Raw genomic sequence first — 57,671 nt, forward strand, 5'->3', positions numbered from 1 at the left:
TTTATATCGTGAGTTCAGAAAGATCATACTGAAGAACGCTTAATTGACAACAGGCAACAGACACGTATACTAAAAAATAAACTATTAAACCCATTATGATTAACACGGAGAAAAAGGGTAATTACCGTTGGGTGATATGCTCGCTACTATTTTTTGCTACCACAATCAATTACCTGGATCGACAGGTGCTGTCCTTAACCTGGAAAGACTTTATTAGTCCTGAATTTCATTGGACAAATACAGACTATGGCAACATCACCGCATTATTTTCGATCTTTTATGCCATCAGTATGCTTTTTGCAGGTCGCTTTGTGGATTGGATGGATACAAAAAAAGGCTTTTTGTGGGCGATCGGAATCTGGTCTATTGGCGCGATATTACATGCATTCTGTGGTATAGCCACTTCAGGTATCGTCGCCGGTGAATGGTTCGTCGGTTTCGAAGGCGCAAAAGAGGCAATTTCTCATGTTAACAATGTGGGTTTAGTAATGAGTGTGAGTGTCAATCTATTTATTTTTGCCCGCTTTGTTCTCGCTGTCGGCGAGGCTGGTAACTTTCCAGCCGCGATTAAAGCTACAGCAGAGTATTTTCCCAAAAAAGACCGGGCGCTGTCTACGAGTATTTTCAATTCAGGGGCAACCATAGGAGCATTGGCAGCACCCTTAACCATCCCTGTCATCGCAGCACATTGGGGTTGGGAAATGTCTTTCATCATTATAGGCGCCCTTGGATTTGTCTGGATGGGTTTTTGGATTTTTCTTTATAAGAAGCCACATGAAAACCCGAAAGTAAATGCCGCTGAATTGGCTTACATTCATCAAGATGATCATGAAACAGAACAAACCGGAGTAACCAAACAACCGCGAACTACCATATCGGAATGTTTAAAATACAAGCAAACGTGGGCTTTCGTCTTTGGTAAATTCATGACTGATGGTGTTTGGTGGTTCTTCTTATTTTGGATGCCGGCCTATCTCTCTGCTGTATACGATATCAAATCATCAGATACCGAAGGGCAATTGGCTATCTTCGTTTTATATGCCATTACCATGTTGTCTATTTATGGCGGGTGGCTACCAACCTATTTTGTTGACAAAAAAGGAATGAATGCTTATGAGGGCCGCATGAAAGCCATGTTGTTATTTGCTTTTGTACCCTTGGTTGTACTTTTCGCCCAACCCCTAGGTCATATTTCCTATTGGATACCTGTCATTTTGATCGGTTTTGCCGGAGCTGCACACCAATCTTGGTCTGCTAATATTTTTTCGACTATCGGTGATTCTTTTCCTAAACGTGCCATTGCGACTGTTACTGGAATTGGGGGACTCGCTGGGGGTGTAGGAGCCTTTATCATCAACAAAACGTCTGGATGGTTATTTGATTATGCAAAAGAAACTCAGCTAGTCTTTATGGGCTTTAAAGGAGAAGAGGCAGGATACTTCATTATCTTTTCTTTCTGCGCCATAGCATATTTAATTGCATGGCTTGTAATGAAAACACTAGTACCTAAACTTATTTTAATAAAAAATTAACATATATTGCAAAATTTGTATTATATTAGCAATATCTTTATAAATATCAATCTAAACCATTTTTAAAAACAATGAGCTTAAACTTAGAAAGTATTTTCTATGAGGAGAAAGACATTCCCGCAGAATTTACACTAGACGAACAGGTCGATCAAAGAGAGTTCCTTTCCAATGGAGAAATGATTTCTTGGACGGGTCAAGTAAACGAGGTTTTTTCACCAATCTGTGTGAAGACTAAGGATGGCTTGAAACGTAAGCGCATCGGTAGTTTCCCTGTTTGTACTGAAAAAGAGTCCATGGAAGCCTTGGAAGCTGCTGTAAAAGCATACGACAATGGCCGTGGAGAATGGCCGACAATGAGCGTTGCCGATCGTATTACTTGTGTTGAAAATTTCACACAGAAGATGATTGCCAAAAAGGACATTGTTGTCAAGCTTATTATGTGGGAAATTGGCAAATCCTATGCAGACTCGGTAAAAGAGTTTGATCGTACTGTAGAATACATCTATGCAACGATCGATGCATTGAAAGATATAGACCGCGATTCTTCACGTTTTCAGATCGAGCAAGGTATCGTCGCCCAGATCAGAAGATCTCCATTAGGCGTCGTTCTTTGTATGGGTCCATTCAACTATCCATTGAATGAGACATTCACGACATTGATTCCGGCATTGATCATGGGAAATACCATGTTATTCAAACCACCTAAACATGGTACTTTATTGCATTATCCTTTATTAGAAGCTTTTAGGACCAGCTTCCCTAAAGGTGTTGTCAATACAATCTATGGCCGTGGCAACAAGATTGTTCCTAGCTTAATGCAATCAGGAAAGATCAATGTTTTGACGTTAATCGGTTCAAGCCGTGTTGCTGATGAACTTAAAAAATTGCATCCAAAAGTGAATCGCCTTCGCGCTATTCTTGGCTTGGACGCAAAAAACGCAGCAATTATTACAAAAGACGCAGATTTGAACCTCGCGGTTTCTGAAACCGTATTAGGATCACTCTCTTTCAATGGCCAACGTTGTACAGCATTAAAAATTATCTATGTACATCGCAGCTTAGCGCAAGAGTTCCTAAAACGTCTCTCTGCTGAAGTCGCAAAATTGAAATATGGAATGCCTTGGGAAAAGGGGGTATCATTGACTCCGCTTCCAGAAGTCAATAAACCAGCTTATTTAACTGAATGCATTGAAGATGCAAAAGCATATGGTGCAAAAGTCGTCAATGAGAATGGTGGTCAAGTTGCAGAATCGTTCTTCTATCCGGCAATTGTTTACCCTGTCAATTCACAGATGAAACTTTATAGAGAGGAACAATTTGGGCCAGTTATCCCTGTTGTTCCTTTTGACGACCTTGAAGAACCTATCGAGTACTTAATCGGATCTTCGCACGGACAACAAGTAAGTATTTTTAGTAATAATGCAGCGGTTGTTTCATCACTTATTGATCCACTGGTCAATCAAGTGAGCCGCGTAAACATCAATTGTCAATGCCAACGCGGCCCAGATACTTTCCCTTTCACAGGTAGAAAGGACAGTGCTGAAGGAACCTTGTCAGTAGTTGATGCTTTACGGTCATTCTCTATACGTTCTCTAGTGGCTACAAAATTCACAGAGGAAAACAAGAAATTGTTAAATGAAATCGTGAGTGAAAATGAATCAAATTTCTTAAGTACGAAATATATTTTCTAGTATACGGCTGATATCAAAAAGCGACATCGAAATAATCGATGTCGCTTTTTTTCTGAAAGTGTCTGATTGTATTGGCTAGAAAGAACCTTCAGTTCGCTTTCATTGCGGTTGGTATCGGCGAAATCATGAAGGCTTTCTATGAAAATCCCTTCCCCAGTCAATCAAATTGATTTGAGTTTACAATTCTTTCTGATTTTATACCGTCTTAAAGTTACTTCAGCACCAGATTATTCTGAATAGTTAACTGCAACTCGCGAATGCCCTCGGCAACAAGCTTTGCCACTTCACTTGCCCCGAAAGTATTCAGATGTGTATCATCTTTCTTTCCCTGCGGATAGTTCCGATCTCCGCTTTCTACATGCAAAAACAATTTTTTACTTCCTTCGTCGCCATAAGACTGTACAAGTTTTGTCGTCTTATCCTCCATATCAATATAAGCTGTTTGCGTATCTGCAGCCACCTTACGGATAATAGCCGGATATTCGCCATGTGTTTTAATGAGCAGGCCATTTTCAAATTTACGTCGTGCGATAGGTGTCAAAAGAATCGGAATTCCTCCCTTTTCTCGCGTTTGCTTGATATAAAAGATCAAATTCTGCTCAAACTCTTCCAAAGAAGTGCCTACATTGGGCTTATCGACTTTTTCGTCATTATGTCCAAACTGGATGAAAACATAATCTCCGCGACGGAGGTTTTCAAAAATAGGTTCCCAATGATTAACAATGCTCCCGTATTTGCCTATATCTTGTTTAAAGGATTTGGTACTCCGCCCATTTAATGCGCGATTATCGACCTTCACCTGCTGGTCAAACAGCTTAGCAAAAGCCATTCCCCAACCAGTTTCTGGAAAGGTGCGTTTGTCCTTATTTGCAGCTGTTGAATCGCCAATTATATAAATTGTGAGGGTTTGTTCTTGCTGTAAAGCAAGAAGGAAAATTACCATCACAAAGCCTGAAACAAGTATACTAATTTTTTTCATTGAACTTATAAGAAAGACACACGCCTTCTTAATTAAGCAGAAGGCGTGCGGTAATAACATAAAACATACTATTGACCCCATCTTGGATCACCAATACCATTATCCTTTAATGTTTGGTTTGTTAGTGTAAAGTCTCCTTTGGGGGCATCCTTGAATCCAGGATCCAATAGTGTATAGCCATTAGCACTAACATCATTTTTTACTCCAGAGGCAGAACTGTTATAGAAGTTTACCGCATCAAAGTAATTGTTACTTTTGAGTTCGACCAGATTAGTTGCAGACTGATTAGCGGTCATTGCCAGTGACTTCACAATTAAATTTTTAGCGAATGTAATTTCATTCTTCGCTAAACGCACATAGAAGAAACGTTTAGTAGCATCTTGTATGACATTGTAAAAGGTATTATTATTCACTTTGATGATGCTTGTAATAGCCGGATAAGCTGCGGATCCACCTGCGTCCATCCGGATAAATTCCCGGTTCAAGACAGCATTGGAAACTGTATTATTTGTAAATTCAAAAATCCTCGCAATAGCTTTTCTAAAATCAATAAACTCATTTCCATTACCGACGATATTGTCAAAAATATTATTACTCATGCTTACGCTCTCTACCGAAGCATCGAAACTGCCATAAATAATCCCTTTCGGGTAGTTCATCAGCTTACTATCTTCTAGGCGAATACTTCCGAAAGCACCTGCCTGCAATGTAATGACACAGTTTCCCCCCGACTTATTTTCTCCATCAAGTATAAGATCTTTTAATGATAGTGATGCGCCCTTATCCAAATTAAAATAAGCAGATTTTACCAACGGGCGATCGGCGGGTTTCGCACCTTTGATAGCTATCGCTTTATCGATCAGTACATCAGCAGTGAGCGAATAGGTTCCTGGCATTAATGCGAGTACATCCCCTGCTTTGGCAGTTCCGATTACAGCAACGAGATCATCTGTGGGCTGCACAACAACTGCATCCCCCAAGTCAATCAATGTCGTGAATGTCGCTGATCCGCGGATCTTGTTTCCTTTCAATAGTGTCGCGGTGTAGGTTGTTTCTCCTACCAGACCTGTGACTGTTGCTTCCCCTGCAGCAATCTCTTGCGGTGTCACGGGATGGATAATATTCCCTGGGTTAATCGCGATGGCTGTCGCCTCTTCACCTGCGGTCCAATTTAGCAGAACAGAAGTTGCCTGGATTCCCTCCGGGCTAACAGGTTTCATAATCTGTTCTTCGTTGGTCTTAAAGGTAATGGTACTCCATTTGGAATCAGCCACCTCAGTTCCTACAGCCTTGATACGGGCAGAATAGTTTGTTGCTCCATCCAATCCAATAATCGTATAGGGAATCTGATCATTTGTGATCTCTTCAATTATCCTGACAGGACTCCCTTCAAAATTGAGTTCGCCATTAGCAAACAGTTCTATTGTATAACCTTTCGCTTCGGCATTTTTCTTCCAGGTCAATTGAACTCCTGTTTGATTAACGATTCGTGCGCTCACTCCTGTAGGAGAAAAATAACGGTCTGTCGTCAGTTCTGTTAGTTCTTTTACACGATCATCAGAACAGCTTATATTTGCGAATATAAGCCCAAGACCGAGATATAGCAATATATTGATTCTTTTCATTCTTATGCTTATTTTCTATTGAAAACTAAAACCATTATTATTCAACTTACCGTTGCTATTATCCAAAAAATACTGCCAAATAGGCCAAAATTGCTGTGTATTGGGATCGCGGAGGTATAAAGCATCCCAGAAGGTTGCCTGATCACTACTTGCTGCCATCGTCCATTTTTTTGAGGAAGTATATCCTGCCGCAGCGCCCACTGCATCTGTGTCGCCAAAATTTAAGCCATATATTTCCACTTTTTCACCATCAGCTGCTGTCTTGTAGTAGATATTGGCAGGCAATGCCGCATATTTACCCTGTCTATTCTCCAGCTGCTGTAACTTTTGTTTAGCTTCAGCCAACTTGACCCCTAGAAGATTCCAGCGGATCAAATCACCCTTACGCAACATTTCTCCCGTAAACTCCAATGCACGTTCGTTGACGAGGGCATGAAAGAAAACATCCTTACTTGTGGTGATTTGCTGCATATAAGCCGTTACTTTCTCCGGATTGTTTGGATAAGCCCGTTCACGGATCATTTTAAAATAAGGTGCCGCAGCATTTGGGCCATCCAATTCATTTATTGCCTCTGCTGCCATTAAAAGAACATCAGCATAGCGCATATACATCCAATTCAAACCATCATCATTGGTCGAAGTAACCACCCTCGACATCCACTCATAGCGATATTTCCCAAAATACCACTTACCGAGATTTGTTGGTACCTGTACACCACCCGTCCATTCATACGGGACACAGCTTACGTCACGGCGCACGTCTTCTTTCTCGTATTCGTAAAACATAATGGGATTCGGGCCATTTGTCCCGCCCTTATTTTGGCCAGTATACTTATCTGTTGTGGTATGTTTGACACCGAGGTCAAATATGACACGGCCACGGCCTTCACTAAAAGGGATCTCCCATAGTGATTCTAATCCAGCCTGTCCTTTCTCTTGGCATAGTGTCTTAAAAACTTCTTCAAAACCGAGAAGCTTTGCGGCGCCACTATTGATGATATCCAAACATTCTTTTTTTGCCAGCTCATACATCTTTTTCGACTCCAATTCAGGATCATTACTTTTACGAACCCCATCTGCCCGTTGAGAATAACCTCCGGCAGACAACGCCAAACGAGCACGCAAGCCCTTAGCAAACGCTTTATTGATATGTTCAACATTGGATGTCTTTGCACTTTGGTTCGGCCAAGGCAGATAGTTTTGAGCTTCCTCCAGATCGGCCAGCAACTGCTTGTAAATTACATCACGATCGCTACGCTCGATATAGATTGACGCTGTACTCAATGGTTCGAAGCGAGCTGGTACATCGCCCCATGCTTTAACCAGATCATTATATACCACAGCCCTCAAAGTCAGGATTTCGCCTAGAATATAAGCCATCTCCGGGCGCTGCTCAATATTCCCATAACTACGCAGGCCCCTAATCGCTAAGTTAGCCCGCTCAATACCTTCATAAAATTTAGCCCAGGCATTGTTATCGGTATTCATTTGGGTATTATTCACGTTAGTATTATAATTTGACAATCGTGATTTTTCATCGCCAGGATTCTTCAGACTATTATTGACCTCTGCATCTGTGTTGATACCATAGAAGACCAAATATCTACCCCGATAGGAGTTTGTTTCACCAAAAGATTGAATAATTCCTGCAACAGCCCCTTCCGCGAGATCTTGGTTAGAAAATATAACCGACTCATCCAATGCAGATTTCGACGGTGCTTCCAATATTTTATTACAAGATGATACGGTTCCTGCAAATAATAAAGCCAAGGTTATATGCAATAGTGTTTTTTTCATAAGACTAGAAGTTTAAATTAAGACCTGCTACGAAAGTTCTGCTTTTCGGATAAGCCGAATAATCCACCCCCGGCGTGAGGTTGGTCTTTCTCCGTGTAGATACCTCAGGATCAAAGCCACTATAATTGGTCCAAACCGCGAGATTATATCCGGAAATATATACTCTAAAGTTCCGGATTTTCAACCTATCAGTAAACGCTTTAGGCAGCGTATAACCTATTGTAACAGTTCCCAAGCGCAAAAAGGAGCCATCCTCCACAGCCCAATCGCTGAATACAAATTTACTTGTAAGCGGAGACCAGAGACTCGTATTTTTATTCATATCGGCCAATTGGTTAGGGTCATTACTGATCGTTCCATCGGGCAGTAAGTTCGTCCAACGTTGCCCTTCTTCCATTACCGTGAGCATATTGCGGTTATTATACTTGCTCGTAGATGTATATTCAATCTTATTGGCATTGTAGATATCGTTTCCATAGCTCCAGTTAAATAATGCTGTCATATCAAAGTTATAGATACGTGTATTGATTGAAAATCCACCGGTATGTAGTGGATTTGCATCTCCAATAATCGTCTGATCACTTGCATCGATTTTATGATCATCACCAACTAGATCTTTTAATTTCATTGTTCCCGGTCTTATGGTGCCAACGACAGTAGAGGCATCAGCTACGCCATCTTTTAAAATCCATTTTTTTGATGCTGCATCATAGCCTGTAAAATCAGAAACTTCATATCGCCCGTCACTCACGTAACCATACATTTTTCCAACCCGCCCACCAGTCTCTACAACGTAATCCGTTCCAATTTCCGTTGAAGCCCAACCCGAAGCCATTGGAATCGAGGTCAAGGTTCCCAAAGAATTAACTTTCGTTTGATTGAAACTAATATTGCCACTAAAATTGAGATCAAAGTTCTTCTTATTTATTGCAGACCAGTTTAGTGTAAGCTCTATCCCTTTATTTTGGGTTTCACCTAAATTTCGATATTGATCATCATAACCTGATCCGGCAATTGGGAAAAGAATCAAGAGATCTTTTGTTTTATTTTTATACACATCGACCGTTCCCGATAGCTTTTTCTTGAATAAAGTAAAGTCCAAACCTATATTCTTTGAAATGGTCGTTTCCCATTTCAAATCCGGATTAGACATCGTTTTTGACGTAGCCCAATAATTATTATACCCATTGACCCATTCTGTGTTCTTAACTGAAAATATTGGATATATCTGCTCTAATGGAATATTATTATTTCCCGAGGTACCCAAGCTTGCTCTAAGTTTTAAGTCATCAAGCCAAGATTGCGTCTTGTCCATAAATCGCTCTGATGAGATCCGCCAAGCAGCTGCCATGGATGGGAAATACCCCCAATAATTGTCTGCCGAGAACTTGGAGGAACCATCTGCCCGGAAAGTTGCATTAAATAAATACTTCGAGTCAAAGTCATAATTTACCCGGCCAAAAAATGAAAGTAATTTTTCGTCAGCAAACATGTAATTGTTTATCGTACTCGATGCACCTTGCGGCGTTAATTTTCGGGTATCATCCAGTTTAAAGCTGTTCGGAAAACCGTGTGTCGTATTGGTATTTAATGTTTTTTGTGTAAACAAATATTCCTGGCCAACCAGCACACTTAAACTATGTCCTTTAGGAAGGAAATCTTGAAAGTTATAGTTTAATGTATTTGTGGAGCGTATCCCCTGAGTCGACGTATTCAATGAGATAAGAGCAGGCTTATTTTGATCTAAAGCAGCGGGAATATTACGCACATAATACGTCGTTGGACCATAAAACCGATCATTATAGTTGTGATAATCATCAAAGCCAAATTCTGTCCTGAACCGTAGGTTTTTAACAATATCCCAGCTAAATGCAGCATTTAGGTTATACGTTCTCCTTCGCTGTAACTGATCATTATCGACCAAAGACTCTAACGGATTATACAGATTGAATTCATCATCGGTTTCATCACTATTTGTTAGGCCCCCAACAGGAAAGGGAGGATAAATCATGGCGAATTTTAAACGGGAATCTGATGAAGAGGCTTCATTCTGTTCATTCATGCCTCCACCTGAAATGCGAACATCCGAAAATCGCGCACCCAAATCTATGGAAGTATTCTTTGATGGTTTATGGTTTAGTTTAAAATTGACATTTTGTCTCCGAAAACCAGACATTTCCATAATCGCTTTATCTCTCACAAAGGAATGAGAAATTGAATATTTCGTCTTATCACTCCCCCCTGACAAATTAAAATTTTGGTTAAAAGTATTACCGGTCCTTCCAAATATAAGCTCTTGCCAATCATTTGAAGGCACGTCTTTATAGAGGTCAATATCTTGAAAATTACCAAAGTATTTGACATAAGTATCCAGTTTATTTTGCAACAATGCCTGTTCGTACTGCCAGGTTACATAATCGTAGGGAGACAATACATCGAGCTTTTTTGCCAAATTTCGAATTCCGCCAAAAGCGCTATAACTAATTGATGTTTTTCCTGACTTTGCACTTTTGGTGGTTACGATAACAACCCCATTTGCTCCCCGAGAGCCATATATGGCTGCCGAAGATGCATCTTTTAACACATCAATGGACTCAATATCTGCTGGCGCGATATCTGATATCGAAGACATCGGAAAACCATCCACGATATATAAAGGCGCATTATCTCCTGTAACGGAGCCTCCGCCACGGACGCGGACCTTCATTTCTGCATCTGGGGATCCTTCTGTAGAAGAAATTTGAATCCCAGCCATTCTTCCCGCAATCGCCTCAAGAGCTGAAGATACTGGAGCTTTAGAAATGGTTTCTGCACCTACCGAAGTTACAGCTCCTGTCAGATCTTTCTTTTTGACCGTCCCGTAACCGATGTTTACAGTTACCTCTTCCAATGCATTAGACTGTTCTTCCAAAATAATGTTAAGTGTCTTCTGATTCTCAAGAACTGTTACTTTTTTTGTCTGAAATCCAACATAGGTAAATTGAAGTTCTTGATTGTTACCGGCTATTTCGATACTAAACTTTCCACTTTTGTCCGTCACAGCAACAATTCTTGTTCCTGGCACCGTTACACTCACACCAACCAATCCTTTTTGATCCGTACCAACGACCGTTCCTTGGACTTTTCGGGCTTGAGCGTGTGCATTTAATGTGAATAACGAAGCGCAAATAGCAGTAGATATTACTAAGGCCTTACTCATATTTTTAGGTTTTTAAATTACAATGATTAAATCACTCTTGCAGGAACTGCATCGAAATTTAACTGGTTATCATACAATCAAGTTTACAAGTTATATTTCACTTGTTCATGCAAGTATCATTAAAAAGTTATGCAAACGTTGCCGGCAACGTTTGCATATGCCCGTGAATTAGGTTTTGTAATTTTTTTTGATTAATATTATAGTCTATTTTGCCAATTATGAAATTCGAAAACTATACAATCAAAGATATTGCTAAAGCGCTCAATTTATCTACTTCTACGATCTCAAGAGCTTTGAGAGATAGTTATGAAATAAGTCCCGAAACAAAAAAGGTTGTATTAGAATACGCGAAAAAAATAAACTATCGTGCCAATCCTATTGCTAGGAGTTTAAAAGAGCGGCGAAGTCACTCAATCGGTATTATCGTTAGCGAAATAGCTAATAATTTCTTCTCCCAAGTCATAAGCGGTGTAGAATCAATTGCCTATGATAAGAACTTTCAGATCATTATTTCACAAACACATGAATCTTCCGAACGGGAACGACTGAATGTCGAATACCTAACTTCTAGGTCTATAGATGGACTACTGATTGCATTGTCTTCAGAAACTGAAGACATCTCCTATCTACATCAATTGAAAGAAAGAGGATTTCCAATAGTCTTTTTTGATCGGATCCCACAGCAGTTCGACACCTACAAAGTTGTCGTAAACAATCAACAAGGAGCCTATGACGCAACTCAGCACCTCATAACACTCGGAAAGAAGAAAATCGCGCACCTAACAAACTCTAAATCACTGTCCATCACGAAAGATCGATTAGTTGGCTATAAAAAGGCCCTTATGGCAAATCACATCGATTTTGACCCCAATTTGGTAAAATATTGTCAACATGGTGGACTACATGTAGAGGAAATTGAGACGGCTGTCGAGGAACTTCTCCGCATTGGTTTCGATGCTATCTTCATTTCCGGCGATAAATTAACCACAGGATATCTTCATGTCATAAAAAAAAGGCCTTTCGGGCCTGCACAAGGTATCGCCATTGCAGGATTCACAAATTCAAACGTTGTGGACCTATTTTCCGCCAAATTGACCGCAATTCGCCAACCTGCATTCGAAATGGGAAAAATTGCCACAGAATTGCTTATTAAGTTAATAGAAGCAAAATATCCCATTACGGAATTTGAAACCCTTGTATTGCCTACGGAATTGGTCAGAAATGACTAATTATAACTTGGTGCATTTCTTAAATAACAACAGCTACACAGAAAAAGATGCTTTCTGATTCATAAGCTATATGAAATACTCCGAATAACTTAAATATATGAAACAGACAATGCCAAAAAACCGTAAGAATATGACATTCCTACGGTTATATATTAGAAAAACAATCGAGTCCTATTGCGCTCTTTCCTTCTCCTCGTTACTTGTATCTTTCTTACGATAGTTATTTTTTAAATTTCCGAATTTATACGAATAGGTCAATCGAACCACACGACGATCTTGGTATTGCCTGATACTGGAGTCAAAATCGCCGAAATTAGTTTTCAGATTCTGATTCCCTGTATTAAACAAGTCGCTCACCGCCAGTTTCAAAGAACTACGTTGATCTTTAAATGTCTTTGTCGCTCCAATTTCCATATCCCATCGGGCTTTCATATCGTACACATTATATTTGAAAGGAGAGAAATATCGCAAATTGACATTAGCCGACAGACTTTTCGCTAATTTTAAATTGTGCATCGATGTAGCCTGCAAAAGAAATGACTTCCTTTTCAGCGGATGACCGCTCACCATGCCATCAAAGTTAAAATGGATGCCTGTAATATTGTTATTCATGCTCCAGATCTTGGATACCGTTATCGGTATGTTCAGATTCAGGTAAGCAGTCAAATTCTTTCCTAAATTTTCACGTATAACCCAAGTTTGTTTCAACACTGAATCTTGCCCCATACTCTCTACAATAGCATCCCGCACATCGTTAATACCCAATGTCACATTGTAACGTTGCATCAACGTATAGTTTAGTGTGAATTCATTGGAAAATTGCGGATTCAGATAGGGGTTACCACGTTCGAAGGTTAATTTATCAATGAAATAATCAAAAGGATTCAACTGTCTGTAATTGGGACGGGTTATTTTCCTTGCATAACCTAAGGAAAGAATATGATTCTCATCGAGGGTATATGTCAGATTTGCATTCGGAAAAAGTTTAAAGTAGTTCCGCTTCACCTGCTTATTTAAGGTCAATGAGTTTCCATCAGAAAATGTATATTCTCCTCTCGCACCGACCTTCAGCCCCCATTTTCCTATCGTATTATTATAGTCTATATATCCAGCGGCGATCTGCTCCTTATACACAAAATGATTCGTCCGCTTTTCATTATTGATCCAGGAATTGTTCAAAAAATCTTCAAAGGTTAAGTCATTATCCGACGTAACATTAGAATATTTAGCTCCCATCTCAAGCTTGGAGACCTTAGATAGCGGTTGTTCATAATCCAGTTTGGCGACATAGATATCGATTCCGATGGGCATTCTACTCCGTTGGATCTCCTCGGGAGTAATCGCATCCATCTGACCATCAAAATATTGGTTATTATACCCCACGCCTTTACTGCTTTTGAATTTACTCCAATCCAGATCAAGGGTAAGTTTTCTGCCGTTAGAATCAATTCTAAACTCATTGTTTAAATTAGCAGAGTACCGATCAAATAACTCTTTGAATTGCGATGTCGAAATCAAAAGCGAATCCAATGTTGTAAAAGACTTTCCTACATTGGTCTTACTATCGTTATCATTGTATTCGATATTATTCGAACCATTAAACTGCACGGTTAACGTATTTCTGGCTGATGTCCTTTGCTCAACACCGAAGCGATAGGAATGATTCTGTTCTTTTTCATCCAATATCGACCTTTGTTTAAAATAGGTCTTTTCCCCTTTATTCTGAATAACACGATCAAGCAGGAGCTTCCGGTGACTTTTCTCATTCGAATAGGCATACGATCCAAATACTGTCGTATTATTCTTTTTATAATTTAAGGATAAGGAGCTATTTCCTCTGAATTTTTCTCCCCGCCCTGCCGTCATGTTAAAGGTTCCATTAAATCCTTCCATCCGATTTTTCTTGAGCACAATATTTATAGTCCCCACAGCCCCCTCAGCGTCATCTTTTGCTGCCCGGGTAGTGATAACTTCGACGGACTTAATCTGGTTGCCATCCGTACTCTTCAAAAAATTCACCAACTGCTCACCCGACATATAGGTCTGCCGACCATCGATGGTCACTGATACACCAGATTGACCCATCAACTGTAGGTTATTATTGTTATCTAAACTCACTCCAGGAGCCCGCTGTACAATATCTAAGGCATTATTCCCTGCGGCCAAGGGAGAGTTTTCGACATTTAAAACCAGTTTACCAGGCTTGCTTTCAACCATCGGCCGCTTACCCTCTACGGCGACCTCCTGCAATTTTCGTGTGTCCGTGTTCAGCAGGATCGTTGGGACCTTGTAATCTGATTTACTGATATCAAAAACGTTGCTCTTATTGGCCGTATACCCAACCATTTTGACGTCGACATAATAACTTCCAGCTTGTATATCCGAAAATTGGTATTCTCCATTTTCATCTGTAACAACTGCTTTCAAAATAACGGTTGTTTTTGCCTTCATCAGATAAGCAGTTGCAGAAGCCAAAGGCACATTATTTTCCACCAGTACTTTGCCTGTAACTTTCACTTGCGCATAGGCAAAGGAAGCAATTAAAAAATTTAAGAGTAAGAGGTAAAAATATCTTTTCATTCGTTTATAAATAGGTATAATAGCATTTACTTTTGATGGTACGAAATAGGCTTATCACACGAGGTTCAGTAGTGATTTTCGAGGTTACAGCTTCAATAATTTGTCTTCCGCCTAAAGGCGGAAGACTTGGTTTATGTTATTTCTTTTTTGTCTCTATGGTAACACCATCTTTTTTGACATTGATAATGGTATCTCTACGGATAACAACAGACGTATCATTTGCGATTACTTCATTGCCTTCAGCATCTGTTTCGTCACTGTCATCTGACTTTTTGGGTGGCAATGCACATTTCAACCCGAGTGACGTGACTACAAACTCGACGTCTTTTACATCCCTTAGGTCTTCACTATAACGGTCACGACATTCGTAAAATGAAATATCCCTTAATTTATCTTCCAAATTATCATTAATGATCAGCTTGGTGCCTACTGGGAGAAACAAGGTAATATTGACTTCTTGATCCCGATAGAGCTCACCTTCATTCAACTGGAACGCATTGTCAAATGTTAATGATGTACTATCTTGTCTCAACGCATAGTTAATTTTACCTGCTCTGTCTGTTGCGACTTTATAGGAATTTCCTTTAGCCGAATACTCATAACGTACATAAGGTTCCTGTAGAGAATCGATACGTTCGACACGGATACGAATATTACGTCTCAGATAAGTAGAGAGGTTTTCGTTTTTTATACCCAAACCGCTTTTTACACCATTTTTTAAGCGGATGACGCGAATATCATTTTCATTTAAGTAATAAACAGCTTGTTTTTGCAGTGGCTTCTCTTCAACAATCGTACTGGACTCTTTGAATTCCTTTGCTACCGATGTAGCGTAGTAGATAATTGCGCCTATCGACGCCAACCAGACTAAAAATAAAGTGGTTGTCAAATAATTGTTCATTGGTTTTTTCTCGAAAAGAACGCGGAGAAGCAAATAGAACAATCCAGCAAAAGGGATAAAAATGGCCAAGAAACCCGCTATCAAAGCAAAAGGTACATCGCTTGGATTCATGAGATAAAAAGGACCAGAATCGTCCATGACGTCAGGGATAACGTTCACAATAGCCAGTGCAAAGAAGATAAGTCCAATGATCAACCCGATGAGCGTTAACCCAACAATAATAACAAAGAATACCCCGATGACTTTCACAAAGACCTGCAATAATTTAGCAACACTATCGCCTGTACGGTCCATTCCCCTCGAAAACGAATCCCTCACCCCGCTCATTTCTTCATCGAAAGAACGTTTGAAGTTCTGAATATTCGGTGCCTCCCCACGCATTTCCATCTTATCTGCACGAGTTACAGCGAGCGGCATGACGATCCATAGGATGACATAGACTAATACGCCCGATCCACCGATCACAACAAATAAAGCAAAGAGTAAACGTACCCATTTAGCCTCAATGCCAAAAAAATGTCCCAGTCCACTACATACTCCACTGAAAACTTTGTCATCAGGGTCGCGCATCAGCTTCTTCCCTACTTTAAAGCCGTCTGCATTTGGCTGGCGCTGAAAAGATGCATAACCATCCTGATCCTCAGATTCAAAATCACTTACACTCCCCATTTGCTCTATCACAGCATTAACATCGTCCATATTCAAAACTTCTTTACTGCCCGCCTGAATCTTTTCAGTAAACATCTCAGAAATACGATTTTCGATGTCCTCTAAAATCTCCCGACTATCTTCCGATTGTCCAAAGTGCTTCTTTATATCAATCATGTAGGAGCGAAGCACCTCATAAGCATCCTCTTCAATATGGAAGACGATACTATTTATGTTGATAATTATTGTCTTATTCATCGTTATTGTCTTTAACTGGTTTAGTTGAATCATTGTTTCTACCCACCAATGACGTGTTTACAGCAAACACGAGTTCATTCCAGGTAACATCTAGTCGCGAAAGGACTTCTAACCCTTCTTGGGTAATTTCATAATATTTTCTAGGCGGACCTGAAGTTGACTCCTTCCATATATAGCTTAACAGGCCATTGTTTTTTAGACGTGTTAAAAGCGGATATAAGGTTCCTTCCACAACCAATAATTGAGCTTTCTTCAGTTCGCTGATAATATCGGAGGCATAAATTTCTCCTCGAGAAATTATGGATAGGATACAATATTCAAGTATCCCCTTCCTCATTTGGATTTGTGTATTTTCAGCTATCATAATAATACAAAGATATATGTATTTTATGGTACCATGCAATACATAGTACCATATAAAAAAACAAATTTATTAAAACACTGATTTACAGGTAAATAATTTTTAAATTCATAATATTTTTATTTCTATCAGGAAATTTTTGGATATTTAACGCCATGATTAAAATCTTATTAGACTATAAATGGTGTTTTATTTGGGCCATAATAGTTATTATTTTATGCACACTTCCGGGCAACGATTTTGATGCAGTTCCCGCCTATCCAGGTATGGACAAATTAGTCCATTGCGGTATGTTTTTTGTTTTCTGTACGTTGCTTTACAATGGTGTTATCCAGCAATTCAGCGGTAAACCAACCCGCTGGCTTCCGATTTTTATCGTATCTATCCTCGGATTTTTATTCGCTGGCCTGACAGAATTACTTCAGCTTTATATTTTTACTTATCGGAGCGGTGATTGGTGGGATTTATTTGCCGACAGCATCGGAATAGGGATGGCCGGGTTTGCCTATCTACTAAACTATGTCAACCGAAGGTCGTAAATACCGGGTTGAGTTCGTTTTGACGATTTCGTTATCATTGAGTGCTTTACCAGATCTATATATTGGGTCTATATATTAGCTACTTAAATTATAGGAACTCGCATCAAATTATCGGAACGCGTTCTTCCGGGTTGCGAATTTTATTATTTTTAAATGAGCCTATACGCTATGGGTTAGATTGGGCCTAGGCCCTTGCTAAAGTCGCAATAGATACCCGACAGTCAGCAGCATCTAAGAGTGCTAATGCCGCGGAAACAATCGTAGCGCCTGTTGTTAACACATCGTCCACCAATAGAATGTGTACATTGGCCGGCAACCCAGTGGCCTGACAATCGAAAATATCACTTACATTTTCGTAACGGTCGAGTCGCCCCTTACCTGTTTGGCTAATTGTCGCTTTCTTTCTTACCAAAATATCTTCACGCAATGGGATTTCCATCGCTCTGGACAAACCTCTTCCAAAGTAAGTGGATTGATTATAGCCTCTTTTTCGGAGTTTACTCTTGTGTAATGGCACAGGAACAATACAATCGATATTCTGATAGGCCTTTGCTTCTATTAATTTTAAGCCGTATAGATAACCAAAATATTCCGCAAGAAAAGGTTGATTATTGTATTTAATCTGATAAATGAGGTGCTCTACACGGCTATCCTTTTGCATGAACAAAAAAGAACAGGCCTCTTCCACTGGAGCTTTCCCCCAAAGCTGTCTTGCGGTATCGTTATCTGAATATTCGTGAAAATTAGTATAAGGCAAATGGAAATCGCATGCTACACAAATAAACTTTTCCTGATATTTTAGCACACAGCCGCAACAGCCACATTCTCTTGGAAAAAAGATGGATACAAAATCGCTAAAAAGCTTATTTAATTCGGATTTCATCTGGTAAATTCCCCTATTAAAGATAGGAACTATCCTTCAGATTATGCCTCGGCTTCCTCCTTTTTCTCGTCCTTGATTGCTAATTGTCCACAGGCGGCATCGATATCTTTACCACGGCTACGTCTCACATTCGTGATGATACCTTGACTTTTTAGATAATTTGCAAATACCTCGATTTTATCCGCTTCAGCATTTAAGAAATCGGCCAGTGCTATAGGATTATACTCAATCAGGTTGACCTTACAAGGAACGTGTTTACAGAACTTAGCAAGTTCTTTTGCATCCTCCAATTCGTCATTGAAATTGTTAAAGACAATATATTCAAATGTAATTGGACTTTTTGTCTTCGCATAAAAATATTTTAGGGCTTCTGCCAGAGCTTTTAGTGAGTTCTGCTCATTGATCGGCATAATTTCATTTCGCTTTTTATCATTTGCGGCGTGCAAAGAAAGTGCTAGATTAAAACGTACCTGGTCATCACCCAATTTTTTAATCATTTTTGCGATACCCGCAGTGGAAACAGTGATCCGCTTAGCAGCCATATTTAATCCGTCGGGGGCCGTAATGCGTTCAACCGACTTCATCATATTGGCATAGTTCAACAAAGGCTCACCCATCCCCATATAAACGATATTTGTCAGTGGCTGCCCGTAGTTCTCTTCGGCTTGCTTGCTGATCAGAACGACTTGATCATAAATCTCATCGGCATTGAGGTTCCTCTTACGGTCCATATAGCCTGTTGCACAGAACTTACAGGTCAAGCTACAGCCCACCTGTGAGCTGACACAGGCTGTCATTCGTTCCGGAGCGGGTATCAACACCCCTTCAATGATATTGTTATCATACAGCCAAAAACTACTTTTAATTGTTTTATCCGAGCTGATCTGAGATTCTTTAACTGTTACTGCATTGATCGTAAAATTCGCTTTCAGCTTCTCACGAAGGGACTTACTCAAATTACTCATCTGATCAAAATCTACACAAGATTTTACCCAAAGCCATTCATAAATCTGCTTCGCACGAAAGCCCTGCTCCCCCAACGCTGTAAGTTGATCTTTGATCTGATCCAAAGACAAACTCCTGATATCTATTATTTTACTTTTTTCAATCACGGTACAAAGATAAGAATAAATAAGTGACAAAAAATCCCGTTCTAAGAAATAGAACGGGACAACTGTTATGTATGTGTTTTAAAATAGGTAGGAGCGCGGTCCGATTAGCCATGAATGGCTTCTTTATTTCCGTACGACTGAATCAGCTTCCCTTCAAATTCCAACCACTCCTTCCAACGCTTTTCTACATCGACGTCTACGGTATATTTGCGTGCAAAATTTAAAAATGTTGTATAATGATTTGCCTCAGACACCATTAAATCATGGTAAAACTTCGCAAGATCTTTATCTTGAATATTTTGCGAGAGCACTCTAAAACGTTCGCAGCTTCGGGCTTCAATCATTGCCGCGAATAATAAACGGTCAATAAAAGCCATATTTCTACTACCATCTTTTTTAGAGAATTTCATCAATTGGCCAACATAATCATCTTTTCTTTCACGTCCCAAGGTATAGCCACGTTCTTTGATGATATCAATAACCATCTTAAAATGCTCCATTTCTTCGATAGCAATTGCTGTCAGTTCATGCACTAAATCTTCGTATTCTGAGTTGTTTGTGATTAATGATATTGCATTTGAAGCAGCCTTTTGCTCACACCAGGCATGATCAGTCAAAATTTCTTCTAAATTTCCTTCTGCGATGTTTGCCCATCGCGGATCTGTCAACAACTTTAATCCAAGCATCTTACTCTCTAAAATGATTTACGCCACAAAGGTAGCGAATATCTCAGCGTTAAAAAAATGATAATCGCTCTTTAGGCATCTTTATGAAGAGCCTTTCGAATTTCAGGCGCTATTTTTTCGCCAAAAATCTCTATAGAACGCAGCATCTCTTTATGCCCAGGAGCGCCCACATCCATGTGTGCAGAGAAACGTGTCAATCCGAATTTTTCCTGTATTTGCAAAATTTTATCTACAGCATAATTAGCATCCCCAACAATGAGGTGCCCCCTTGAAGATCTTCCAAAGTCATATTGTGTACGTTGGTATGGTGGCCAACCCCGACTTGCTCCGATACGGTCCATCTGTGCCGAATAAATCGGATAGTAATAATCCGCTACCTGAGTGTTGTTGTCGCCAAAGAACGCATGCATGTGCACCCCAACCTGGAAATTAGCCATATCATGTCCATTATCCTCATATGCTTGACGATACATTTCAAATAAATGATCGAAGCTTTCATACATGCCGCCGATGATAGCAAACATAACCGGTAAACCAAGTTTTCCTGCACGGATAACAGAAGATGTTGTACCACCTACAGCAACCCAGATCGGCAGTGATCCATTTTTAGGCCGAGGAAATACTTCTTGATTGATTAATGGTGCTCTAAAATTTCCTCGCCAAGTAATTGGATTTTGCTTGTTCAATCGTAGCAAAAGCTCCAGTTTCTCTTCAAATAATTCGGAATAATCTTTCAGATCATAACCAAATAAAGGGAAGGATTCAATGAAGGATCCTCTTCCAGCCATCAGCTCAGCACGTCCATCGGATAAAAGATCGACTGCCGCGAAATCCTGAAATAATTTAACAGGATCCGCAGAACTCAATACCGAAACTGCACTCCCCAATTTAATATTTTTGGTAACTGTAGAAGCAGCAGCCAAGACAATTTCGGGTGCTGCAACCGCATAATCTGCCCGGTGATGTTCCCCGATTCCAAAGAAATCCAATCCTACTTGATCCATAAGCTTGATCTCCTCAATAATTTCTTTCATTCTATCTTGCGCTGCCTGGATCTGACCTGTAACAGGATCTATCCTCGAGTCACCAAACATTCCTATTCCTAATTCCATAATTGTCTATTTAAATTCTAAATCAAAATTAAGACCTTCTTCATTTAATTAAATTGATGTAGGACAAGAAATCCGAATAGCTTCAGAGCATTCATCGATTTTGACAAGGTAAAAGGCCTATCACTACTGTACAACCACCTTAAGAGAAAGCTAGCAGACAATAACACCGCTCAGTTAAAAGAGAGCGACCGTATTCTTCGCTACCTGGTCTGCATTTCCACTAAAATGATGGCCCCCGGAGAGGTATTTTTTTGTAAAATTCTTAAGCGTTATTTTTTGCACAGGAAAATCGGCCTCATCGTCACCGAGAATGATGCCCGTTTTGACTCCATCCATGCGATTTATTTCCGAGACGACATCAAGGCTTCGCTTTATATTACTTCGTCCTAGAATATCGGCTATATGGATCTCCAGATCTGTAGATACAGAAGGCTCTAAAAGAACAACGCTCTTTACGTTCTTCTTAACGACAGGGTCCAAACGATTAACAATAAAAGGGACCGCATCTGCTCCAAATGAATATCCAACAATGAAAAGACGCATATTCTGCCGTGAGGATAGCAAAGTCTTCAAGGTATTAGAAATATCTTCTGCTATCTCTTTCGGGCTTTTCTTCTTCCAGAAATAATTTTTTGAATCAAGAGCTGCAACAGTATATCCTGCTCCAGCAATCAGCTCACAGAGCTTATTTGAGAACGAATTGAATCCTCCATCTCCACTCAGATAGAGAACCAGGGGTACTACAGCTTTATTATTCCAATATTTCATGTCAATCAAACGTTGTTGAGCAAAAGCATGAAATGCTATGCTACCAATTATAAATAAAGTGGCTATTTTTTTCATCTGTATGAGATTTACATGAAGCTATTCATTCGGTTTCATCACTTTGACCAGTGCTATAGGAAGTTGTAAGAGATCAAAATCGTTATCAAATATAAGGTATTTATTTTCCCAAAATGTCGCATACTTCTCTTTAAAATCACGCAGACTATGGTAATGTTTAAAGTTTCCCAATCGTGTTGAGGCAAACTTCATAATCTTTTCAGCGGGACTATCTGTCGCTCCCAAGCCCGTCATTGGCACCATGCCCAAATTTAGATAGACATACTTTTTGGCTTTAGCATATGCAATAAGCTCAACAATCAATGCATCCATACTCCCACCTGGGGCGTCAAGCGACTTTCGGATCATATCATAAGTGCACTCATCTTTAGCATAATCGGGAATAATATTCAGAAAGGCGACAATATTATTTTGCTCATTTTTCAATACAATAATATCTTGCATAATAAGCTCATTTTCATCAAACATCCCTTGCGAAAAAACCATTTCCTTTTTATCAAATTCTTTCAACCATTCATTGGAAATCAATCTTAGCTCGTCTATAATTGCTTTTTCCTGCGGTGCTTTCAACACCTCCGTTGTAAAACCCTTTTTTTGAATTGCATTAAGTCCATTACGTAATGACTTACGGTCTTTTCCTTCTAGCTTGAATGTTTCCAATTCTAATACAGCCTCCTGTCCAATGGTGATTTTCTGCTTACGAAGAGATGAAAAATGAACCAAGCTATTTTCATCAACACGGTAATAAATGGCCTTTAAACCATTCGCATAACAATATTGATCAAATTCCTGAACCAGCTCTTCCTTATCCCCCTGCTCACAGACAGGTTCATCCAATACAATAGCAAATTCATTCGCCAAGCGATAAGCGGTAAATCCCTCCGAGACTTCTGAGAAGAACAGACTCTTATCTTTTCCCAATTTAAAGAAGTCCATCGGAGACTGTCCAAACTCAATTAGTAATTGTTCTGCATGCTCCATTTCGGAGCTACTCGAATCTTCGTCATCAATCAGCCGAGGACGCGCAAGTGCATAGATCAATAAGAACCAACAAAATAGTCCCAAAACTTGAGTGATGCGCAAAAATTCTTGACCAAAAGCTGTTTGTGGCATCAATTCATCATCTGCAAACAACAGAAAACTCCGTGCCGTATGATATATTGATTGTCCCCATGTAAAGTCTAGCCCGAAATGTTGCTTATCAATGAAGTAAAAACTCAACACATCAAACAGGCATATCGCTATCAGAGCGACAAAAAATGTGATAAACCCAATTCTTACCCAACGAATATTACTCTTGATGCGATATTGTTTATAGCTCATTGCCAATAAAATCAACGTCAACAAAGCAACCGATGCCTCTTCATAGTCCAATGCCTTAAACACATGTCCAAACAGCGACAAAGCACTAAACACCACGGCGATCCAGAACGCAATACGGAAACCTTTAATCAAGTAGGCTGAAGTTACCAATAGTCCTAAGCCCAAAACCAATACCATAAATTTAGAAGCATGAATTGCTTCCAGCGGTAAATAAAAACGATCAAGTTTCATACGATCAGCCAAAGGAGGTGTCAATACGGAAACAAGATTTACCACACCTAAGAAAAATATAAGCAACGCCGGTCCAATACGTGCCAGCAATTGCTTACCACGCCATGCAAAGGCAAGGATTCCCAAGAGTAATGGAAGCCAAAATTCGAATGCCCGATAGAGAATTGTAATGCCCAATCCTTCTGCCTGCGAGTAGCCGTACGCTTTAAAAATATACAGCATGGTCAGCTCTACAGCCCCAAGGCCCCGTAGAAAAGGAGAAACAATCATCAATACGACCGAAACAGTATAGGCAATAGCCGCAGCCTCGAAGGAGTGTTCCAAACCAAGAGCATACATACTTACAAAAGCATGGGCAATACCGCAACATTCGACGACCATGGACGCCAACATGGTACCCAACAAATATTTTAGCTTGACTTCCCCTGAAAATATTTCATCGATGTTAGAGGCTACAGCAGGAAACTTTAATTCGACCCAGCGATAAATGCCTTTGTGTGTTCGAAAAGACCAGACCAGCCAAAATACGACAGCCAGGAGCAGTCCCAAAACCACCAATGAGATCCAGGCGTCACCAAAATTTTTATTATGCCAGATCGTATACAATATAACAGGTACACCAATCATAAACACCGTCAGTAGTCCGACATAGCCATACAGCGCCCCTGCTTGGTGAATTTGAGTCGTATTCAAATTTCTTTTCCGCAACTCCGTTGTTGTATATGCCAAAGAACTAATCCCACCTGCAGGAAGAAACACACTGAGTAAATTTCTCTTCAGGAAAAGATCAATGGCGATTCTCAGATTAATAGAAAGACCGATCGCTTTAAAACTCTGCACATACATCAATCCCTGAAGCACAATATAGACGATGGTAATTCCAACTCCAACTGAAACCCAGGTTAGGTTGGCCGTGCGCAACTGCGGAATAATTGCGGCAAGCTCTTTCCGCTCATTTCTAAAAAATACGAAGGCCAATAAGATAACCAAAACAGCTATTAATTCCTTCCAATAGGTCTTTGGCGAAAAATGTCGAATCCGTTGAGCAATAGTTTTGGCCATATGATCGTTTAATGATGAATAACCTTTAAATATATTATAAACACTAAAATAAAGCTAATCGTTTGAAAATGACTAATTGTTAATTTTTCGTCAATTCTTTTCACATTAATCAGTAATTTTCCTGCATGAAAGAGAAAAAGGTTTTGTTCATCGGACTTGTGTGGCCAGAGCCAACATCTTCAGCGGCGGGTTTTCGCATGATGCAATTAATTGAAACGTTCACTACCCGCTCTTATCACATTACATTTGCTTCGGCTGCTGCGAAGTCACCTTATAGTGCCCCTTTGCAGTCTCTCGGGATACATGAACAAGCAATCGTGCTCAATAGCGATAGCTTTGACGATTTCATTACTCAACTACAACCCGATATTGTTGTTTTTGATCGTTTTATGGTGGAGGAGCAATATGGTTGGCGCGTTGCCCAGCAATGCCCTAACGCACTTCGCGTACTCGACACGGAAGACTTGCATTTTTTACGCCAGGCGAGACAGGCGTCCGTCAAAAATAAAGGTGATTTCTCCTTTCAAGAGTTATTTACGGACACCGCTAAACGTGAAATTGCCTCTATTCTGCGAAGTGACCTCTCCTTGATTATCTCCGAATCCGAAATGAAGATTCTTATCGAAGAATTTCGAATTTCACCCGACATCCTCTATTACCTCCCTTTCCTGGAAAATGAGATCAGTTCTACTGAAATTAATCAATGGAAGCCCTTTGAAGAGCGTAAGAACTTATTATTTATCGGAAATTTTATCCATGAGCCGAACTGGCATACGGTTCAATATCTAAAAACACAAATCTGGCCCCAATTACGGAAGATGCTTCCCAAAGTAGAATTGCACATTTATGGTGCCTACGCAACCCAAAAAGTACTCCAGTTAAACAACTCTAAAGAGAATTTCCTGATCAAGGGACGGGCGGAATCTGCTCGCCTTACCATGGAAAACTACCGTGTACTGGTCGCTCCAATTCAATTTGGTGCCGGCGTAAAAGGAAAGTTTATCGACGCCATGCAAACCGGCACACCATCTGTCACCACGACAGTTGGAGCAGAAGCCATGAAGGGTAATTTGGACTGGAATGGTTTTATCGAAGACGATCACGAAACTTTCTGCCGAAAGACTGTCGAGCTTTACGAAAACGAAGATCTTTGGAAAACGGCCCAAGAACATGGTATCCGTATTATCAACGAACGTTATGAAAAACGAAAGTATCAGGCCGACTTTATGACGAATCTATCTTTGTTAAAAGCGCAGATTGACAGGCACCGCCAACAAAACTTTATTAGTCAGATATTGTTGCACCACACGATGCAAAGCACAAAATATATGTCTTTATGGATTGAGGAAAAAAATAAATAGATTTTAGTTGACGTTACGCCACCAAGGCGCGTATACTGTATCTAATCTATTAAAATGGATCATTTCCCCTATTTTTGGCGTAAGGAGAGTGATCTGTTCTTCGTTCGCTGTCTCGTAAAATTTCTCCATTGGCTCTTTCCAGTCGTGCATAGCCAACGCGAACTTAGAAGAATGAACGGGCAAAATAGCTTGAGCTTTCAGATCCTTCGTTTCAGCAGCCCATTCGTCAGGTAAGGAATGGATATAATGCCAGGCATCGTTATATTGGCCATTTTCCAAGATTGCTAAATCAAATGGACCGAATTGGTCACCTATCTTTTTGAAGTGCTTACCATATCCGCTGTCTCCACCCAAGAAAATAGTGTACTGGGAAGTTTTTAACACAAAGGATGTCCACAAGGTATTATTCCGTGTAAATCTTCGTCCCGAAAAGTGCCTTGCGGGAGTGAAGGTTACCTGAAAATCGGGCGCCAGTTTTATCTGGTCGTACCAATCACCCTCGATGATCTGGTCGGCCTTATATCCCCAAGATTCAAAATGCGCCCCCACGCCAAGACCACAAATCACCTGACCGACTTTATCCCTCAATTTCACAACAGTCTCATAGTCCAGATGATCGTAATGATCATGAGAGATAAACAAATAGTCAATTTTCGGAAAAACCATCGTCGCATAGTCGACAGACATCTTAAATGCTTTATTGCTACCTGGGATAGGAGAAGCATTTTGGCTGAACACCGGATCAACCAATATTAATTTCCCGTCTAACTTCATCAGGTAGGAGGAGTGACCAAACCAAATCAGAGCGTCATCTGCGGGAAGATGTGCTAAATCGCATTCTATAGCAGGCAATACGTTGATTGGTTTCAAGTGGGGATTTTTGTTGAAAAGGAAATCCCACAGCAAAGAGGCCATATTCACATCGCCTTTCAACGATGGCGTTACTTCGAGATTATGAAAAATACCATTTTTAAAATTTGGTGACTGTTTCATCCGTTCCAGTCGAGCTCCTTTGAAACTTCCACCAAACATTGGATGAACAAAATAATAGAGTACTCCACTGATAAAAACAATCAATAGAGCCCCTAAAATAATCCATCCCGTATTCCGCATCAGAAATTATTCTTCCACATCATGGATTCCACCGGACGGATGGTCTTGCCATTGTATTTTGCGTTACCTTTGGTATTATAAAATGTTTCGATATCGCCTTCTACAGCAAAATAGATCAATTGTCCAATAGGCATTCCCGCGTAAACCCGAACAGGTTGGGCAACCGAAATTTCCAAGGTCCAGGTATTACAGAAACCGACGTCACCCTTTCCTGCAGTTGCATGGATATCTATCCCTAAGCGACCAGTACTCGATTTGCCCTCTAAAAAAGGAACATGCTTATGCGTCTCGGTGTATTCTTGCGTAACGCCTAAATAAAGGGTATTGGGTTCCAATACAAAACCTTCTTCCGGGATTTCAAAATGCTGAATTTCATTGTGTTTCTTGGCATCAAGTACACGGTCTGCATACGTTGCCAAATATTTACCCAAATGCACATCGTAGGAATTTGTTCCCAAACATTTACGATCAAATGGTTGAATGACAATACTGCCATTTTCAATCTCTTCGAGAATTCTTTTATCAGATAAAATCATGTGTATCAAAATAGCAAAAGCGTCAGGCAATGCTATACAAATTCAAAAATACAGTTCTCCCACTAATTTTACTTCATTTTTCAAAACAAAAATCTGCGATTTGTTTTTTAAATTTGGGTATGAGTCTAGTGTATCTACGTGAAATTGATAATCAAACCAAATTTGCAATTTGGCGAATTGAGGAATCGGACGACGATTTGCTGTCGAAACTTCAATTGGATGAACGTGAAAAAGCAAAATTGGGGTCCTTCAATAAAGGGAAAAGACGGTTACATTGGCTTGCCACACGTGTTCTCCTGCGAACCCTATTGAACACATCCCGCTATATCGAATGTCCTTCGGATGCAAATGGAAAGCCTTATCTCGCTAATTTTCCCCAAAAAATATCACTTTCACACTCATTTGATTACGCTGCAGCAATGATCAGTACAAAAGGTGAAGTTGGTATCGACATGGAAATCATCAAAACAAAAGTAGAGCGCATCCAACATAAGTTTCTAAAACCTGCGGAGCTTGCATTCATCGCGCAGGATGATAGCCGCTATGAGCAGCTTTATGCTTGCTGGTGCGCCAAAGAAGCAATTTATAAACTTCAAGGCAATGCAGGGGTTTCCTTCTTGAACAACATGACCATACAACCATTCGAATACCAAACGCAAGGCATATTAAAACTTGAACTCGACAGCGATCAAAACAAGCATATTTATGATGTACATTACGAGAAGTTCAATGAATATATGCTCGCTTACGCTGTAGAATAGGTCCTTTAAAAAAATAATTTTTCTCAATTTCAATGAATTAGCACACAGACAGCACTTTTTTTTTGTACTTTTTGAAAAAGCTTCTATATTTGCATCATCGAAAACGATATGGCCCGTTCGTCTAGGGGTTAGGACGCAAGATTTTCATTCTTGAAACAGGGGTTCGATTCCCCTACGGGCTACAAAAAGCGACTTCAAAAGAGTCGCTTTTTTAGTTTTTATCTAAGTGCCCAATACCAAATTCAGGAAACAGGCCAACAGATTTTTAAAGGGGCTTTCAATAAAATTTAATTCTTTAAAATTTTCGCTTTTTCCGCGTCAAATTCCTCCTGGTTTATAATTCCCGCGTCCAACAGATCTTTTAAATCAAATAGAGCCTTTTTCTTCATTCCCATATCCACGTTTGATAAGGGTTCAGTGAACACTTTTTTCTCTGGAAGGCCGGGCTCACCTTTTAGGGGATCGGTCTGTGCGCCGGCATCAATCAATAATGCCGTTATTTCATTAAATCCTTGCATATTGGAATAATCTATTGCTTTTTGTTCCAATACATTCGTTATATCTGTAACGGAGCCATTAGATAAGAGATACCGCAACACATCCTTTTTACCATAGGCAGCAGCATAATGAAGCGCAGTATTGCCGGTAGCATCCTGTTTATCAATTGTTGCACCACTGTCTAAAAGTTGTTTGACCAAAGACAGATAACCCATTTTTGTAGCTGTATGCAGTAATGTTTCTCCTGCATAATGAGGTTCAAAACCAAGAATAAAGATACGCCCCCCTGTCCGTTCGATCAACCTTTCCAAATATTTACCGTCCTTTCCATCAAATGAGTCTACAGGACGTGCATAATCCGCAGAGAGGCCTCTTTCTAAAAATAAAGCGAGAAGCTCTTTTTGATTGCTATTACAAACATACCACACAGGAGAAATTCCCTCGGCAGATTCAGCAAAAATATCGCTCCCTTGCTCCAGTAACTTCTGAGCAAGAATACGGTTTCCGTTTTTTACTGCGAGCAGCAAGGGACCTTCACTTAAGTCATTCAGGATATTGACAGATGCACCATTATCCAACAACATATTGACAATAGGAACGGAGCCCTGTACCACCGCCAAATTTAAGGCCGTATTGCCCTCCTTGTCAGAGATATCTACACGAGCACCATTTTCAATAAGCAGCTGTACCACTGGCGGGTATTTTGCCTGCACAGCCAATAGTAATGGTGATTCAGCACTATTGTTCAATACGTTTACGTCTAATCCCTGTGCAATCAGTTTTTCAGCCATTTCCTGTTGCCCTGTTCGAGCTGTAATATGGAGCAAGCTATTTCCCAAAAAGTCGTTGATCAGAATATTAGCATTATTTTCCAATAAATAGACTGCTGTTTGTTTTTGCTTTTGTAACAGGGCAAAATATAAGGGGGTTTCCCCCCGATGATCCTCGTAGTCCACTGTGGCTCCAGCCTCAACCAGCTTTCTCACCAAATCCAAATAACCTCGATGCGCCGCATAATGCAATGCTGTCCGTCCCATTTCATCAGTGTAAGATACATCAACTTGATTTTTCTCCAATAATATTTCCGCTATTTTACGTTTTCCGCTTTCACACGCTATTATAAATGACTGAGACATAACAATTTTTTCTGCTTTTTTATTGTTTTAATAACCATTCGACTGTCTTTACCTTTATATTATCCTCCATAGCATAATCGACAGCTTTTTTATCCATTATATTTTCCAATTGAGGATCGATTCCTTCACCGACAAGATATTTTACTTTTTTATAAAGGTCTCGGGCTCTATTTTCATCGTAATTGAGGTTTACTTGACAAATTTTATGCAATAGTGTATTACCCTCGTTATCCGCATAACTGAGGTCTAGATATCCTTTGTCCATAATTTCCTGTACAACTAGGACTGATTTTTCTGCTAGCCAATCTACGCCTGTTTTTTCTTTCTGATACCAAAGTGATGCAGCTGTCAAATCTGCCCCATGTTCCAAAAGTAAGATCAGCACACTCAGATTAGTCTCGCTATCCGTATGCATCATGCGAAGGAATGCATTGAGTAGGTTTTCTCCTTGTTTATTGACGCTATGAAAATCTGGACTTCCATAATTGAGAAGGGGAACGAGCAGATCTGGATTAAAATGCCTTACTGCTGCATAATAAAATGAACTTTCGCCATGCCAATCCTTTAGCCCTGGATCTGCTCCCGCATTGAGTAATTTAATCACAACATCAGTTTTCAATGTATCAACAGCCATGTGCAGGGCTGTTTTTTGTTCAACATTGCCGATATTCGGGTCTAAACCTTCAACCAACAGCCAGTCTACGAGCTCGCTAATACGTTCATTGGACTGCATACGTAGACTACAAACTTTAAAAAGCAACGTTTGTCCATACTGATCCATCCGCTGCAGGTCGGCACCTGCCTCAAAAATAAGTTTTAAGAAAGAAATAGCCACATTTTCCTGTAATGCATATTCAAATAGAGTAATACCACCTACTTCTTCGTTGATATCATCTATCTGTGCTAAATAGCCTTTCATCCAAATTAAATGGACTTTAAGCTGCACTTCGGATGCAATCTGAGGTTTGAATAGCGTATTAATCACGGATGTGCTAAAACGATCATAATCGTATAGATCAGTTGAGATTAGTCCTTTTTTTACAAAATGGTCCAAGACTCCGTAATGCTGGGCTCTAATCAATTGGCTAACTAAACTATTCAATTCGTAATCGTGAAAGTCAACTCTACTATTTGCTGCTGCAACAATCCGTTCCATCTCCGCGATTTCACCTTTACGTGAAAATTCAGCAAGCGTCCTTAATTCATTATTTGTCATTTTTTACTTCTGTTAGTCTAAAGAAAAGAAATCCGCATGATTAAATTGAAAACGATTTAACTAGAAAAATAGTATAACAGGCACTTGATAGTAACAACAGAATCACCATAAGCCTTTAAACTGCAGGAATATAAAAAAGTTACTCCGGAAAATGGAGTGGCCTTCAACTATATCAGATTGAAAGTTAGTCTATAATTGATTTATGCCAAAGGTCTGTAACAGGATGTATCCTGTCACAGACCTTTGGCATATAATTCTGCAATAGCGGATGAAGTTGAACGATTAGCCTTAGGCTGATGCGTTAAATTTTTCCAAAGCGATCTTCTAACTAATAGATCGCCTTGGGTTCGGATTTTTCTTGCGCTTCTTTGTAGCGCAACACCTGCGATAGAATCGCTGGATTTTCGATCACTTTAGGCCTAAACTTTGTACTGTTCATATACGTTAAGATGGAGCTCAACAGCTGTCTTGCCACGGGTCTGTTGGCTAGATCCGCCTCCAGATCAAACGAAGCGATCATCAGCTTGCCTGATCCTACCGTCCCTTCAAAAAGAGATGCTAATCTTCTATTATTGGCAAAGTTATCAATGAGCTCTACAACTGCATGTCCACCTTTGACCTGATCCGTAATCATCGTAGTCGATTTAATTTGGAGATCCCACCATTGCCAATCTGTATGATTATCTGTTGGGAAATCGGCAAATACAGGATGTTTAGGGTCACAAAGCAAGCCCATTGTACCGGCCTGTTTTGGAAAATGTACCGGGCTCCAAAAAACAGGAACGAACTTCCCTTCAATACCGTTTATTTTCTTCCAATCGGGATTTAAAAGTACTTTTTTCCCTTCTTTCAGCAAGCGCATTGCTTCCCCCAATTCGCGCGTATAGCTGACTTCCCCAAAATTAACGGCTACCTTTTGAGGATACACCCAAATATTCCAATGGTTTTCGTACGAAGTACCCTCAAGTTTAAGTTGAATCGTCAATTTCTTCGCCTGTCTAATTGTTTGTAATGGTACTTCTAAATGCCCCACATTGCCTTGATGTCCCTTTCCAATGGTTGACTGAAAATGTCCCTGTGCGATTATTTTTCCTGCATCTTTCAGGAACCAACTAATCCCCTGATCCTTCAAAATCTCCTGTCCATAATTACTCACATCTATAGAAGCTTTGAACGTTTCATCGTTGGTATATACAGCTTTCGCAAACTGGAGCAAAGGCACTACTGGAGCGCTAAATTGTCGAAATTCTGCCGCTGAGAGAATATGTTTGCTGTCCCAAAAAGCATCTAATAAGCCTACCAATGCCGTTCCCTGACCAGGGAAATCGTGAAGATCAAGGAGCTGATAACCACTGATACCCGGTGTCTTCAACGCTCTTTCCATCTCCTCTTTGTACAGCATAGCTGCCAATTTTCCTGAGGACATCGTATATGCGCTGGCCTTATGTAATAATCCTTTTTGTTTTAGATCTTCTGCTACAGAAATGAAGTTTAGCGGTTTTAAAACACCTTTATATTTTTTGATTTCGGCGAGATTGGGATAGACAGCATATTGTCCAATTTCATGCGTCACGACCGGAATCGAAATTCCTTCCAAAGAATTGCTGTAATTTTTATTGAATGTGGGTACTTCGCTATTAAATACACCTTGTCCCCGTACCCAGCCCTTAGCTGTCCACTGGGTAATCAGATAATCATCATAAGGTTCTTCCTTCACACCATGCCCTTGCTGGAATGTAAAAGAAGTTGCCGTATAAAGATGCCGTCTGTCTTTCTGCTTTAGGTGTTTTACCAAAGTATTCAGCGCATTGAAATCACCACTCAACTCATTACCCATACTCCAAAAACAAAAGGACGGATGATTTCCGTAAGTCTGCATTATTCGATCGGCCTCTTCATAGAGAAAATTCATCACTCCTTCATCTTTACCAATATTATTCTCCCAAATTGGCAACTCAATTTGAAGATAGAATCCCAATTCGTCGGCAACAGCAAAGGCCGCCTCCGGAGGACACCATGAATGAAACCGGAGATGATTTAGCCCCCATTCGCGCGCTGTCAGAAAGACTTTCCGCCAACCGGCCTTATCCATTGGTGGATGTCCCGTTAACGGGAAAATACTGCATTCCAATGTTCCTCTCAAAAACAAAGGCTCGCCATTGACTTTTAGGATAGTCCCATCAGTAGAAAGCTCACGCATACCTATTGAGGTATGCAACGTTGATACGGCATCTGCGGCTTTCAATTCCAGACCGATGTCGTACAAATGCGGTGAAAATTCGCTCCAAAGTTTCAGTTTGTCACCAAGAAGGTAGTTTAGGTTTATCGTTGAATCCCCTTGCGAGAGCTGAAAGGTTTTTTCAACTGGAGGCAGGGAACCCCTATTGTCTTTTACCGCTATTTTCAGTTTACCGACAACGCCCTTTGCTAGTTTATTACGGAGATTGATCTGCAGATTGATTTCCTTCTTCGCTAGATTAGGACTCGCATACACAGACTTCAGACGTACCGCATCGTAGGCCTGAATAGCAATCTTTCCAAGCATGCCATTCCAAATAATTTGGGTGTGATCGGTATAAGCATGCGCCATATCATCAACGCTAATTGGAAGCTTCTTCCTGTTATCTATGCGGATTGTCAACCGATGCTTCTTTCCTGTTTTCAGTAGGGAACTTAAGTCAAACTCATGCGGACTGACAAGGCTACGTTGCTTTTGTACTACTGCTATCCCGTCGATCCAAACCATAGACTCCCAAAGAACACGCTCGAGGGTTAAGATCATCTCCTTACCTGCCCAACCTGCCGGGATTGAAAGTTCCCGTGTATACCATGCTGCCCCCACATAACGATGTGCTCGCGTTAGATGCGAAAGCTGAGGTTTGGCAAGAGCAGGTGTCAACGTATTTACGGTTCCTAAACTCGCATCATCAGTTGTTCCTGGTAATCTGATCGATGTTTCGAACGATTTACCAGCCCAACCATGCTCGATACCGACATCTTCGGGATCAAGCCGAACTTTCCACTCTCCTGCAAGATCAAGGCGATTTAGTCCATCTGCCCAGACCGTATAACTTTGAAATAGAACGACGAATACAATGATATAGCGATACATACTGAATTAACTCTTTAAAGAAGTTTCACCTAAGAAAGAACACATAATAGCCTGGCTCCCTTGGTGATTGGGATCCAACTGCTGGACTTGTGCTAAATAATGCATTGCCAAAGCACGATCTCCATTCCCCAAATACCCCAATCCCATGACATACAAACAATGTATTTTATTCTTATGATCCAGATCTTCCTCCCAAATATCCATATCAGGCAAGGAAACTGCAAAATAATCTATTTTAAAGGGCTTGTCAATAAATAACTTTCCATGATCTATTAAACATTGAAAACGTTGTTCAGCTCGCACTGGATCACCAAGCTCATGCCAAGCTAAACCTTGATAAAATATCTTATCTGGTTGTGGATCATTATAGAAAAGGGCCTGCTGGGGTTCATCAACACCTTCTGTTGCTTTATGGAAATAAACTTCAGCTTCTTCGTCCATACCCAATAAACGATAGACGAGTCCTTTATAATAGTGAACATCGTTTTCTTCCATTGTAATCAGCTTACCTTCACCAAGGTTATGTGGATAATAATCAAGCGCCTTTAGCAAGGAAAGCGCCTGTTGCAGTTCATTTTGCAGTATCGATTTTTTGGCCAATTCGAGCTGACATATCGTGTATTGACGAGAGACCTTACCTTCCCCTCCTTCCCAGGGCTTAAACTGCCGGGAAGCAAGCAACGTTTTCGCGCTCTCATATTCACCCAAGAGATTAAATAGGGTGATCCGCTCCAAGAATAGATCATCTCTAAGCGTCACCAAATCCGGATATCGATCGAGCAGGGCCAACCTTTCTTTGTAAGAGCGTCCCTCCTTCTTGTAGAGCTGATGAAGCTCCATGAGTAAACGTGCATCAGTTTCATCCAATGAAAATGCGCTCTCCAATAGGGGCAAGGCTTCTTTCTTCTTGTCTATACGATTATAATAAGCTAAGGCCAAATTACGATAAACGGTAGGAAACTGTCCATCCAATTTGATAGCATGCTCCCAACAGTCAACAGCATCCTGATGCTGCCTTTTACCATACCAAAGATTGCCCAAATAATACGAGGCCTTTGCGTCAGCACTATTTAAAACTATGGCATGTCGGAGAATTGCAATCTCTTCCAAACGATTTGGAAAACAATAAGTCGGATCCATAACGACGGCTTGATCACAATACGTTTTCGCCTTGTCATGCAAGCCGAGATGAGTCGCGAAATAACCGAGTGTATAATATACCATAGGGTAAACTAAGGTTACGTCTTCAATGGTTTTTTCCAGGAGTAAAGATGCTTCTTCATATAGACCAGCATGAGCAAAATCCAATGCATACTCCATCACGCTATGAATATTAACCTGCGCTAAATCGAGAATAGGAGAAAATATCGATTCTTCTTGTGTTAACAGGTACCATTCGAATCGACATCCCATATTAAACGGATCCAATTCCATTGATTCTTGAGTACATGCCAAAGCGGCATCTTTTGCCCCGAGTTTTTTTAAAATAGAGGCCTTCAGCTGCCTTCCTTTATGGTGATACCAGTTTCTGCTCAATGAGTGATCTATTTTTTCCAAAGCAGCATTCCAATTGCCTCTCTTCGCATCAATTTGTGCCAAGCCAAAATAGCCAGAATCCTTCCATGCGGCATTCCATGTTGCTTTGTAGAAAGCTGCATAAGCTCCATTCAGATCCCCAGATAGTTGCAGAGCTACACCAAGGTTGTAATAAGGTTCTCCATCATAAGGATTGGGATTACGCTCCGTAGCGCGAGCGACAGCGGTCTCAAAATAAGTAATAGACTCCTCTATCTTACCGTTCCGCAACAAAAAAGCGCCCATTGCATTATTACATCTGATGTCGTTCGGTTCACGTCGCAGAGCCTCCTTATAATAGTCCAATGGATTGTAAGTTGCATGTCGGTACTGCTCCAGATGCTGTCCTGTCAAAAACAATTCTTCGATAGAACAAATGTCTTCGGGCAGCAATGCTGCCTGTGCCGGTTTGGGTATATCTTCAGCATTCTTCGCCTGTTCTTGCTGGTAGACCAATATTTCATGGTTATTTTTATCATACACAGTCAATATGAGTTCGGTTGTTAGACTGTCCAATCCAGCAACACTTTGGGTATAAATATTCCGAGGAGAACAAGTCACTTGTTCGTCCAAATAGATTTTACCGGTTGTATTACGTAACAAAACACGTATATTTTCATACCTCCCTGTTGTATACAAGACAATGTGAGCAGTCTGCTCCCTAACCTCCATATTGAGCACCGCATCTTTTGTTGCATTTTTCACCTGTCCGACTTCTGCGTAAGGCATAAAATACTGAGACCAGGATTTCACTTCATAGGGTTGTAACCAAGCAAAATCAGGCTGATTATCTGTATATACACCAGCCATCAATTCAATATATGGCCCATTTTCATCTGTCAGGTTTCTATCCCAAGCGACACCAAAGTCACCATTTCCCCAGGTCCACTGTTTTTTCCCCGGTGAAATGTGATGGTCGGCCACATGTAACATCCCCGCATTGGTAGCACCGGCCTCATAGCCGCCAACGAAGTTGTATTTCGATTGAATGGCCATATAGGACGTCGGAACAGGAATATTCTTGTATTGTGCAATATCAACACCCGCCGAGTAATCGTACTTATAATAGGTCCCTGTAGCAATCGGGAAAGAAGAAACCTCTCGTTTTCCATGATCAAAAACGGCATTGACATCGGGAGGGAATACGGAATAATAATCGTCATTCACAACAACAGCGTGATTGGCCCACCACAGAAAAGTTTGTGGCAATGCTGTCCGATTATATACTTGAACCTTGATTTCTAAATACGCTTTGTCGGGATGCAAAGTAAATCCCTGCATGGCCTTCATCCGAAACATACGCTCGATTTCGTTGCACCAAACCGTAATACTTCCATCACTGTTGTGTTCAATTAGATGCTCTGTGGGCATAAATGTAGTCGGTCTATGATGCTGGGGCCAATTAAATTCAATCCCTCCGGAAATCCAAGGACCAGTGAGCCCAACCAAAGCGGGCTTGATAACTTCATTATAGTAAACGAAATGTCGTTCTCTAACTTTATCATAAGCCATATGAACCCGTCCACCTAAAGCTGGAAGAATCATCACCTTGATATATTCATTTTCAAGAAATAGCGCTTGATAGATCTTGTTTCGCTTTTGATCGCTAATTTTCTCTATGATCGGATAGGGATATACTACTCCCGAGCTACCTTGGTATACGCGCTTTTCGGCAAATATGGGATTCTTCTCCATCGTCCCAATCTCGTATGTCGGAATCGCAACCTGCTCCTCCCATGCTTTTACGATCCCTTTCTGGTCAACTGTTGATTTTATGAGGTAACGCGTCAATTCTGTCATTTTCTTAATACGCTAATAGGTTTATATAGGTCGAGTTGATTATCCTAGTGCCAATTATCCTTCCAGTTCTTGTTCAATTTCTTCTAAGCTTTTTCCTTTGGTCTCTTTCAGTCGGCTCCATAGAAACAGATAACCGATAAAACAGACTCCACCATACAGCCAGAATGTACCAGCTGCGCCCATATTTTGATTCAGTAAAGGAAAAGTATAAGTGAGCACAAAACATGCAATCCATAGTAATGATGTCGCGATCGCCATCGCCTGCGCCCTTGCAGCGGTAGGAAATATTTCGGCAATGATTACCCAAGTAACAGGTGCCAAAGTCATCGCATACACCGCAATTCCGGCTAACACAAGGAGAAGCACGAAAATGCCACTGCAATTGAAATAATAACAAGCCCCTAGGGCAATATAAATCACAAAAAGCCCTGCTGATCCGAAGAGCATCAATGCACGGCGACCAATTCGATCGACCAGATACATGCCGATGAATGTAAAAATTACATTGATCACTCCAGTGATAATAATATTGAAAAGCATCCCCGAAACTGTATATCCGGCAGCCGTAAAAATTTCTTGGGCATAATTAAAAATAACATTAATCCCACACCACTGCTGAAAGACCGCAATAAAACTCCCGAGCAACAACAACCGAAGCAACTTGCCCTGAAATAAATTTCTTTTTCGGGCTTTACCCTGATTTAGTTCAGCCGCCTCGGCAATAGATTGAATGTTTTCTGCTGCATATTCATCTCCACCCATGCGTAAAAACACACGCTTTGCCTGTTCGTGCTTCCCTTTCGAATACAACCAACGGGGGCTTTCGGGAATCAGGAAAAGCAGCACCAAAAAAACGACTGCTGGGATCGCTCCTGCCCAAAACATCCATCTCCAACCCTCTTGCCCATTCCAGGTTTCTAGAATAGATTCTCCAGCTAAAACCGGCTTAGCAATAAGCCAATTGACCACTTGCGCTGCAAGTATGCCCAGTACAATGGTTAATTGATTGACAGATACAAATTTTCCCCGACTTTCTGCAGGGGCGATTTCCGCGATATACATCGGAGCCAATTGGAGGCTACACCAATACCTATCCCGCCCAAAATCCGATAAATAATAAAGGTGTCAAGTTCGGACGCCATGCCGGTTCCCAATGCAGAAATTATAAATAAAATTGCGGCTGTATAAATCAGTGGTTTTCGACCATAGCGATCTGCCAATCCTCCCGAGAGCAGTACACCAACAAAGCTTCCCACAATCGCCGAAGACATGGCCCATCCTTGCAATGCGGGATCGGATTCCAAATGAAAATAAGCCTCATAAAATGGTTTTGCACCTCCAATAACTACCCAATCATATCCAAATAGAAATCCACCAATAGCAGCCACAAAAGTGATCAATAGCAGATAGGTCGTCGCAGTCTTTTGCATAAGAGTTTACATATTTAGATTTACTTAGGTAAAAGTAATGGATTACTTGGGGAGAATCATGTAAGTGAACACGATAAACATGTAAAATATTACTATTTTTATAAGGATAACCAAAAACAAGCTCGATTTATGAAACAAAACCAAGATGTCATCGCTGAAGGATTCAAAGGAGAAAAGGCAATTGTCCTTCCCTATGCCGTATGCAACTACCAGGCAGACAATAACATCACAACGAAATTACACATCACACATATCGGCTATTATCCCAATGCAAAAAAACACTACCGTGATCGTCAAGAAGGATGCAAGGAATATATTCTGATTTATTGCGAAAAAGGAAGTGGCTGGATAAAACAGGATGACACAACGCATAACCTTAAAAGAAACGATGTATTTATTATACCGAGAGATAGTGCACATTGCTATGGCGCAAAATCAAATGATCCCTGGAGCATCTATTGGATTCATTTCGCCGGGACAGATGCGGCTCTTTTTAAACATATCATGGGCCAAGTGATTCATATCGTTGATGCGGATTCAAACAAACATGCCAACCGCATCCAGCTCTTCGAGAGCATCTACAAAAATCTGGAAATGGGGTACAGCCCAGAAAATTTGGAGTATACGAGTTTTTGCTTTCAATATTTTTTAGCTTCCATTCAATATCAGGCGCAGTTTAGAGAAAGTAACCGAATTCAAGTAGATAATATTATACAGGACATCATCATATTTATGAAAGACAATCTGGAGAACAATATCAATCTGGATGATATTTCAGCACGTTTCAGCTATTCCAAATCACATCTTATTAACTTGTTCAAGCAGAAAACATCTTACCCGCCCATGGTATATTACAATCAACTCCGTATGCAAAGAGCTTGCTCTTATCTGCAATTTACACTACTTAAAATTAAAGAAATCGCATTCAAACTCCATTTTTATGACCCCTTTCATTTTTCAAAAGCGTTTACACGAGAAATGAAAATGTCGCCACAAGAATATCGAAAAAAATATCAAAAATAATGTCAGTTAAACCTTTCAGATCCATAAGCCATCTAGACCAGTTACCTCTAAACGATTGGTTATAAACGATGGCTCTCCATTCGAACATCTTTTCTTGGCACTATCTCATCTCTTCATCGACACATGCCAATACACAGGGTATAAAGTTCAGTGAAGTACCGCTACATTATTCAAAATTGGGTGTCCTTTTCGCTAAAAATGCTGAAACACCTTCTTTGAAATCGTCTGTTCCGAACAGATGTCCAAAGGCATCCATTTCCACCTTATTCCCATTCTGTTGTTTATCTTCAGCGGCGTTAATGGCTGCAATAGCATTTGCCACCGCAACACGCGAGCGGGTAAATATCTTTTGCAGTATTTCCTCCGCTCGGGCAATTAGTTTATCCTGTGCGATCACCTCATTGACCAGTCCTAGTTCATAAGCTCGCTGCGCATCAATCATATCGCCAGTTAAAATCATTTGCATAGCCTGTCCTTTTCCGATCAATTTGGGCAAACGCTGTGTACCTCCGTAACCGGGAATCAGGCCCAAAGAAACCTCCGGAAGTCCCATTTTGGCATTTTCAGAAGCGATGCGAATATGGCAAGCTAAAGCCATCTCGAGTCCTCCGCCCAAAGCATATCCATTTATAGCAGCAATAACTGGCTTCGGAGAAGCTTCGATAAGATCCGTAAAAATAATATGTCCTCTTTCACTAAGCCATCGCGCCTGAATTACAGACAGATCCATAAATTCCTTGATATCCGCGCCGGCTGCAAATGCTTTATGTCCAGCGCCGGTCAGGATAATACCCCTTACATGATCATCGGAATTGAAATGTTTGAAGATATCTTGCAATTCATCAAGTGTTTCCTGATTTAGGGCATTCAGTTGCGGTTCGCGATTAATGATAACATAGCCAATACTATCTTTAATGGCATACTTTAAATTTGAATATTGAACCATAATTGCTAAAAATTAAAATGTAAGGATGCCGTAAAAGTATCAGAAGGTACACCTTCACCGCCTTTATAGCTTAATCTCTTTTTATACTCTAATCTAATCAATTTAAAGATATTATCCACCCCCACAAGTCCTTCTACATAAGGTTTGTTACGCACGGCTTTTGTTTGAATAATACCATCTTTGTCCGCTTCAAACTGAATATTTTCGGGCGTAACAAAGGGATTGTTGGCATCGCTTAACTTTCCATAAAAAGCCTTGAATCCTGTTACTTCACGCCACTTTAACCGTCTGAACAAAGGAATTCTATTAAAAAAGAAACCATTCCAATTGTGGTAATAAGTCAATTTCAAAAACTGGTCTGAAACAAATTCCGAGGTCGCCATCAAGTCAAAATTCACCAACGGCCCCTGCTTATCTTTAGTGACTTCTGGAAGTTCCAGTAAGGTATAAGGCAGATGTTTCCCCCAAATTCTCCCGCCTGAGAATTCAAAATCAGCCTGTCCTGCTGGCGATAAGAACAATCTTTTGAAGATACTAAAGCGTAACGCATCATAACTATAATCTGCCCCCAAAAATCCTTTCAGCCCTTTATTATATTGCAGGGTAAAAATGGGATATTTATTTTCTACTGTTCCCCTGTCGAGATTATGATAAGTAAATTCTTCATTCGGAGCCCAACGCAAAATTAGCTGTAGATCATTTGTATTTACTTGGCGGACTGTATCAGGTAAAGGTAGACTATTGATATAAAATAAATCACCGCGAGGTTGTCTGCGGGTATGTGTAAATGCCGTTCCTACACTAATATGGTTCCCAAATTCGATCAGATGATCGAGACGATAGATATCATTAAACTGCCATTTATTAGGCCTGTTTTTTCCAAAAGAACGGAAGAAACCATCTCCTTTTAAAAAACCCAAACCTCGCCCCGGTTCCATAACGTCGTGCTGTACGGTAAAGCGCAAATAATTTGCCGGAAACTGAACAATACGTTCTCCATTTAAAGTAAATGCCGTACTCAGGTAGTATTTTAGCGCTTTGTCTTTATCGCCATAGGCTGTGTATCCTTCAATGTAGGCCTTTTCCGAAAACAAGCGTGTTGTTCGACCGCTCATCCTAAAACGATTCCCTTCGTAATTATTACGGCTATACAGATATTCCAGTGGACCAAACTCAACTTTCCCGGCATTATAATACCCCTTTGCCAATAAATAGCCTAATGCTACTAACTGATTAAAAGAACGCATATTCTGTACCGAATCAACTTTCTGATATGCCCCTAATTCAGCATGGCTTAATGGGCTTGGCCTGACCCCTACTATGGGTACATGCGGTGCGGATTGGAGGAGATACCTTTTTTCAACAGGTACACCAGCAAAATTCTCATTCGAAATAGAATCGGTGCGATGTCCTAAGTATTGGGTTTCCCTGCGCCCATACAATACATCCGACTTGCTCCCGCCAAATAACATTTTCAGGTCTGCATGAACGGGAAGCATGCTACCGTTTTTAAATTCGCTATAGCTGAGATCTATCTGCACGTCATTTATCCAATTGATATTTGCAGTACGTCCGATATTCAATGTCGCGCGATGAACCGCATACCTTGTATCATCTGAGATCAGTAGATCACCATAGAAGAGCAGATCAATTTCCGATTTACCTTCAAAATGGAGCTCAATATAATCCTTCCCCTCGATCTTTATCGTATCTTGAATTTTGTATTTATAAAACGCTGTAGCACCGGAAGCAATTGGACTTAAAACTCCTTTGTTCGTGATCTGAATTGTATTATCATAGAGATCAACATCACGGAGTATCGTCTGGAACCGTGTCTGCCAATTATCATTATTAAAAAAGCGTGGATTTAATTCGGTCTGATTGTGGCTGATGACAATCTTCTTACTACGATCTGGATTATGAGATGAATAGATATTGGCATAGTTTTCTTCCAAATAAAAGGGTGCAATGGTCTGCCCCCTAAAAGCTGTAGAATCGACATTTTCAAAGAGGAATCGGAATGGTTTCGGAAATTTTTTCGCTTTATCCTCAGGATTGACAAAACCAAATTGCGTCTTCTCATATTCGTCAAAACGAATTTCAGGTATACGGGTATAATGATTTTGTGGTCGATGTGCTATCACCTGTTCGATCAGTGCAATAGCTGGATCTTTAGGCTTTTTGCTTTTTCTATTGACCACGACCTCCTCTAATGTATTGTTCGAGGCAATTAAATGCACCGTCAACATAGAATCTTGTAACCGACGAACATCCACTGTCCGCCGCTCATACCCCACTGCTCCAAATACAAGCTGTCTGTATTTCTTGATATCTTGAATCTTAAAATACCCAAGGGTATCGCTGCTACCACCGCTATCTTCCCCAAGCCAGTTGATTGAAACCCTTGAAATGCCCTTGCCTGTTTGTGCATCAACGACCTTTCCACGAATAAAGTCCTGTGCAATTACTTGTTCGCAGATAACGAAGAAAAGTAACACACATAAAACATGAATCGAAAAAGATTTAACACACACTTTAAACGCCATCTGCAATTTGATAGGATTTCTTTTTTACAATATACAATTTGTATGCAAGAGTTATACCAATAAAAATAAAAAAAGCACAGCGAAATCGCCATGCTCTAATAAACAACAAGTATTTTAACAGAACCTTTATATTAATTTTAAAAGACAGTCTGGATATACCCCAATTAAGATGGTAAGCATTACGGCAAGGAATAATACCAATGAATAATTCCACTGCACATTGACACAGGATTCGTCACTGTCTCTAAAGTACATCGCAACAACAACTTTCAAATAGTAATACACAGCAATGCCTGCATTGATTACCGCCAATACGAGCAAAACAATATGATAATTTTCCATAACAGAAGAAAACATCATAAACTTACCAATAAATCCAGCTGTCAGTGGTATTCCCGCAAGAGAAAGCATGGCTATCGTGATGGCAAATGCGAGCAAAGGATTTCGTTTACCCAAGCCATTAAAAGCTTCAAAATGCTCGGAGCCCGTCGTTTTCTTTACAAGGATCAATCCCGTAAAGGCAACAATGGTTGCCAGCGAATAGGCAAGGCCATAAGCAAAGATACTGTTAGCCGAAGTAGCCCCTACTGCTACAATCGCAAATAACATATACCCAGCATGCGAAACACTTGAATAGGCAAGCATGCGTTTGAAGGAAGACTGCATTAATGCAGAAATATTTCCAACAAATAAGGTGAGAATGGCGATCACTAAGAAAACCGGAGTCCAAAAATCTTGTAAAGGCAATAGACTATAACTGAATAAACGTAACAATCCGGCGAACGAAGCAACTTTAACGACCGTACTCATATAACTCGTAATCAGTATCGGAGCTCCATCATAAACATCTGGTGTCCAGAAATGAAAGGGAACAGCCCCCACCTTGAACGTCAGTCCCACAATGAGGAACAATATACCTCCATAAAACAAAGGCGAAATTGCCTGCGGGTTATTGACGACATAGTTTTTGATTTCACTTAAATCAAATGATCCGGTAGCACCGTATAACAGGGCAATACCAAACAGTAGAAACCCAGTAGAGAAAGCGCCCATCAAAAAGTACTTTAATGCAGCTTCATTTGATGCTTTGTCTCTTTTACGTATCCCGACCAAAATATAAAGCGCTACAGACATAATTTCAATACCTAAAAAAAGCATTGAAAAATTATGATAACTATTCACAAGAACAGCACCTGTGAGGGAGAAAATCAATAACGAGTAATACTCCGCAATTTGTCCCTCCTCATCAAAATATCCCTTTGAGATTACAAAGATACACAAGGTAACCGCGATACATAAGACCGAGAAAGCAATAGCGTAATGATCAAAATGAACCATCCCACTAAAGAGAGGTCCGCTGGTAGAAGTCCAGTCATTCCATAAGAAACCAATAGCGACCAAGAAGCCAAGAATAGAAACAGGCAGCAGCATAGATTTCATCTTGAATAAGCCAAGGTAAAGGACGACTAATGCTAATATCGAAAGTGTAATTATTGCACCCATACAATTAAATATATCTATTATCTGCCTAAAAATGTACTTAAAACTTCCACAGAACCTGCAGAAAGGTTCAATAGGAAATTAGGGAATATACCAATATAAAGGATCAAGACAGAGACCACCGTCAATACAATAAGTTCCGTTCCTTTTACATCTTCAAATTGTATAGTTCTTTCGGTCGTTTCTCCCAGCATCGTTCCTTGATAAAGCCTAAGGATATAAACTGCACCCAGAATTAAGGTTAAACCCGCAAAAACAGCAAACCAAAATCCATATTGAAAAACGCCTTTCAATAATAAAAACTCACCAATAAATCCATTCGTTAATGGTAACCCCACTGCTCCCATACAAATAATCATAAAGAAGATGGCCAACCGAGGCGCCTTGCTTGCTATTCCACCAAGCTCAGTAAGACTACGTGTCTGTGTGCGCTGCTGTATAATATCCAACACATAAAAAAGTCCTATCACAGAAATACCGTGATTTAACATTTGAATAGTTGCCCCACTCAGGCCATTCGTATTCCATGTGAAAACACCAGCACTAATTAAGCCAACGTGGGCTATTGATGAATATGCGATCAATCGCTTCACATCATCTTGTTTAATTGCAATAATGGAAGCATAGACGATCCCAATAATGCATAAGATCATTGCAAAATGTCCGTACAGCGCAACACCGGCTGGTGCGATAGGCAATAGCCAACGCATTAAACCATAAACCCCCATTTTGAGCATGATACCCGCCAACAACATCGTACCTGCTGCAGGTGCATTTGTATACGTATTGGGTTGCCAAGTATGAAAAGGAAAAATTGGTATTTTGATAGCGAAAGCAACAAAAAAAGCCCAAAATAACCATCGCTGTGTATTTTCCCCCAAATCTAATGCAATAAATGAAGTCCATTCAAAATCACGATTGGGCACTTGTTGATAGAGATAAAGAATACCAATCAACATCAAAAGGCTACCCAAAAAAGTATAAATAAAGAATTTCAAATTTACGCGAATACGATCTCCTTCACCCCAAAGTGCACAAATAAAATAAATCGGAATCAAGGCAATCTCCCAACCCACATAAAAAGTAAAGGCATCCAAGGCCATAAATACGAGCAATAAGCCCGCTTGCATAAAAGCCATTAAAGCATAAAAGTTTCCTTTATAATCCTTCTTAAAGGTTGTGGCAATAATTAAAGGCATCAACCCATTCGTCAATAAGATCAACGGCAAGCTAATTCCATCAACGCCGATATGAAAATGAATATGCAATGAAGAAATCCATAGCCAATTTTGTTCAAATTGCATTCCGCCATTTGCGTCAAAAGTACAAAGGAAAGGAATAGTCAAAGCCAAAGACAGTAATGATAAAATCAAGGCAATAGACTTTGCAGCATTGGTCTTTAAAAACGTTAGAATCAATGCGCTTATTAACGGCAATAAAATAAGTAAAAACAAGTTATCCATCGATTATACCAAAATTAAAGACTCAACAATCCATAGATGAAAATGGCAATCACCCCAATTACCATCATCAATAAATAAAAACCAACATTACCATTCTGGAGCAAACGCAATACTTTTCCCGTATCAAATGTTGCTTTCCCGGCACCGTTAACAACACCGTCAATCCCACGTTGATCCACGACATTCCCAAAGAAAGCCGAGAGCCAATTGATGGGACGTACAATGATACTATCATAAAGTTCATCCACGTAAAACTTATTGTAAGATAAATTCGCCAAGAAACTTTTGGTACCTTCTCCCGCTTCAGGTAACTGTTGTCGTTTAACATACTTATTAAAGGCTAAAGCAACCATAATCAATACTCCAACAACAGAAACGGCCATTAATAAATATTCAGTACTGTGTTCCAAATGATGAGTTGCAGGTATTATCGCTTTTCCCTCTGAGAACACTGGCGCCAGGAAATCCTCAAGCCAATGATTACCTCCCAAAACAGCTGGTAAGTTGATCACACCTCCAACCACAGAAAGTATAGCCAATACAATGAGTGGCATGGTCATACTCTTTGGAGATTCATGCAAATGATGTTTTTGCTCTTCTGTACCACGGAATGTCCCAAAAAAGGTCATAAACAGCATCCTAAACATATAGAATGCCGTCATTAATGCACCAATAAAACCTAAACCCCATAAGACCGGACTAGCGGCAAAAGCCCCCGCCAATATTTCATCTTTGGAGAAGAAGCCAGAAAATGGTGGAATTCCTGCAATCGCAATTGTCCCCATCAACATCGTCAGATAAGTAATAGGCATTGCTTTCTTCAAGCCGCCCATTTTACGCATATCCTGTTCTTCACTCATACCATGTATGACAGATCCGGCACCGAGGAAAAGTAACGCCTTGAAAAAGGCATGGGTCAATACATGGAAAAACGCTCCCGTAAATGCTCCGACACCTAGGCCAAGAAACATATAGCCCAATTGTGAAACTGTGGAATAAGCCAATACCTTCTTAATATCATTCTGCGTCAGTGCAATCGCAGCCGCCAATAGTGCTGTACAGATAGCTATGACAGAAATGAGCTGCAACGTAAACGGTGAAAGGATAAACAATACATTGGAACGTGCAATCATATAAATACCGGCTGTAACCATCGTCGCCGCATGGATCAGGGCCGACACGGGTGTCGGGCCAGCCATGGCATCCGGCAACCAGGTAAACAAAGGTATCTGCGCCGATTTACCTGTTGCAGCAATAAATAACAAAATAGTAATGCTAACGACTGTGATATCACCAACAGCAAAATTCTTGGCCGCTGGAAATACAGTCGAAAATTCTAAGGAGCCAAAAGTCCCAAGTATTAAAAATACCGCAAGCAGAAAACCTAAATCCCCTATTCTATTCATCACAAATGCTTTTTTTGCTGCATTTGCATACGAACTATTCTTATACCAAAAGCCAATCAATAAATAGGAACATAGTCCTACACCTTCCCAACCGATGAACATGACCAGGTAATTGGATCCCAATACCAATAGCAACATAAAAAAGATAAAGAGATTCAAATAAGCGAAGAACTTACCAAATCCATTATCATGATGCATATAACCAATGGAATAGACATGGATAAGGAAACCAATTCCCGTAACGATTAAGAGCATGATCGCACTTAACGGATCTACCAAAAAGGAAAGACCGATCTTGAGATTGCCCACTGCAATCCAATCAAATACATGTTGTTCAACGATGCCTGCTTGTCCAGCTTGTCTCGCTTGGTAAACTTCAGAGAACAGAAGGCAGCTACATACAAAAGAAATAAGCACTACAGCGCTGCCAACAGCGCCTATCATACCTTTGGAAAAGGTATTCCTACCCAATCCATTCACTATAAACCCGATTAAGGGCAAAAGGGGAATCAACCAAACTAATTCACTCATCGTATTTATTTCTTAAGTTCTACCAACGAAGTTTATTTAAGGAATCGATATCCACAGACTTCGTATTCCGATATACCATAATAATAATCGCCAAGCCAACGGCAACTTCTGCCGCCGCCAATGCCATGATAAAGAAGACAAAGACCTGTCCTGACGAATCGCCATGCTGCACTGAAAAAGCAGCTAAAAGAAGGTTCACCGCATTCAGCATCAATTCAATAGACATCATAATAATAATGACGTTACGGCGAATAAGAACACCGATAACACCAATAACGAAAATAATCGCACAAAAAATCAGATAATGATTTATTGGCACCCCCTGCAACTGTTGAACAACTGTTTCCATTAGATTTGTTTAGGTTCTTTCTTAGCTAATAATATTGCTCCAATCATTGCCGTCAATAACAATAATGATGATAACTCAAAAGGAAGCAAAAATTCGTTAAACAACACCTTACCCAGATTCTTAACCAACCCGATTTCTGGATTAACAACAGTCAAGGGATTAGAAATATCAAATACGCGGTATACACCGAAGAAAGTCACCAATAGGCAACAGCCGGCGATAACACCTATAAACTTAACCAAATTGGATTTCATGGGTTCGGTATCCTTATTCAGGTTGAGCAGCATCAATACAAATAAAAACAAAACCATGATGGCTCCCATATATACGATGAAATTCACCACAGCCAAAAACTGTGCATTCAAAAGAATATAATGTATTGTAAACGTAAAAAACGTAATGACCAGATACAGTACACTGTGTACAGGATTTTTTGTAAAAATGGTCAGCAGCGCAAAGAAAATAGACAAGAAGGCTACAAAATAAAATACTGTCATAATTTCCTGGTTTAGCTCTTTAATTTGGTAATATCAAAAGTTGGTTCTACCAATTTATCTTTTCCATAGATAAAATCCTTACGGAGATAATCTGCTGTCACATGCGGTCCATCCAGATAGATCGCTTCTTTCGGACAGGCCTCTTCACATAGACCACAGAAAATACATCGCAACATATTGATTTCATATACTGACGCATACTTTTCCTCGCGGTAAAGATTTTCTTCACCTTTTTTTCGCTCGGCAGCAGTCATTGTAATCGCCTCTGCAGGGCAGGACAAAGCACATAATCCACAGGCTGTACACCGCTCACGCCCTTCCTCATCACGTTTGAGCGAATGTTGCCCCCTGAAGTTTTTCGAATAAGGTCTTATTTCCTCAGGATATTTAATGGTTGGAATTTTCTTAAAAAAATGCCTTAATGTAATGCGTAAACCTTTGATAATGGCCGGAAAGTAAATTCTTTCCGAAAATGTCATCGGTTTTTGTTCGATTACTTTTTTACGATTGGTTAGTTGCATAAAAAGTCCTTTCTTATGAGAAATAAGTATCTTTAATCAATGTAAATACACCTGTAAGTACAATATTGGCAATCGCCAATGGAATCAACATCTTCCAGCCTAGATTCATCAATTGATCGTAGCGGAAACGTGGTAAAGTCCAACGCACCCACATAAAGAAAAAGATAAACAGCAATATTTTAATGAAGAATACAACCACCCCGATGATCGTGATCATATTGGCAGATAATCCCAGATCATTCATAAAAGGGAAATTATATCCGCCAAAATAAAGTGATGCCATCAATGCAGAGGAAACGAACATGTTAATATATTCGGAAAACATGTAGAGTCCCAATTTCATGGAGGAGTACTCCGTATGGTAACCACCGACAAGCTCCGTTTCACATTCTGGCAAATCAAAGGGAACCCGATTACATTCGGCAAAAGCACAGACCATAAAAATGATAAAACCCAAGGGCTGTGCCCAGATATTCCAATTGACAAAGCCCGACTGCTGCGCAACGATTTCTTCCAGTGTCAAGGTACGCGTTACCATCAACAAAGCGATAAGCGACAATCCCATTGCAATCTCATAGCTTATACTCTGTGATGCTGCACGAATTGCACCCATAAGCGAGAATTTATTATTGGAGGCCCAGCCACCCAACATGATGCCATATACGCCAAGTGCAATCACACCAAACATATACAACACCCCAACATTGATTCCTTGCGCAACCTGCAAAGAAATTGTGCGATCTCCAATCTGCAATTCCTGCCCCCAAGGAATAACGGCTGAACTAATACATGCCGTTATAATCGCAATTGTAGGCCCCAAAATAAAGAGCACTTTGTGTGCGCCCGCCGGGATAATTTCCTCCTTAAAGAAGAATTTACCTCCATCACACAACGGTTGCAAAATACCAAAGAGACCAGCCCGATCGGGGCCATATCGATCTTGCATAAAACCTGCTATTTTACGTTCCGCAAGTGTCGAATACATCGCGATCACCAAGGTGATAACGAATACAATAGACACCAGTATTAATTTTTCTATGACAAAAGACCACTCCATATTTGTGATTATTTCAATTTTTCTGTTCTAGCCAACTGTTCGCGATTTTGTTCCTGTAGTATTGGATTCTCCTTAACAACTTTCGGCGGATTAAATAACTCGTAGTGATTGGCAGAAATAACGGAATGTCGGTCTATTTCTGTCGGTTCCTCCAACACCCAATCGCTTGTTTTTTTCTGATCAAAGCGACAGGTATTACAGATAAACTCTTCCACTTCACCAAACTCATCCTTTCGAGCAGTTACCCGAAGGACCTCTTCTCCCTTATACCATAAGGTTACCTTACCCGAACATGTCGGACAGTCGCGATGAGCATCGACAGGCTTCGTAAACCATACCCTGTTCTTGAAACGGAAGGTTTTATCGGTCAAAGCGCCCACAGGACATACATCAATAACATTTCCGGAGAAATCATTATCGATTACATTTTCAATATAAGTCGATATCTCGGCATGATCTCCTCGTCCTAAGATACCGTGTACACGCTGGTCGGTCAACTGATTTGCGACATAAACACAACGGTAACATAAGATACAACGGTTCATATGCAATTGGATCTTATCGCCCAGATCAATGCGTTCGAAGGTACGTCGATCGAATTCGTAGCGTGTATGAGCGCTGCCGTGTTCATATCCAAGATCCTGCAATTTACATTCACCAGCCTGATCGCAGATTGGGCAATCTAAGGGATGGTTAATCAATAAGATTTCAACAACACCTTTTCTTGCTTCCACCACCTCTGGCGAAGTAATATTTTGTACTTCCATACCGTCCATCACCGTTGTACGACAAGAAGCCACCAATTTCGGCATCGGTCTTGGATCTTTTTCAGATCCCTTGGAGACTTTTACCAAACAGGTACGGCATTTACCGCCACTCCCCTCCAGTTTGGAGTAGTAACACATTGCCGGAGGGACTATATCGCCGCCGATCTGTCTCGCTGCATTTAATATGCTTGTCCCAGGAGCAACCTCTATCGGTATACCATCGATGGTGACCTTAAACTTTATATCTTCCGCTTCTGCCATGATATGATTAATTTATCGTTACAGCTTCTATTATGATACTATTGGTTGTAAAGGATCAGCATAATGTGCCAGTCCATAATTCCGTGTTTGTGACTCTTCCGGATGCAGGATATGCCATTCAAATTCATCCCTAAAATGTCTTATTGCTGCTGCCACAGGCCATGCTGCAGCATCCCCTAATGGACAGATTGTATTGCCTTCAATTTTCCGCTGCACATCCCACAGCAAATCAATGTCTGACATCGAGCCGTGACCGCTCTCGATCTTATGCAACACCTTCTCCATCCAGCCTGTTCCTTCACGACAAGGCGAACATTGACCACAGCTTTCATGATGATAGAATCGCGCAAAATTCCAGGTATTACGCACCACGCACTGATCCTCATCAAATACGATAAAACCACCTGATCCGAGCATTGTACCAGTTTGGAAGCCACCATCAGCCAATGACTCATAAGTCATCAATCGACTATTTCCAGCAGCAGTTTTCAAGATCAGATTAGCCGGTAAAATAGGCACCGAAGAGCCTCCGGCCACGACAGCCTTCATTCGTTTTCCGTTGGCAATACCACCACAATATTCGTCCGAGTAAATAAATTCTTCAACAGGCAGACCGAGTTCGATCTCGTAGACACCTGGTTTTACAATATTTCCGCTAGCGGAAATTAATTTTGTTCCGGTACTACGCTCTACACCGATCTTAGCATACTCTTCACCACCCAAATTTATAATGGGAACTGTCGTTGCAATAGATTCCACATTATTCACCACTGTCGGGCAGTTATATAAACCCGCTATCGCCGGAAAAGGGGGTTTAATACGCGGATTACCTCGTTTACCTTCTAAAGACTCTAATAAAGCCGTTTCCTCACCACAGATATACGCTCCACCTCCCGGTTGAACATAGATCTCCAGATCATACCCCGAACCTAAAATATTTTTACCCAAAAACCCTTTTTCCTTGGCTTCAGCAATAGCACGCTCCAAAATTCTGATCTGTGGCATCATCTCTCCACGCACATAGATATACGACGTGTGAGCCCCCAAAGCGAAGCTGGATACAATCATTCCCTCAATGAGTGCATGCGGAATATGTGTCATTAAATAACGGTCTTTGAATGTCCCTGGCTCAGACTCGTCGGCATTACAGACCAAATAGCGTGGCACCCCCTCAGGTTTAGCCAAAAAGGACCATTTCATCCCCGTAGGAAAACCAGCTCCCCCACGGCCACGTAATCCAGACTTCTTAACCTCTTCGACAACATCCTCAGGAGACATTGTCTTTAATACTTTTTCAACAGCAACATAACCACCTTTTTGTCGATAGACCTCAAAGGTATTGATGCCCGGAACATCGATATGAGTCAACAAAAGTTTACGTGCCATATTATTCTGTTTTAGCTTTTAAATTATCAATCAATTCGTCGACTTTATCTTCTGTCAGATTCTCATAGAATGTATATTCAGGGCCAATCTGTAAGACTGGTCCAAAACCACAGGCAGCCAAACATTCTACACCACGCCAAGAGAAAAGCCCATCGCTTGTGACCTGTCCCTCCTTTACACCGAGCTTTTGCTCTAAATGCCCCATAATACGCTCTGCACCGACCAAACAACAAGGCCCGGTACGGCAAATCTCCAGTACGTATTTTCCTTTGGGTTGCAACAGGAACATGGTATAGAAGGTTGCCACCTCATACACCTCAATCGGTAATATATTCAGGTAAACAGCAACCTTATCCATCGCATCTGCGCTAACCCAGCCGTATTCCGCCTGAACCAAATGTAAAATGGGCAATAAGCCCGATTTATGCTTTCCTTCAGGGTAACGGCTTACCACTTCTCCAAACTTGGCTAACAATTCTGGAGAAAACGTTACATTTTCATTATGTTGTTTTACACTAAGCATCTAATTCTCCAGCTATAACGTTAAGACTACTCATATTTATAATAGCATCTGAAATCAGCATTCCTGCACTCATTGGTGCAAACATCTGATAATTGACAAAAGAAGGTCTCCTGAAATGCAGACGATAAGGTGACCGTCCACCATCATGAATCAAATAAAAACCGAGTTCACCATTTGCCCCTTCGACCGCATGATAAACTTCAGCTTTAGGTGTATCCACCTCACCCATGACGATTTTAAAGTGGTAAATTAGAGCTTCCATATTGGTATACACCTGTTCTTTCGGAGGTAAATAGAAATCAGGAACCTCCGCATGGAAGACTCCTTTAGGTTCTTTCTCAATTTTCGCTAATGCCTGTTCAATAATCCGAAGTGATTGCCACATTTCGGCGTTCCGAACCATGAAACGATCGTATACATCACCTGTCGTGCCAACAGGCACATCGAAATCAAATTCTTCATACGAGCAATAAGGATTCTGTACACGCACATCGTAATCTACACCTGTCGCCCGTAAAATAGGACCAGACCAGCCATAATCCAGGGCATCTTCTGCTGTTACAGCAGCAACACCCGACGTTCGTTCAATAAAAATGCGGTTACGAACAAACAACTCTTCAAATTCTTGCAACACCGGAGGATAGCGTTTCAGAAATTCACGTATTTTCTCAAAGGCTATAGCATTGAAATCACGCTCGAAGCCTCCAATACGACCAATGTTCGTTGTCAGACGAGCGCCACAGATTTCTTCAAAGATTTCATAGATAAACTCGCGTTCCTGCATCACATACAAAAAGCCGGAAAAAGCACCCGTATCTACCCCCAAAATACCATTACAAATAATATGATCCGCAATACGGGCAAGCTCCATGACGATAACACGCATATATTGCACCCGCTTAGGAATCTCTATCTTGAGCAACTTTTCAACGGTCATATGCCAGCCCATATTATTGATTGGAGACGAGCAATAATTTAGACGATCAGTCAAAGGCGTTATTTGATAAAAAGGTCGATGTTCAGCAATTTTTTCAAATGCGCGGTGAATATAACCGATCGTGGACACGCCACTCACAATACGCTCGCCATCGATTTGTACCACGTTCTGAAATACGCCATGCGTAGCGGGGTGCGTGGGACCAATATTTAGGGTAATCAACTCGTCTTGCGGATCGTTGTCTTCGAAGACAGGCTGATTAGATGTTATCTTGCTTATAAATTCGCTCATATCGTATAAATTAACGGCCGAAATACAAATCTTTCTTATCTACGCGATTTGGATCTTCCAAAGGATATTCCTTACGCATTGGAAACACCTCCATATCATCTACATTCAAAATCCTTCTCAAATCGGGATGCCCTATAAAATTGACACCAAAAAAATCAAAAGTCTCACGCTCCATCCAGTTCGCGCCTTTCCAAACGACGGTTGCTGTTGGAATCTCAGGATTCGGCCCATACAAAAAGACCTTCACTCGGATTCGGATATTATGAACGAGACTATGAATATGATAAACCACAGCAAACTCCTTTTCTAAATGCGGATAATGCACTGCCGTAATATCCGTGAGATGAATAAACTGCAACTCCTTATTCGATTTCAAGAAACGAAGTACATCAATCACATCTTCCGTATCCACGACAATCGTCAATAAATTGTGTGCATCTTGAATTTCGTTAATCTTTGCCGGAAAATTTCCTTGGAGCTTATCCAATAAAAAACTGTTTTCCATCATCTATTTGTTTGTATGTATTCCGTACTTCTCAAGCAGCGCTTTGTATTCGGGTGTATTTCTCCGGTTCAATGATTCATTCTTTACAATATCTTGTAGACGCAACACGCCATCCAAAATTGCTTCTGGACGGGGAGGACAACCAGGCACGTACACATCAACCGGTATAATTTCATCTATTCCTTGTAAGACAGAATACGTATCGAAAATACCACCACTAGATGCACAGGCCCCTACAGCAATTACCCAGCGTGGCTCGGCCATTTGCACATACACCTGCTTTAACACCGGAGCCATTTTCTTAGCAATGGTACCCATTACCAATAGCATATCTGCCTGACGCGGTGAAAAGCTCGGGCGTTCGGCACCGAATCTAGCCAAATCGTAAGTAGAGCCCATCGTTGCCATAAACTCGATACCACAGCAGGATGTGGCGAAGGGCAAAGGCCATAACGAGTTGGCTCGGGCCAAGCCAATGGCTTTGTCCAAACTTGTCGCAAAAAAACCTGCGCCTTCTACTCCCGGAGGAGCTTCTGCCAATTTTATATCACTCATGAAAAGTCGATTTATAGGTTTAAGTATTGCTGGCCCAAAGGCCAACCATCACGGGAATATCTAATCCCAACTCAATGCTTTTTTCTTGATCACATAGATAAAGCCCAACAAGAGCAGCCCCATGAAAATAAACATCTCGATCAAGCCCTGTAGTCCCATTTCCCGGAAGTTGACCGCCCATGGATACATGAAAATAACTTCAACATCAAATATGACAAACAGGATAGCGACCAAAAAATATTTTATGGAGAAAGGCTGCCTGGCATTTCCGACAACTTCAATTCCCGACTCAAAAGCTCCAAGCTTGTTTTCCGTGCGGACTTTCGGCCCGATAAGATGTGTAATAATTATGGTACCTACTCCAAATCCAACAGCAACAAGAAGCTGTATAAATATAGGCAAGTAGTCTATCGGCATACTATTGGCTTGCTCCATCTCAATTAAAATTTATATTGGTAACTATCTCTAAATATAGAGATTTCAAGGTAAAAATCAAAACAAAAAAGGCGTAGATATTACTATCTACGCCTAATTTAGAATGATTTTATTTAAGCTTATTTCAGGCCCTCTAAGTAACCTTTAACAGCTTCATTTGCCGGATCTATAGCTAATACTTTTTGGAAGCTCTCCTTCGCTTTAGGAAGATCTTGCTTCACGTAATAGTAAAGTCCGATATATGTATTTGCATCGATCAAATAATTTTTATTCTTCTCTTGTGCGCCACGTTGATTGATGGTTTCGATCAATTTTTGGAAGGATGCAACGAAATCACCTTTAGGTTGCTCCAAGTTGTCCGCGGTTAAGGCAGCAAAAGCTTTATAATAAAGCGCATTGATCAAATATTTATCTTGTGCTTCTTTATTGTCTGTCGTTTCAATAACAGATAAGAAAGTCTGTGCTTTTTGCAAATCAGCAATTGCTTTATCTCTCAATTCTTGATTAACGACCACTTGTTCCTCATTCTTACTAGCAGCATCTTCCTTTGCACCGATTTGGTAATAAGCTTCTCCAGCATAGTAGTTTGCATCAAACAAATATGTCTTGTTATCTTTATAAGAAGCAACTAGTTCGAATAAAGAGGCTGCTGTCTGCAATTCTTGCTCTTGGTATTTAGCAAATGCCAACTCAGCTGTTTCTCCCAACAATTCTTTGTCTAAATCAATTGCTTTCTTAATATCGGCAATACCCTTTTGAATATTCGCCGTATTCTCTGCTGTCAATACCGGAGCCGCAGTAGCCGTGCTATCTGCACCAGCAGCCGCTGGCTTAGGGCTATTTGCTGCAATCTCAGACATACCTAGATACATATAATCCAATGGAATTACACGATCTTTTTCCATTTTGCTAAACATCTGGTTTAAGTACTCCAATGCTTTCGGATAATCTTTAGCTTTTTGGAAGGCGATATACCCCAAATAACGATAAATTTTTGGATCTACAGAAGGGTTTTGAGCTAATTCCTCAGAAACTACCTTCAA

43 protein-coding genes, 1 tRNA gene and 1 pseudogene (1 of these 45 only partly in view) are annotated in these 57,671 nt (G+C 40.5%); 8 read left to right on the forward strand and 37 right to left on the reverse strand.

All coding sequences use genetic code 11. The features are described from left to right. The first annotated feature begins 95 nt into the window (after positions 1-95). Both IQ31_RS16915 and IQ31_RS16920 read left to right on the forward strand, forming a co-directional pair. Positions 96-1,532 carry an MFS transporter gene (locus IQ31_RS16915; RefSeq protein WP_376747254.1) on the forward strand — a complete coding sequence of 479 codons (1,437 nt, stop codon included), beginning with the start codon at positions 96-98 and terminating at the stop codon, positions 1,530-1,532. Between the two features lie 71 nt (positions 1,533-1,603). Beyond that, positions 1,604-3,223, forward strand: coding sequence for an NADP-dependent glyceraldehyde-3-phosphate dehydrogenase (locus IQ31_RS16920; protein ID WP_075990278.1), 1,620 nt, complete (start codon positions 1,604-1,606; stop codon positions 3,221-3,223). 211 nt (positions 3,224-3,434) lie between these two features. Here the strand turns inward: IQ31_RS16920 and IQ31_RS16925 are convergent, their stop codons facing one another. The 4 genes from IQ31_RS16925 to IQ31_RS16940 all read right to left on the reverse strand — a co-directional run bounded on the left by IQ31_RS16925 (position 3,435) and on the right by IQ31_RS16940 (position 10,823). Continuing rightward, positions 3,435-4,202 (reverse strand): rhamnogalacturonan acetylesterase, encoded by a 768-nt coding sequence (locus IQ31_RS16925; RefSeq protein ID WP_145328787.1) that lies wholly within the window; start codon positions 4,200-4,202, stop codon positions 3,435-3,437. Positions 4,203-4,270: 68 nt separating this feature from the next. Further along, on the reverse strand, positions 4,271-5,827 hold the full coding sequence (locus IQ31_RS16930; protein WP_088163292.1) for a DUF4957 domain-containing protein: 1,557 nt from the start codon (positions 5,825-5,827) through the stop codon (positions 4,271-4,273). Positions 5,828-5,842: 15 nt separating this feature from the next. Beyond that, on the reverse strand, positions 5,843-7,624 hold the full coding sequence (locus IQ31_RS16935) for a RagB/SusD family nutrient uptake outer membrane protein (protein WP_088163293.1): 1,782 nt from the start codon (positions 7,622-7,624) through the stop codon (positions 5,843-5,845). Positions 7,625-7,628: 4 nt separating this feature from the next. Further along, positions 7,629-10,823, reverse strand: coding sequence for a SusC/RagA family TonB-linked outer membrane protein (locus IQ31_RS16940; RefSeq protein WP_088163294.1), 3,195 nt, complete (start codon positions 10,821-10,823; stop codon positions 7,629-7,631). 218 nt (positions 10,824-11,041) lie between these two features. Here IQ31_RS16940 and IQ31_RS16945 point away from each other — a divergent pair, with 218 nt between their 5' ends. Next, positions 11,042-12,052, forward strand: a complete 1,011-nt coding sequence (locus IQ31_RS16945; RefSeq protein ID WP_088163295.1) for a LacI family DNA-binding transcriptional regulator — start codon at positions 11,042-11,044, stop codon at positions 12,050-12,052. A 171-nt stretch (positions 12,053-12,223) separates the two neighbouring features. Here IQ31_RS16945 and IQ31_RS16950 read toward each other — a convergent pair whose 3' ends face one another. The 3 genes from IQ31_RS16950 to IQ31_RS16960 form a co-directional block, all read right to left on the reverse strand. After that, positions 12,224-14,632 (reverse strand): TonB-dependent receptor domain-containing protein, encoded by a 2,409-nt coding sequence (locus tag IQ31_RS16950; RefSeq protein WP_145328789.1) that lies wholly within the window; start codon positions 14,630-14,632, stop codon positions 12,224-12,226. Between the two features lie 136 nt (positions 14,633-14,768). Then, entirely contained in the window at positions 14,769-16,439 is a 1,671-nt protein-coding gene (locus IQ31_RS16955; protein ID WP_145328791.1) for a PspC domain-containing protein, read from the reverse strand. Continuing rightward, complete coding sequence (locus tag IQ31_RS16960) at positions 16,432-16,803, reverse strand: PadR family transcriptional regulator (protein ID WP_046673104.1); 372 nt, start codon at positions 16,801-16,803, stop codon at positions 16,432-16,434. The genes IQ31_RS16955 and IQ31_RS16960 overlap by 8 nt, the downstream gene beginning before the upstream one ends. Positions 16,804-16,955: 152 nt before the next feature. Between IQ31_RS16960 and IQ31_RS16965 the strand changes: the two genes are divergently transcribed. Further along, on the forward strand, positions 16,956-17,339 hold the full coding sequence (locus IQ31_RS16965; RefSeq protein ID WP_244294516.1) for a VanZ family protein: 384 nt from the start codon (positions 16,956-16,958) through the stop codon (positions 17,337-17,339). Positions 17,340-17,523: 184 nt separating this feature from the next. On the opposite strand, the gene IQ31_RS16970 is transcribed toward IQ31_RS16965, so the two are convergent. From IQ31_RS16970 to IQ31_RS16995, 6 genes are all read right to left on the reverse strand, one after another. Further along, a complete protein-coding gene (locus IQ31_RS16970) occupies positions 17,524-18,222 on the reverse strand; it encodes a ComF family protein (RefSeq protein WP_145328793.1) in 699 nt (232 codons plus the stop codon). A 41-nt stretch (positions 18,223-18,263) separates the two neighbouring features. Further along, entirely contained in the window at positions 18,264-19,364 is a 1,101-nt protein-coding gene (rlmN, locus tag IQ31_RS16975) for a dual-specificity RNA methyltransferase RlmN (protein ID WP_376747253.1), read from the reverse strand. Positions 19,365-19,438: 74 nt separating this feature from the next. Further along, positions 19,439-20,020: a MiaE family protein gene (locus IQ31_RS16980; protein WP_070561487.1), complete on the reverse strand. Its 582-nt coding sequence runs from the start codon at positions 20,018-20,020 to the stop codon at positions 19,439-19,441. A 71-nt stretch (positions 20,021-20,091) separates the two neighbouring features. After that, on the reverse strand, positions 20,092-21,132 hold the full coding sequence (locus IQ31_RS16985) for an Atu2307/SP_0267 family LLM class monooxygenase (RefSeq protein ID WP_145328795.1): 1,041 nt from the start codon (positions 21,130-21,132) through the stop codon (positions 20,092-20,094). 174 nt (positions 21,133-21,306) lie between these two features. Next, on the reverse strand, positions 21,307-21,975 hold the full coding sequence (locus IQ31_RS16990) for an AcvB/VirJ family lysyl-phosphatidylglycerol hydrolase (protein ID WP_145328797.1): 669 nt from the start codon (positions 21,973-21,975) through the stop codon (positions 21,307-21,309). 21 nt (positions 21,976-21,996) lie between these two features. Further along, positions 21,997-24,591, reverse strand: a complete 2,595-nt coding sequence (locus IQ31_RS16995; protein WP_070561493.1) for a phosphatidylglycerol lysyltransferase domain-containing protein — start codon at positions 24,589-24,591, stop codon at positions 21,997-21,999. 125 nt (positions 24,592-24,716) lie between these two features. Between IQ31_RS16995 and IQ31_RS17000 the strand changes: the two genes are divergently transcribed. Continuing rightward, positions 24,717-25,952 (forward strand): glycosyltransferase, encoded by a 1,236-nt coding sequence (locus IQ31_RS17000; protein ID WP_145328799.1) that lies wholly within the window; start codon positions 24,717-24,719, stop codon positions 25,950-25,952. Positions 25,953-25,955: 3 nt separating this feature from the next. On the opposite strand, the gene IQ31_RS17005 is transcribed toward IQ31_RS17000, so the two are convergent. Together IQ31_RS17005 and dcd are read right to left on the reverse strand one after the other, a co-directional pair. Next, complete coding sequence (locus tag IQ31_RS17005; RefSeq protein WP_208734289.1) at positions 25,956-27,065, reverse strand: MBL fold metallo-hydrolase; 1,110 nt, start codon at positions 27,063-27,065, stop codon at positions 25,956-25,958. Continuing rightward, the gene (gene dcd / locus IQ31_RS17010) at positions 27,065-27,601 is read right to left on the reverse strand and encodes a dCTP deaminase (protein ID WP_046673098.1); all 537 of its coding nucleotides are present in this window, start codon (positions 27,599-27,601) and stop codon (positions 27,065-27,067) included. Before dcd ends, IQ31_RS17005 begins: the two co-directional genes overlap by 1 nt. 119 nt (positions 27,602-27,720) lie before the next feature. Here dcd and IQ31_RS17015 point away from each other — a divergent pair, with 119 nt between their 5' ends. Both IQ31_RS17015 and IQ31_RS17020 read left to right on the forward strand, forming a co-directional pair. After that, complete coding sequence (locus IQ31_RS17015) at positions 27,721-28,362, forward strand: 4'-phosphopantetheinyl transferase family protein (RefSeq protein WP_070561499.1); 642 nt, start codon at positions 27,721-27,723, stop codon at positions 28,360-28,362. A 110-nt stretch (positions 28,363-28,472) separates the two neighbouring features. Further along, positions 28,473-28,544: transfer RNA gene (locus tag IQ31_RS17020), tRNA-Glu, on the forward strand. A gap of 105 nt (positions 28,545-28,649) precedes the next feature. On the opposite strand, the gene IQ31_RS17025 is transcribed toward IQ31_RS17020, so the two are convergent. From IQ31_RS17025 to IQ31_RS17045, 5 genes and pseudogenes are all read right to left on the reverse strand, one after another. After that, on the reverse strand, positions 28,650-29,996 hold the full coding sequence (locus tag IQ31_RS17025; RefSeq protein ID WP_145328801.1) for an ankyrin repeat domain-containing protein: 1,347 nt from the start codon (positions 29,994-29,996) through the stop codon (positions 28,650-28,652). Positions 29,997-30,015: 19 nt separating this feature from the next. Further along, complete coding sequence (locus IQ31_RS17030; protein ID WP_145328803.1) at positions 30,016-31,212, reverse strand: ankyrin repeat domain-containing protein; 1,197 nt, start codon at positions 31,210-31,212, stop codon at positions 30,016-30,018. A gap of 328 nt (positions 31,213-31,540) precedes the next feature. Beyond that, a complete protein-coding gene (locus tag IQ31_RS17035; protein WP_145328805.1) occupies positions 31,541-34,324 on the reverse strand; it encodes a sugar-binding domain-containing protein in 2,784 nt (927 codons plus the stop codon). A gap of 6 nt (positions 34,325-34,330) precedes the next feature. After that, the gene (locus IQ31_RS17040; protein WP_145328807.1) at positions 34,331-37,699 is read right to left on the reverse strand and encodes a DUF5107 domain-containing protein; all 3,369 of its coding nucleotides are present in this window, start codon (positions 37,697-37,699) and stop codon (positions 34,331-34,333) included. A gap of 54 nt (positions 37,700-37,753) precedes the next feature. Beyond that, a pseudogene (locus IQ31_RS17045) lies at positions 37,754-39,069 on the reverse strand (sugar porter family MFS transporter); the annotation flags it as partial. Positions 39,070-39,258: 189 nt separating this feature from the next. On the opposite strand from IQ31_RS17045, the gene IQ31_RS17050 reads away from it, so the two are divergent. Continuing rightward, entirely contained in the window at positions 39,259-40,152 is an 894-nt protein-coding gene (locus IQ31_RS17050) for an AraC family transcriptional regulator (RefSeq protein WP_145328809.1), read from the forward strand. Positions 40,153-40,318: 166 nt separating this feature from the next. Here IQ31_RS17050 and IQ31_RS17055 read toward each other — a convergent pair whose 3' ends face one another. From IQ31_RS17055 to IQ31_RS17135, 17 genes are all read right to left on the reverse strand, one after another. Then, complete coding sequence (locus tag IQ31_RS17055) at positions 40,319-41,098, reverse strand: enoyl-CoA hydratase/isomerase family protein (RefSeq protein WP_120335206.1); 780 nt, start codon at positions 41,096-41,098, stop codon at positions 40,319-40,321. Between the two features lie 5 nt (positions 41,099-41,103). Continuing rightward, entirely contained in the window at positions 41,104-43,596 is a 2,493-nt protein-coding gene (locus IQ31_RS17060; RefSeq protein ID WP_158638898.1) for a DUF5686 family protein, read from the reverse strand. Positions 43,597-43,770: 174 nt separating this feature from the next. Continuing rightward, positions 43,771-45,147, reverse strand: a complete 1,377-nt coding sequence (locus IQ31_RS17065) for an NADH-quinone oxidoreductase subunit N (protein ID WP_145328813.1) — start codon at positions 45,145-45,147, stop codon at positions 43,771-43,773. Between the two features lie 17 nt (positions 45,148-45,164). After that, positions 45,165-46,607, reverse strand: a complete 1,443-nt coding sequence (locus IQ31_RS17070) for a complex I subunit 4 family protein (RefSeq protein WP_145328815.1) — start codon at positions 46,605-46,607, stop codon at positions 45,165-45,167. Positions 46,608-46,621: 14 nt separating this feature from the next. Continuing rightward, a complete protein-coding gene (nuoL, locus tag IQ31_RS17075) occupies positions 46,622-48,544 on the reverse strand; it encodes an NADH-quinone oxidoreductase subunit L (RefSeq protein ID WP_145328818.1) in 1,923 nt (640 codons plus the stop codon). 19 nt (positions 48,545-48,563) lie between these two features. Further along, a complete protein-coding gene (gene nuoK / locus IQ31_RS17080; protein WP_046673084.1) occupies positions 48,564-48,893 on the reverse strand; it encodes an NADH-quinone oxidoreductase subunit NuoK in 330 nt (109 codons plus the stop codon). Continuing rightward, on the reverse strand, positions 48,893-49,390 hold the full coding sequence (locus tag IQ31_RS17085) for an NADH-quinone oxidoreductase subunit J family protein (RefSeq protein WP_145328820.1): 498 nt from the start codon (positions 49,388-49,390) through the stop codon (positions 48,893-48,895). Before IQ31_RS17085 ends, nuoK begins: the two co-directional genes overlap by 1 nt. 11 nt (positions 49,391-49,401) lie before the next feature. Further along, on the reverse strand, positions 49,402-49,911 hold the full coding sequence (locus IQ31_RS17090) for a NuoI/complex I 23 kDa subunit family protein (RefSeq protein ID WP_070560982.1): 510 nt from the start codon (positions 49,909-49,911) through the stop codon (positions 49,402-49,404). A gap of 13 nt (positions 49,912-49,924) precedes the next feature. Next, positions 49,925-50,968 (reverse strand): NADH-quinone oxidoreductase subunit NuoH, encoded by a 1,044-nt coding sequence (gene nuoH, locus IQ31_RS17095; protein ID WP_145328822.1) that lies wholly within the window; start codon positions 50,966-50,968, stop codon positions 49,925-49,927. An 8-nt stretch (positions 50,969-50,976) separates the two neighbouring features. Then, the gene (locus IQ31_RS17100; protein ID WP_145328824.1) at positions 50,977-51,996 is read right to left on the reverse strand and encodes an NADH-quinone oxidoreductase subunit G; all 1,020 of its coding nucleotides are present in this window, start codon (positions 51,994-51,996) and stop codon (positions 50,977-50,979) included. A 30-nt stretch (positions 51,997-52,026) separates the two neighbouring features. Beyond that, on the reverse strand, positions 52,027-53,382 hold the full coding sequence (nuoF, locus tag IQ31_RS17105) for an NADH-quinone oxidoreductase subunit NuoF (RefSeq protein WP_075990304.1): 1,356 nt from the start codon (positions 53,380-53,382) through the stop codon (positions 52,027-52,029). A gap of 1 nt (position 53,383) precedes the next feature. Further along, on the reverse strand, positions 53,384-53,905 hold the full coding sequence (locus tag IQ31_RS17110; protein WP_145328826.1) for an NADH-quinone oxidoreductase subunit NuoE family protein: 522 nt from the start codon (positions 53,903-53,905) through the stop codon (positions 53,384-53,386). After that, a complete protein-coding gene (locus IQ31_RS17115) occupies positions 53,898-55,133 on the reverse strand; it encodes an NADH-quinone oxidoreductase subunit D (protein WP_075990306.1) in 1,236 nt (411 codons plus the stop codon). Before IQ31_RS17115 ends, IQ31_RS17110 begins: the two co-directional genes overlap by 8 nt. 10 nt (positions 55,134-55,143) lie before the next feature. Then, on the reverse strand, positions 55,144-55,641 hold the full coding sequence (locus tag IQ31_RS17120; RefSeq protein WP_075990307.1) for an NADH-quinone oxidoreductase subunit C: 498 nt from the start codon (positions 55,639-55,641) through the stop codon (positions 55,144-55,146). Beyond that, positions 55,642-56,193 carry an NADH-quinone oxidoreductase subunit B gene (locus IQ31_RS17125; protein WP_075990308.1) on the reverse strand — a complete coding sequence of 184 codons (552 nt, stop codon included), beginning with the start codon at positions 56,191-56,193 and terminating at the stop codon, positions 55,642-55,644. It lies immediately after the preceding gene. 60 nt (positions 56,194-56,253) lie between these two features. Further along, positions 56,254-56,628, reverse strand: coding sequence for an NADH-quinone oxidoreductase subunit A (locus IQ31_RS17130; RefSeq protein ID WP_088163316.1), 375 nt, complete (start codon positions 56,626-56,628; stop codon positions 56,254-56,256). Positions 56,629-56,747: 119 nt separating this feature from the next. Next, positions 56,748-57,671: the 3' portion of a tetratricopeptide repeat protein gene (locus IQ31_RS17135; RefSeq protein ID WP_145328828.1), read on the reverse strand. 876 nt of this gene lie beyond the right edge of the window; only the last 924 of its 1,800 coding nucleotides appear in the window; its start codon lies beyond the right edge, outside the window; its stop codon occupies positions 56,748-56,750.

Source organism: Sphingobacterium siyangense, from assembly GCF_007830445.1.
Taxonomy (GTDB): domain Bacteria; phylum Bacteroidota; class Bacteroidia; order Sphingobacteriales; family Sphingobacteriaceae; genus Sphingobacterium; species Sphingobacterium siyangense.

Excerpts from the sequence above, each read along its gene's own strand:
- nuoH (WP_145328822.1), bottom strand. The coding sequence starts at position 50,968 with ATGGAGTGGTCTTTTGTCATAGAAAAATTAATACTGGTGTCTATTGTA.
- IQ31_RS16955 (WP_145328791.1), bottom strand. The coding sequence starts at position 16,439 with ATGAATAAGACAATAATTATCAACATAAATAGTATCGTCTTCCATATT.
- IQ31_RS17050 (WP_145328809.1), top strand. The coding sequence starts at position 39,259 with ATGAAACAAAACCAAGATGTCATCGCTGAAGGATTCAAAGGAGAAAAG.
- IQ31_RS17025 (WP_145328801.1), bottom strand. The coding sequence starts at position 29,996 with ATGTCTCAGTCATTTATAATAGCGTGTGAAAGCGGAAAACGTAAAATA.
- IQ31_RS16940 (WP_088163294.1), bottom strand. The coding sequence starts at position 10,823 with ATGAGTAAGGCCTTAGTAATATCTACTGCTATTTGCGCTTCGTTATTC.
- IQ31_RS16950 (WP_145328789.1), bottom strand. The coding sequence starts at position 14,632 with ATGAAAAGATATTTTTACCTCTTACTCTTAAATTTTTTAATTGCTTCC.
- IQ31_RS16965 (WP_244294516.1), top strand. The coding sequence starts at position 16,956 with ATGATTAAAATCTTATTAGACTATAAATGGTGTTTTATTTGGGCCATA.
- IQ31_RS16980 (WP_070561487.1), bottom strand. The coding sequence starts at position 20,020 with ATGCTTGGATTAAAGTTGTTGACAGATCCGCGATGGGCAAACATCGCA.
- nuoL (WP_145328818.1), bottom strand. The coding sequence starts at position 48,544 with ATGAGTGAATTAGTTTGGTTGATTCCCCTTTTGCCCTTAATCGGGTTT.
- IQ31_RS17115 (WP_075990306.1), bottom strand. The coding sequence starts at position 55,133 with ATGAGCGAATTTATAAGCAAGATAACATCTAATCAGCCTGTCTTCGAA.
- IQ31_RS17130 (WP_088163316.1), bottom strand. The coding sequence starts at position 56,628 with ATGGAGCAAGCCAATAGTATGCCGATAGACTACTTGCCTATATTTATA.
- IQ31_RS17100 (WP_145328824.1), bottom strand. The coding sequence starts at position 51,996 with ATGGCAGAAGCGGAAGATATAAAGTTTAAGGTCACCATCGATGGTATA.
- IQ31_RS17030 (WP_145328803.1), bottom strand. The coding sequence starts at position 31,212 with ATGACAAATAATGAATTAAGGACGCTTGCTGAATTTTCACGTAAAGGT.
- IQ31_RS17005 (WP_208734289.1), bottom strand. The coding sequence starts at position 27,065 with ATGCGGAATACGGGATGGATTATTTTAGGGGCTCTATTGATTGTTTTT.
- IQ31_RS17040 (WP_145328807.1), bottom strand. The coding sequence starts at position 37,699 with ATGACAGAATTGACGCGTTACCTCATAAAATCAACAGTTGACCAGAAA.
- IQ31_RS17090 (WP_070560982.1), bottom strand. The coding sequence starts at position 49,911 with ATGCAACTAACCAATCGTAAAAAAGTAATCGAACAAAAACCGATGACA.
- IQ31_RS17120 (WP_075990307.1), bottom strand. The coding sequence starts at position 55,641 with ATGATGGAAAACAGTTTTTTATTGGATAAGCTCCAAGGAAATTTTCCG.
- IQ31_RS16960 (WP_046673104.1), bottom strand. The coding sequence starts at position 16,803 with ATGATAGCTGAAAATACACAAATCCAAATGAGGAAGGGGATACTTGAA.
- IQ31_RS17055 (WP_120335206.1), bottom strand. The coding sequence starts at position 41,098 with ATGGTTCAATATTCAAATTTAAAGTATGCCATTAAAGATAGTATTGGC.
- IQ31_RS16920 (WP_075990278.1), top strand. The coding sequence starts at position 1,604 with ATGAGCTTAAACTTAGAAAGTATTTTCTATGAGGAGAAAGACATTCCC.
- nuoK (WP_046673084.1), bottom strand. The coding sequence starts at position 48,893 with ATGGAAACAGTTGTTCAACAGTTGCAGGGGGTGCCAATAAATCATTAT.
- IQ31_RS16970 (WP_145328793.1), bottom strand. The coding sequence starts at position 18,222 with ATGAAATCCGAATTAAATAAGCTTTTTAGCGATTTTGTATCCATCTTT.
- IQ31_RS17035 (WP_145328805.1), bottom strand. The coding sequence starts at position 34,324 with ATGTATCGCTATATCATTGTATTCGTCGTTCTATTTCAAAGTTATACG.
- IQ31_RS16935 (WP_088163293.1), bottom strand. The coding sequence starts at position 7,624 with ATGAAAAAAACACTATTGCATATAACCTTGGCTTTATTATTTGCAGGA.
- IQ31_RS16945 (WP_088163295.1), top strand. The coding sequence starts at position 11,042 with ATGAAATTCGAAAACTATACAATCAAAGATATTGCTAAAGCGCTCAAT.
- IQ31_RS17085 (WP_145328820.1), bottom strand. The coding sequence starts at position 49,390 with ATGACAGTATTTTATTTTGTAGCCTTCTTGTCTATTTTCTTTGCGCTG.
- nuoF (WP_075990304.1), bottom strand. The coding sequence starts at position 53,382 with ATGGCACGTAAACTTTTGTTGACTCATATCGATGTTCCGGGCATCAAT.
- IQ31_RS17000 (WP_145328799.1), top strand. The coding sequence starts at position 24,717 with ATGAAAGAGAAAAAGGTTTTGTTCATCGGACTTGTGTGGCCAGAGCCA.
- IQ31_RS17015 (WP_070561499.1), top strand. The coding sequence starts at position 27,721 with ATGAGTCTAGTGTATCTACGTGAAATTGATAATCAAACCAAATTTGCA.
- IQ31_RS16915 (WP_376747254.1), top strand. The coding sequence starts at position 96 with ATGATTAACACGGAGAAAAAGGGTAATTACCGTTGGGTGATATGCTCG.
- IQ31_RS16995 (WP_070561493.1), bottom strand. The coding sequence starts at position 24,591 with ATGGCCAAAACTATTGCTCAACGGATTCGACATTTTTCGCCAAAGACC.
- dcd (WP_046673098.1), bottom strand. The coding sequence starts at position 27,601 with ATGATTTTATCTGATAAAAGAATTCTCGAAGAGATTGAAAATGGCAGT.
- IQ31_RS16985 (WP_145328795.1), bottom strand. The coding sequence starts at position 21,132 with ATGGAATTAGGAATAGGAATGTTTGGTGACTCGAGGATAGATCCTGTT.
- IQ31_RS16990 (WP_145328797.1), bottom strand. The coding sequence starts at position 21,975 with ATGAAAAAAATAGCCACTTTATTTATAATTGGTAGCATAGCATTTCAT.
- IQ31_RS16930 (WP_088163292.1), bottom strand. The coding sequence starts at position 5,827 with ATGAAAAGAATCAATATATTGCTATATCTCGGTCTTGGGCTTATATTC.
- IQ31_RS16925 (WP_145328787.1), bottom strand. The coding sequence starts at position 4,202 with ATGAAAAAAATTAGTATACTTGTTTCAGGCTTTGTGATGGTAATTTTC.
- IQ31_RS17070 (WP_145328815.1), bottom strand. The coding sequence starts at position 46,607 with ATGGATAACTTGTTTTTACTTATTTTATTGCCGTTAATAAGCGCATTG.
- IQ31_RS17110 (WP_145328826.1), bottom strand. The coding sequence starts at position 53,905 with ATGCTTAGTGTAAAACAACATAATGAAAATGTAACGTTTTCTCCAGAA.
- IQ31_RS17065 (WP_145328813.1), bottom strand. The coding sequence starts at position 45,147 with ATGGGTGCAATAATTACACTTTCGATATTAGCATTAGTCGTCCTTTAC.
- IQ31_RS17125 (WP_075990308.1), bottom strand. The coding sequence starts at position 56,193 with ATGAGTGATATAAAATTGGCAGAAGCTCCTCCGGGAGTAGAAGGCGCA.